Below are 57,671 nucleotides of genomic sequence, written 5' to 3'. Positions count from 1 at the left end.
CCTTGCGGGTGAGCACCTCGAGCACCGCCGCGACGTGGTCGCCGGACTCGGAGTGCAGCGTCGCGGTGAGCGAGCCCGGCACGGCCTCGAGCGCGGCGTGCAGCTCCTCGTCCGAGGAGTAGCGCACCAGCAGCGTCACGGGGCCGAAGCACTCCTCGAGCAGCGTCTCGGGGCGCGCGGCGACGGCCACGGCATCCGTCGAGAGCACGACCGGCTGCGCCGACCCCGGCTCGGCCGGAAGGCCCTGGGCGACCACCGACACCGACGGGTCGGCCTCGAGGTGGTCGATGCCCGACGGAAACGCCGCGGTGATGCGGTCGGTGAGCAGGGGGCCGCCCGCGGCACCGGTCGCGAAGCCGCCGACGAGGGCTTCGAACCCGGCGCCCTCAGGCACGAACACGACGCCGGGCTTCGTGCAGAACTGGCCGACGCCGAGCGTGAACGAGCCGACGAGGCCCTGCGCGAGCGCCTCGCCGCGCGCCGCGACGGCGGCCCGCGTGATGACGACGGGGTTCACCGAGCCGAGCTCGCCGTAGAACGGGATCGGATCGGGACGCCCCGATGCCAGGTCGAACAGGGCGCGGCCGCCGCCGAGCGAGCCGGTGAAGCCCGCGGCCTGGATGGACGGATGCTGCACCAGCGCGTTGCCCGCCTCGCGGCCTTCGACGAGCGCGAGGGAGCCCTCCGGCGCGCCGGCCTCGACGAGAGCGGTGGCGACGATGGCCGCCGTCCGCTCCGACAGGCGGGGGTGGCCCGAGTGCGCCTTGACGATGACCGGGTTGCCGGCAGCGAGGGCCGACGCGGTGTCGCCGCCGGCGACCGAGAACGCGAACGGGAAGTTCGACGCCGAGAAGACTGCGACGGGGCCGACGCCGGTCAGCATGCGGCGCAGCTCGGGGCGGGGCGGGGTCGCCGACGGGTCGGCGTCATCGACCGTGAGCTCCAGGTACGAGCCCTCCTCGACGACGGTCGCGAACAGGCGCAGCTGCCCGGTGGTGCGTCCGACCTCGCCGCGCAGGCGGGTCTCGCCCAGGCGGGTCTCCCCGTCGGCGATCTCGACGAGCTCGTCGATGTTCGCGTCGAGCGCGTCGGCGGCGGCGCGCAGCCACGACGCCCGGGTCGCAGCATCCGTCGCCCGCCAGATCGGTGCCGCCGCGGCGGCGGCCTGCGCGAGGGCGTCGAGTTCGGTCGTGCTCGTCGTGGTGGTGGTGGTCATGAGGGTGAACCTTCCCGATGAGGATTCGATGTCAACAGAAGCGGAGGCCGAGGCCCGCGTGCGGGACCTCGGTGAGGGTGCCGTCGTCGATGCGCACGGGCGACGGGTCGCGAAGGGCGCCGAGGGCGCCGAAGCCGGCGTCCTCCACATCCTCCGCCATGGGCTCGGGCACTCCCGGCACAGCGCGCAGACCGAGGGCGAGCTGGCCAGAGAGTTCGGGCAGCAGGTGCGGGTGCACGGCGGCGCCGTAGACGCCCGCGATGGCCGCGATCCCGAGGAACGGGGTGATGCCGCCGACGCGGACGATGTTCGGCTGCACGATCTGCGCGGCGCCGGTGCGGAGGAAGTCGTCGAACCGGTACACATTGTGCAGGTTCTCTCCGACCGCGATCGGGATGCCGCTCGACGCGCTCAGGCGCTTGGACAGCTCGTAATGGCCGTACAGGTCGTCTGCGCGCAGCGGCTCCTCGATCCAGGCCGGCGAGACCTCCGCGAGCACCTCGAGCGAACGCGTCGCGCGATCGAGGTCCCACCGCTGGTTCGCATCGATCATGAGCTGCCGGTCGGGCCCGAGAACCTCGCGCACGGCCTTCATGCGGTCGAGGTCTTCCGCGACGTCGGGCTTTCCGACCTTCACCTTCACGGCGTCGAAGCCCGCGTCGACCCAGCGGCGCACCTGCGCCACCAGCTCCGCGGTCGAGTAGTGCAGGTTCACGCCCGACCCGTACGCGCGCACGCTCTCGCGCTGCGGACCGAGCCACTGCGCCACCGACCTCTCGTCGGCGCGGGCCGCGGCATCCCACAGTGCCAGGTCGAGCCCGGCCATCGCGATGGTCGTGATCCCGCCGCCACCCGCCTCATGGAGGTGCTCCCAGAGCGGCAGCCACCCTTCGCCCGGCTCGGCCGAGCGCCCGATAGCCCACGCCGTGATGTCGTGTGCGAGCAGGGCGTGCACCGCTTCGGCGCCGATCTGCGGCGTCCACGAGAAGCCCCAGCCCTCGGCGCCGTCCGAGCGCACGACATGGGTGGCCACGACGCCCACCGACGTCACATCGGCCGCCCACGGCCGCGTCAGCGGCACGCGCACGAGGCGCGCGTCGAACGAGGCGATCGTGGTGCGGGGCGAGGCCGCCGTCGAGGGCGAGGCGGAGGTCACAGGAGTGCTCGCCCCGCCTCGAGGATCTCGGCCAGGCGGGCCTCCTGCGCCGGGGTCGGGTCGACGAGGGGTGCGCGCACCGATCCGACGGGCAGGCCGCCCAGGCGAAGGCCGGTCTTGATGAGCGAGACGCCGAAGCCGGGGGTCTCGTCGCGCAGCGCGACCAGCGGCGAGTAGAAGCCGTCGAGCAGTTCGGCGCGGCGCACCTCGTCGCCGTCGACGTACGCGCGGTAGTACGCGTTCGCGACCTCCGGGATCATGGCGAACGCCGCCGACGAGTACAGCGGGATGCCGATGCCGCGGTACGCCCCCTGGGTGAGCTCCGCCGTGAGCAGGCCGTTGAAGAACGCGAAGTCCTCGCGTCCCTCGGCCGCGACCGCGCGCACGATCTGCTGCGCGAGGCCGACGTCGCCGACGCCGTCCTTGAAGCCCACGACCTTGGGGTTCTGCGCCAGGCGGCGCACCGAGTCGACGGAGTACTGCGCGGTGCCGCGGTGGTAGATGACGACGGGAAGATCGGATGCTGCCGCCACCGCCTCGACGTAGGCCACGAGCCCTGACTGCGGACCGCCGACGAGGTACGGCGGCAGCACGAGCAGCGCGTCGGCTCCGGCGTCGGCGGCAGCACGCGCAAGGGTCGTCGCGTGGCCGAGCGGACCGCCGGTGCCGGCGACGACCGGCACGCGGCCGGCCACGGTCTCGGTCGCGATCTGCACGACGCGCGTCGCCTCGTCGGTCGACAGGGCGTGGAACTCGCCCGTGCCGCACGCGGGGAAGACGCCGCCGGGGGAGTGCGCGAGGGTCGTGTCGAGGTGCTGCCGCAGCAGGCCTTCGTCGACGCGGCCGTCGGCGTCGAACGGGGTGACGGGGAAGAAGAGGATGCCGTCGAAGTTCACGCCAGCACGTCCTTTCGGGCGGAGTCGGTGGTGGGGGCGGAGTCGAAGCCGATCGTGCTCGCGGGGCCGGCGGCGGGCTCACCGAGCTCGCCGCGCCAGGTGTGGGCCGGGCGCCAGCCCAGCACGCGCCGGGCCTTCGCGTTCGAGAACGCGGGCGTCGTGCCGGTGAGCTCCGCCGCGAGCTCGTCCGAGCCGGGCACGAACTGCGGCAGCAGCTCGGCGAGCGGACGGCGGGCGAGCGCGTCGTCGGCGCCGACGAAGAACACCTCGGCGTTCGGGATCTCGGGGAGTGCGACCAGCAGGGTGTCGACGAAGGTGGCGACGTCGCGCGCGTCGACGTAGTTGAAGAGCGCGGGCGCCGACAGCGCGGGGTCGGCGAGACGCTCGCGCACCGTGTGGCCCTGCTGCGTGAGTGCGCCCTGCCACTCCTCGGGGGCGATGACGTAGCACGGCCGGAACGCCGCGAACCGGGTGGCATCGCCGGTCTGGCGCGCCAGCATCGCGATCGTCTGCTCGGCGAGGTGCTTCGACAGCGCGTACGCGTTCCACGGCTTCGGTGTCGTCTCCTCGTCGAGGGGGAACCGATCGGGGAGCCAGCCCGTGGGGGAGTTGTACCCGAGAACGGTCGGGCTCGACGCCGTCACGATCTTCGGGATGCCCGCGGCCACACCGGCCGACATCACGTTGAGCGCCATCGTCGCGTTCGTGCGGAGGATGACGTCCTCGGGCGCGCTGAACGGCACGGCGATCGCGGCGAGATGGATGAGCGCGTCGGCCCGGGTGCCGTCGATCGCGCGGGTGGCGGCATCCGTGTCCGTCAGATCCACGGCGATCTGCTCGAGGCCCTGAAGCTCACTCGCTTCGGACACCTCGCGGTCGAGCGAGACCAGTTCGTGCCCGGCCGCGGCGAGTCCCGCGACGAGGCTGCGGCCGAGGCGCCCCGCGCCGCCGGTGACGGCGATGCGCGTCATGACCGGACGGCCTCGGCGCGCGCCGCGTCGCTCGCGAGGAAGCGGACGCCGAGGTCGGCGACCTGCACCGGGAGGCCGGTCTCGAGGGAGCGGTTGCCGGCGATGCCGACCGCGATGGAGCGGACGCCGTCGCGCCAGTCGGCGGGGCGGGCGAGCGGGTCGTCGCCGGGGCCTTCGAACACGTCGGCGAGCAGGAGGGCGTCGCCGCCGCCGTGGCCGTCGCTGTTGCCCGCGAGCGGCACCTCGTAGGCGGCCTCCCAGTGGCGCTGCACGATGAGGCGTTCGCCCTCGGGGCGGAGCGACCCGGTCGTGCCCGCGCTGCTGGCGGACGGGTCGAGCACCGGGTGCAGGCCCTCGTCGGCCAGGACGGCGCCGCGTTCGACGACCTCGAGCTCGGCCCGGCCGAGCGTGCCGTTGACCGCGACCCGGTAGCCCTCCCAGGGCGAGTGGGCGTTCAGCGAATAGGAGAGCGTCGCGCCGGAGGCGTAGTCGACCACGAGGGCGAGGTTGTCCTCGATGGTGATGCCCTCGCCGAACACGTCGCGGTCGCGCAGGTATCCGTCGTGCTGCTCGGCGTCGAGGTACAGAGCCTTGAGGCGCTCGTCGTCGCGGAGGTCGAGCTCGAAGGCATCGCCGCCGTCGTGCGTGCCGCGGGCAGGACGGTCGCCGAGGCCGCGGGCGGCGGCGTTGTCGGCGCCGTAGAACCGCAGCGCACCCGACGCGTAGACGCGGCGCGGTGCGGAGCGGATCCACCAGTTCACGAGGTCGAAGTGGTGGCTGGCCTTGTGCACCAGCAGTCCGCCCGAGTGCTCCTTCTCGCGGTGCCAGCGGCGGAAGTAGTCCGCGCCGTGCTTGGTGTCGAGCACCCACGAGAAGTCGACCGAGGTGACCTCGCCGATGGTGCCGTCCTGGATGACCTGACGCAGCGCCGAGTTGCGGGGCGAGTAGCGGTAGTTGAACGTGATGACGACCTGCCGGCCGGTGCGGTCGATAGCGTCCTCGATCGCCGCGGCACTCGGCCCGTCGATGGTCAGCGGCTTCTCGACGACGACGTCGGCGCCCGCATCGAGCGCCCGCACGATGAGCGGGGCGTGCAGGTCGTCGCGGGCGCAGATGACCACGCGGTCCACCTGCTGCTCGCGGACCATCGTCTCGAGGTCGTCGGGCGCGTAGACCGCGGGAGCGGCGAAGCCGGCGTCGACGACCCGATCGACGTAGTACTGCGCGCGCACCGGGTTCGGCTCGCAGATCGCGACCAGGGCGGCGTCGTCTGCGTACCGTCCGATGATCGCGTCGACGTACATCTGGGCGCGGTGTCCCGCACCGACGAGGGCGTACCGGCGGTGGCTCATCTCACTCCTTCAGGAAACGTTTTCTCAGACTATCACGCGGCAGGTGGGAAAGCGCTCGCCGCAGTTGATCAGGCCGCAGGGCCCGTCGTGCCGCGGACGGTCAGCTCGGGGAGGACGGTCAGCGGATGCCCCGGCTCCGCGCCCTCGAGCAGCTCGCGCATGCGCGCCCAGGCCTGCACGCCGAGCTCCGTCGCGGGCACCGCCGCCGTCGTCAGCGGGGGAGTCGTGTACCGGGCGAAGGGGATGTCGTCGAACCCCACGATGGAGAGGTCCTCGGGTACGCGGCATCCGCTCGCCTGCACGGCGCTCAAGAGGCCCATCGCGACGAGGTCGTTGAAGGCGAGCGCGGCCGTGGCCCCCGACTTCAGCACGGCGGCACCTGCGGCGGCACCCGCCTCGAAGTCGACGCCGCACGGGATCTCGGTGACGTGCGTCTCGGGATGCTCGGCGGCGAACGACGCGATCGCCTCGAGGCGCGCGGTGTTGGCCACGCTGCCCGGTGCGCCGGCGAGGAAGACGATGCGCCGGTGCCCGAGCCCGTGGAGGTGGGCGAGCTCGGCGGCCAGCGCCGTGCGGTAGTCGGCGCGCACGTGCGGCACGTCGCCCGCGGCGCGATTGATGAGCACGACCGGCCGCAGCCCGCCGACGAGCCGGTCGAGCTCGTCCTGCGGCAGGCGCGGCGCGCAGAGGATCACGCCGTCGGTGCGCCGCCGTGTCGTACCTGCGAGCACGCGCTCCTCTTCGACGGACTCCGCCGAGTCGGCGACGAGGACGTGGTAGTCGTCGGCCGCGGCGGCGTGGCTGAGTCCCCGCAGGATCGCCTGGAACGTCGGGTTGCCGAGATCGGGGACGACCACCGCGACGGTCTGCGTGCGACCCAGCACGAGGCTGCGCGCGACCGGGCTCGCGGTGTAGTCGAGCTCCGCGGCGGCGGCCTTCACGCGTTCGGCGAGCGCCGGGTCGACGGTGGGGTTGCCGTTGAGCGCGCGCGACACCGTCGACAGCGACACCCCCGCTCTGGCGGCGACGTCGGCGATGGTCGCGCGCGTCGAGCGATCGGCGCGGGGTGGTCGAGGCATCCGTGTCTCCCTGGGTCTCGGCGCGCTCAGCCTACCCGGAAGCGTTTCCTCACCCGGCCATATCGCCGCCGGTGACGGCCTTCGTGCCTGTCAGCCGCGGGGCGGCGTGCTGCCCCGCACGATCACCTCGAGCGGCAGCTGCGGCTCGGCCGCCTCCCACTCCGGGTCGGTGGCGGCCTGCAGGGCGCGGTAGCCGAGATCCTCGAGGGGCACGCGCACGGTCGTGAGACCGGGACGGATGTCGCGGCCCGTGGCGATGTCGTCGAAACCCGCGACTGCGATGTCGGCGCCGACCTGGCGCCCGGCGTCGCGCACGGCCGACATGATGCCGATCGCGACGACGTCGCTGATGCCGAAGATCAGGGTGCCCGCGGGCACGTCGCCTTCGAGCAGCTCCGACGCGGCCGTATAGCCGGCGTCGCGCGTGAACCCGGTGCGCCGTACCTCGCGGACGCTTCCGCCCGCGGCCGTGAAGCCCTCGGTGAAGCCTTCGAGGCGGTCATCGGACGTGCGGATGCCCTCGGATGCCGCGACCACGATCGCGTCGCGATAGCCCAGCCGCGCGAGCTCGGCGCCCAATGCCGCCGAGCCCCCGCGGTTGTCGACCGCGACCGAACGGGCGGTGCCGCCGCCAGGGCCGACGACGACCACGCGGCCGCCCATGTTCGAGAACGCCTCGAGCTCGCCCTGCAGCCCGACGGCGTCGGGGCCCTCGACGCGGGAGGCCGCGAGGATCAGGCCGCGCGGTCGTTGGCCGCGCAGGGCCCGCACCAGCTTGACCTCGCGCTGCGGATCGCGCTCGGTGATCGCGATCGTGACGACGAGGCCGGCCTCGTCGGCGCCGCGCGCGACGCCGGAGGCGAGTTGACCGAAATAGGGGTCGGCGATGTCGGCGACCAGGAGCGCGACGATGGCGGCGGTGCCTCGCGCGGTGGCCTGGGCGGAGAGATTGGCCGTGTAGCCGAGCTTCTCGGCGGCGGTCTCGACGCGCTCGCGGTAGCTCTCGGCCACCTTTCGCGTCGAGCCGTTGAGCACCCGTGACGCGGTCGCGAGCGAGACCCCGGCCTCGCGCGCGACATCGTGAAGGGTGGCGGCGCCTCGGGTAGGCGCGATGATGTCGCTCACAGGCCAGAGTCTAGAGCCTGTGTCCGGTTCCGGCGATAGATTGGGAAGCGATTTCCCCCCTCCTTTTCCCCAGTTGAGGACCGACATGCCCCGCACTGCAATGCCGCAGTTCGCCTCCGCCTCCGAGGTGCGCCTCGCCGGCGCCGATCTCGACGCGCAGCGCACCGTCGCCGCGACGCTCCAGCGGCTCGACCCCGAGCGGCTTCTCGCGCCCTTCCGTCGCGAGGCCGGGCTCCCCGCGCGGGCCGAGAACTACGGCGGGTGGGAGTCCGACGGCCTCGACGGCCACACGGCCGGGCACGTGCTGTCGGCGGCGAGCACGCTGGCCGCTGCGGGGGACGCGGGTGCGGCGGCTCTCGCGCAGACGCTGGTGCGCGGCATCCGGGAATGCCAGCTCGCGAAGGGATCGGGCTATGTGGGTGGCGTGCCCGACGGTGAGGCCCTGTGGGACGAACTGCGCGCGGGGCGCGTCGAGGTGGGGGCGTTCCACCTCAACGGCCGGTGGGTGCCGCTGTACAACCTGCACAAGATCCTCGCGGGGCTCGTCGACGCCGTCGAGCTGACCGGCGACCCGACCGCGCGCGAGACGCTCGAGCACCTGGGCGCCTGGTGGCTGCGCACTGCGGGCGACCTCGACGACGAGGCGTTCGCGCGCATCCTCGAGTGCGAGTTCGGCGGCATGACCGAGGCGTTCGCGCGACTGGCGCTGGTGCTGCAGGATGCTGCGTACCTGCGGCTCGCGCGCCGGTTCGCGCGGCGCGGGCTCGTGGAGCCGCTCGCGGCCGGCCGCGACGAGCTCGACGGACTGCACGCCAACACCCAGATCCCGGTGGTCGTGGGCTTCGCGACCATCGAGCGTGCGGCGCGCACGCTTGCGCCCGAGCTGCTGCCCGACATCGAGGCCCGCGAGGGCGCCGCCGCGCGCGTGTTCTTCGACCGGGTCGCGCGCCACCGCAGCGCTGCGATCGGCGGCGACAGCGTGCGCGAGCACTTCCCGCAGGGCTTCGCGAGCATGTTCATCGCCCGTGAGGGCCCCGAGACCTGCAACACGCACAACATGGTCAAGCTCGCGGCCGAGCTGCACCACCTCACCGGCGACGACGCCTACCTGCTGTGGGCCGAGCGGGCCCGGGCCAACCACCTGCGTTCCGCGCAGCATCCCGGCCACGGCGGACTCGTGTACTTCACGCCGCAGCGGCCCGCGCACTACCGCGTCTACTCGCCAGAGGCCGAGGGCTTCTGGTGCTGCATGGGATCGGGCTTCGAGGCACAGGCGCGCCACGGCGCGCTCGTGTTCTCCGTCGCCGGCTCCGAGGTGAACGTGAACGCCCTCGTGCCGTCACGGCTCGAGACCGACGGCCTCGAGGTCGCGATCGAGGTCGACGACAGTTCCGATCCCGCCGTCGTGCACGCCGCCCTCGAGGTCCGCACCGAGCGGCCGACGCACCTCGCCGTGCTCGTTCCCGACTGGGCCGGCGACGTCGGGGTCCGCACCGACGGCGCCGCGACGACGGATGCTGCGACCGCCGCGTCGGGGACGCGCCTGCGCGTCGACCTCGGCGCCGGTGCGTCGGTCGTGCGCCTCGCGCTGCCCCGCAGGCTCCGGTTCGAGCGCCCGGCCGACGGCTCGCCCTGGGCGTGGATCGTAGACGGACCCGACGTGCTGGCGCAGCGCGTGCCCGATGACACGGTCGCGTACCGCGGCTCGGGCGCCCGCATGGGGCACATCGCCGTCGGCGCGCTGCGCCCGCTCGCCGAGACGCCGGTGCTCGCGGCCGACTCCTTGGAGCACAGCGTCCGACTCGGGGGCGGCCGGCTGCGGGTGCCCACCGCCGACGGCGGCAGTGTCGACCTCGAGCCGTTCGCCGGGATCCACGACGCGCGCTACACGCTGTCGTGGCCACTCGCCGAGGGGACCGATGCGGGATCCGTCGCCGCCCGCCGCGCGGCGCTCGAGCGGATCGACGCCGCGTCGCTCGGCCTCGAGGCCCGCACGCGCGACCTCGTGACGTTCGGCGAACAGCAGCCCGAGTCCGATCACGCACTGACCGCATCAGACGAGGAGATCGGCGTCGACGGCGACGCCCGCTGGCGCCGCACACGGGGCGTGATCACGCTGACGCTCCGCGACTGGAGCGGCACCGCCGAGACGTTGCGTGTCTCGTGGCTGGGCGGCGACGACGACGCGCACCTGCGGATCACCGTCGGCGCAGCCGTGGTCCTCGACGAGCCGGTGCCCGCAGGGTCCGGTGAGGGGACCCGCGAGGTGCCGCTCGGCGCTGCGACCGGCACGGTGGAGCTTCCCGTGCGCCTCGAGGCCGCGGGCTCGGTGACGCCCCGCCTGCGCGAGCTCCGGCTGCTGTCGGCGGCATCCGACCGCTGATCCCGACACACCCTGTTCCGCAGTCTCGTTCGGTGACTTCGCTCGTCGCGGATTCGCCGAACGAGACTGCGGAACAGGGGTGGGCGGTGATGACGAAGCGCCCGCGGGGACGCCGGTGGGTCGGCGTGCCCGCGGGCGCTTGTGAGCTCGCGGAAGCGCCGTCAGCCCGCTACGCGGGCGCGGAGGGAGGGCGAGACGGATGCTGCGAACCCGGCGGCCGTGCGCTGCACGGCGATGAGCGGGTCGGTGGCCCAGATCTCCGCGTTGAAGATCTCGACCTCGATGTCGCGGTCGTAGCCGGTCGCCTCGACGGCGGCGGTCAGCGAGCCGAGGTCGATGACGCCGTCGCCCGGGTAGTGGCGGCCGAGTAGCACGTCCGCGGGGAGGGGCGTCTTCCAGTCGCACACCTGGTACGTCGCGATGCGGCCCTCGCGGCCCGCACGCTCGATCGAGGCCAGCACGTCGGGATCCCACCAGATGTGGAACGTGTCGACGGTGGCGCCCACGACGGCCGGATCGAAGTCCGCGGCGATGTCGAGCGCCTGCCCGAGCGTCGAGATGACGCAGCGGTCGGAGGCGTACATCGGATGCAGCGGCTCGATGGCGAGCGTGACGCCCGCGGCCGCAGCATCCGGTGCCAGCTCGCCGATGGCGTCGCGCACCCGCTCGCGCGCGCCCACGAGGTCACGGGACCCCTCGGGCAGGCCGCCGGCGACGAGCACGAGGATCGCGGTGGACCCCTCGGCGCCCGCCGCAGCGAGCGTCGCGGCCTCTTCGATCGCGACGCGGTTGTCGTCGATCGACGCGCGGCGCGCGGGGCCTTCCGGCATCGTGAAGAAGCCCGAGCGGCAGTGCGTCGTGAAGCGCAGGCCCGAGTCGGTCAGCATCGAGGCCGCGGTCCTGAGGCCGACCTCCTGCACCGGCTCGCGCCACAGGCCGATTGCCTGCACACCCGCCTCAGCGGTCACGCGCAGGGCGGTCGCGAGGTCGGCGTGCTTGATGGTGGCCTGGTTGATCGACAGGCGGGGGTCGGGGGCGTTCATGCGCGGCCCTCCTTCAGGCGTGCTCCGAGTGTGGCCGCCGACGCGCCAGCAGGCGACCACACTCGGAAGGCGATGGCGGTGGCCGCGCTCACGCGATCACCCCGGGAACATCGATGCCGTTGTGGCGCAGCATCCCGTGCCAGCGGATCGCCGCGAGCTCGGGACGCTCGAGGGCGAGCGACGAGTTCGCGAGTTCGACGATGCGCGACAGGTGCGGAAGGCTCCGCGCCGAGTGCAGCCCGCCGACCATCTGGAACGCCGGCTGGTGGCCGTTCAGCCACGACAGGAAGGCGACGCCGGTCTTGTAGTAGAAGGTCGGCGCGGCGAACACCTGCCGGCTGAGCTCCTCGGTCGGGCCGAGGATCTCGAGGTACCGGGCGGGATCGCCGGCGTCGAGCGCCTGGATCGCGGCCGATGCGACCGGCGTGATCGCCGCGAACGCGCCGAGGAGGGCATCGGAGTGCTGACGCGGGCTCTCGGGGTTGCGCTCCGGCTGCGTCGCGTCGGGCACGTCCTGGCCGCCGATGAGGCCGACGTAGTTGAAGTCGTCGCCGGTGAACATGCGCACGCCCTCGGGCAGGCGCTCGCGCACCGACACCTCGGAGGCCGCGTCGAGCAGGCTCATCTTGACGCCCGCGACCTTGTCGACGTTCTCCTCGATGATCTCGAGGAGGACCGCGGACGCCTCGCGCCAGTCGGCCGAGCCGAAATAGCCCTCGAGCGCCGGGTCGAACGCGGTGCCCAGCCAGTGGAGCACGACCGGCACGGTCGCCGACTGCAGCACCTCGCGGTAGACGTGGCGGTAGTCGTCGGCCGACTGTGCGACGCGCGCCAGGTGGCGCGACGCCATGAGAACGGGGCCCGCGCCCTGCTCCTCGGTGAAGTGGAGCTGCTCCTTGTAGGCGTCTGAGACCAGCTGCAGCGAGATGCGCTCGGCCTCGACGTGATCGGTGTTGACCCCGACCACGACCGACCCGCCCTCTTCGCGGGCGACCTCGGCCGATCGCGCGATGAGGTCGCGCGTCGCGGCGGCGTCGAGGCCCATGTTGCGCTGCGCCGTGTCCATGGCGTCGGCGACGCCCAGACCCCACGAGTACACCGCGCGGCGGAAGTCCAGCGTCGCGTCCCAGTCGACCTCGGCCGGCTGACCGGGGGTGTTGTCAGCCCAGGTCTTCGGCACGACGTGCGCGGCGGCATACGCCACGCGGCTCTGCAGCGGACCCTCGGGCTTGGTGTAGCCCGGCGACTCGTTCAGCTCGACGGGGGTCAGGGCTCCGGCCTCGGAGAGAAGTGTGAGCTTCGGCATCCGTCGTCCGATCAGTCCAGCGACAGCGTGGGCAGCTCGACCTTGCGGCCCTCGCGGCTCGACCGCAGGCCGGCTTCGGCGAGCAGCACACCGCGCGCGCCCGACAGCAGGTCGAACTCGTACTCGGTGCCCTCGACATACGAGACGAGGAACTCCTCCCACTGCTGGCGGAAGCCGTTCTGGAACACGTCGTTCACGGGGACCTCGGCCCAGTCGGCGTCGTAGTCGTGGTCGTCGGCGAGGTCGGGGTTCCAGACCGGCTTCGGGGTGGCGTTGCGGTGCTGGATCTTCGCGCCGAACAGGCCCACGACGGCCGAGCCGTGCGTGCCGTCGACATGGAACTCGACGAGCTCGTCGCGGTTCACGCGCACGGTCCACGACGAGTTGATCTGCGCGACGATGTCGCCCTCGAGCTCGAAGATGCCGTAGGCGGCGTCCTCGGCGGTGGCGGTGTAGTGCTCGCCCTTCTCGTCCCAGCGGTCAGCGATGTGCACGGCGGCCTGCGCGTAGACCGTCTTGACCTCGCCGAACAGGTTCTCGAGCACGTAGTTCCAGTGCGGGAACATGTCGACGATGATGCCGCCGCCGTCCTCGGCGCGGTAGTTCCACGAGGGGCGCTGCGCGGGCTGCCAGTCGCCCTCGAAGACCCAGTAGCCGAACTCGCCGCGCACCGAGAGGATGCGGCCGAAGAAGCCCGAGTCGATGAGGCGCTTGAGCTTCTGCAGGCCCGGGAGGTACAGCTTGTCGTGCACGACGCCCGTCTTGACGCCCGCCTCCTGCGCGAGCTTCGCGAGCTCGAGGGCCTCGTCGACCGTCTCAGCGGTGGGCTTCTCGGTGTAGATCGTCTTGCCGGCGGCGATCGCCTTGCGCAGAGCCGAGGCGCGGGCCTTCGTCACGAGGAAGTCGGCGTAGATCTCCCACCGCGGGTCGGCGAGGGCGGCGTCGAGGTCGGTCGTGTAGTCCTCGATGCCGTGCTTGGCGGCGAGCTCGGCGAGCTTGGCCTCGCTGCGGCCGACGAGGAGCGGCTTCACGGTGACCTTGGTGCCGTCGGGCAGCTCGATGCCGCCCTGCTCGCGGATCGCGAGGATCGAGCGCACCAGGTGCTGGCGGTAGCCCATGCGGCCCGAGACGCCGTTCATGATGATGCCGATCTCACGCACGGCGGGACGGACGGATGCCTCGGCCGAGGCCGGGGCGAGAGTCGTGTCAGTCATGGGGTCCTGCTTTCTGCTCTGAAGGCTGTGGGTACCCGGCTTCACGGTCGGGACCGGAAGGGAGCGGGTAAACGCTTTCCAATAGTGTGACACGGGATCGGACGCGGCGCAAGCGCTTTCCCAGCAGCATCCGATCACCGTCTGTTCAGGCGCGCAAGAGCACACATCCGTGGGGCTCGAGCGAGACCCGCAGGACCGAGCTGCCGGGTGCGACGCTGCGCGCGGCATCGGACTGCTCGTGCACGGCTTGGACGGGCCGGGATGCTGAGCTCCAGACGTCGACGACCGCCCTCGGCGCGGGACCCAGCCCGAGGGAGCGGGTGTCGAAAGGCACCTCGCGCGCCTCGTCGGCGGTGTTGAAGACGGCGACCCAGCGCGTGTCGCCGCGCTCGGCTGTCCAGATCACGAGGTCCCGCTCGCGCAGCAGCTCGCGGTTGCCCGTGGAGTCCCGCAGGATCTCGAGCACGTCGTCGTTCTGGAACAGTGCGATCGTCTCGGGCGTGCTCGTCGGCAGATCGCCGCCGATCATGAGCGGGGATCGCGCCATAACCCACAGCGTGACGAGGGTCCGGCGTTCGGCGAGCGTGAGCGCGCCCTCGCGCGGCTCGCCGCGCTCGGCGCGGACGCCGATGCGGCCGAGCGGCAGCATGTCGGCGTCGGGCCAGCCCTCGGGGCCGGCGAACGGCGCCCAGCGGGCCAGTCGTGCGAAGTTCGCTTCGACGTCCTCCCACCGGTCCCACAGGTCGTCGCAGATGCGCCACATCGTGGCGTTCTCGCGAAGGTGCTCGAGATGGGCGGCCGACAGGTCACGGCCCGGCGACAGCGACAACGCGATCTCGCGCGGCGCGGTCTCGATCGCGGTCGAGAGGGCCTCGATCTCGGCGGACTGGTACGGCCACAGCATGTCGTCGGCCTTGATGAAGTCGACGCCCCACAGCGCGTACTGGTCGGCGATCGAGTGGTAGTAGGCCGCCGCGCCGAGCATGCCGTGGTCGAGACCGACGTAGTGCGGGTTCCACTCGCAGGCGTTCGCCGGGTCGGCGATCCCGGCCGCGGTGGCCTCGACGCCCAGTACCGGCAGGTCGCGATCGACCGCGATCCGCGGGATGCCGCGCATGATGTGGATGCCGAACTTCAGTCCCAGCTCGTGGATGCGCTCGGCGAGCGGCCCGAAGCCCGCACCGCCCGCTGCCGAAGGGAAGCGCACCGGGTCCGGCTGGACGCGCCCGAACTCGTCGATCACCAGCGGTGCGGACTCGTTGTAGCCGTGCGACCGGGCAGTGGGGTCCGCCCAGTCGATGTCGACGACGATCGTGTCCCAGCCGTGGGGGAGCAGGTGCTCGGCCATGAACTCGGCATTGGCCAGCACCTCGGCCTCGGTCACGGTCGTGCCGTAGCAGTCCCAGCTGTTCCAGCCCATCGGCGGGGTGGCGGTCTTGCGCAGCGTCATCGCTGTCTCGTCTTCCTTGTCGTGGCGCTCAGCGGCTCTCGCACCAGAGAGCGCGCTGGTCGATGCGGGCATCGGCGAGCTCGCACAGCCCGTCGGTCGACGCCGCGAGGCGGGCGGCGGCGTCCGCCGGCAGATGCACGCCGGTGTCGCGGCGCAGGGGGAGGATGTGCAGCTCGACGTGGCTGTCGGGGCCGGCGCCGATGTCGCGGAGGTTCGCGACGAGCTCGGAGCCGTCCCAGAACCGGTCGGTCGCGGTCGCGCCGTCGACGCGCAGCTGCGCGATGTCGCCCGCCCAGCGCACGCGGAGCACGGCGTCGGCATCGAGGCCCTCGGGAATCTCGAGCCGGTACACCGCCGCGTGGGCGTCGAGCACCGTGTCGTCGGGCGCGGCCTGCCGGCCGTCGCGCGCGCCGTACTCCCCGGACGGAGAGGTCGCCTCGCGGAGGAGACGGAACGGGACGGAGGCTGTGACCGGGGTTCCGTCCAGATGCTCCCTGTCCGGCGCGCGCCAGGATCCGCCCACGTACTCCCGTACGTCGGGGGCGTCACCGCTCGTGCGCACCCGCACGCGGCCTGCGGCGTCCCACGTGAGCTCGTCCGATGAGACCAAGAGGCGTCGCCCGCCCGCCGCCGCGTCGACGACCCATACCCGCGAGGCCTCCGCGGCGGGAAGCACGAGCACGTCGAGCGCAGCGCCGTCGGCCCCTTCGACCCGCACCGGCGCGGCACCCGGCGTGGCGGCGTGGGCGGAGCCGTTGTGAGCGACCTCCACGGGGATGCCGGCGTCCTCGATGAGGACGAGCGTCGGCGGGGTGCCCGCCGACTCCGCCAGCACGGTGACGGCGGACGCCGTGGCCCAGTCGATCGTGACGCCGCCGACCTCGAGACCGAGCGGCCAGCGTGCGAGGGTGCCGGGCGGGATGTCGACCGGCGCACTCGGCAGCTCGATCGCGCCGCGGCTCGTGTCGACGCTGAGGCGTGCGCCGCGATACGCCGGCAGCGGCACATGCGGCTGGTGCCGGCCGATGAAGACGAACCCCGAGCCGTCGTCGGCGCGCACGGCCCAGCGAAGGGTCTCGGCGTCGTCGACGCCCGACGGTCGCACCTCGGGCAGATACGACGCCATCGGTGCGAGCCGCTCGCCGAACGCCTCGACGAACGCGTGCTGCAGGCGCAGGGCCGCATGGCTCGGCGCCGTGCGGCCGGACTCGCCGATCGGCGCGTGGAAGTCGTAGCTCAGCCGCGTCATGTCGTTGGGGTAGCCCGTGGCCTGCGTCTCCTCGAGACCCGGCCCGGGGTTCGTGCCCCCGGCGTACATGTAATAGCCCTGCCACGCCGAGCCGCTGCCGAGCTTGGCGTGCGCGACGGCGGCGATGTCGAGCGCGTCCAGGCGCGGTCGGCGGTGGTAGGCCGTGGCCATGCCCCCGCCGAGTTCGCACGTGGCGGCGGGGAACCACGGCGACAGCTCGGCGCGGTGGCCGGCCTCCTCGCCGCGCACGTCGGCGCCGATGCCGGGATCGTCCCAGGTGTCGGAGAAGAAGTAGTGCGCGCGGAACGTCGGGTCCCACGGCTCGCCGGGGTCGACCCAGAAGCCGTCGCCGTACCCGCCCCACAGTGGAAGGACCTCGGGGTCGGGCAGATCCGCGCCGCCCCACGCCGTCGCGGTCCACAGCGGCGCCGACAAACCGGCCTCGCGGGCCAGCCGCTTGAGGGTGACGAGGTGGCCGGGCTGGTCGTACAGCTCGTTGTCGAGCTGGATCCCGAGCACGGTGTCGGGCGTGCAGCGGCCGTCGAGCGCGGCCGCGAGCCGGCCGAACCACTGCGCAACCAGCTCGAGGTACGCAGCGTCGTCGGTGCGATGCTTCACGGGCAGCTGCTGCACCCAGTCGGGGAAGCCGCCGTTGCGCATCTCGCCGTGCGCCCACGGCCCGATCCGCAGGATGATCTCGAGGCCCTCGGCGCGCACGGCGTCGACGAAGGCCGCGACGTCGTAGCGCCCGTCGAAGCGGGTCTGACCGCGCTCCGGCTCGTGGTGCAGCCAGAACACGTAGGTCGACACGACCGAGATGCCGCCGGCGCGCATCAGCCGCAGCCGCTCGGTCCATCGCTCGCGCGGCACGCGCGTGTAGTGCAGCTCGCCCGACACCGGCAGCCACGGCCGGCCGTCACGCAGCAGCGCGCGGCTGGTGAGGGAGAGTCCCGGGCGCACGTCCTCCGTGTTGGCCATGGCAGGGAGCAGCGTTTCGCGGGGCTGTCCGGTCAGGTCGGCACGAAGCATCCGTGTCTCCGTGGAGAAGGTCGACGCGGCGCTCACGCGAGCCGGATCGCCGTCCACGACACGGCCGGCAGTGCCAGCGACAGCAGTTCGCCGTCGACGGATGCCTCGGCCTCGCGCACACCGACGCGCTCAGGGTCTTCGAGCGTGTTCGCCGCGTACAGGTCGTCCTCGTGCAGCAGGTGCGACTCGACGATCGCGACCTCGCGGCCGAGAGAGCGCACCAGCGGAGCGAGGTCGACGCGGAGGTCCGCGGCATCCGTCGTCGAACGGTTCACGACGAACAGCGACACGCCCTCGTCGTCGATCGTGGCGACGGCGTTCACCGACTCGACCTCGCCGAGCTTCTCGCTCGTGAACGAACCGGCCGACACCGGCACGCGCACAGCGCGGCCGTGGGCGAGGCGCGACGTGATCGAGAAGGGGAAGAACGTGGTCTGCCGCCACGCGGGGCCGCCCGGCTCGGTCATAATCGGGGCGATCACGTTGACGAGCTGCGCGAGCGATGCCGAGCGCACGCGGTCCGCGTGCTGCAGCAGCGTGATCATGAGGTCGCCGAACACCACGGCGTCGAGGGCGTGGTACTTGTCCTCGAGTAGCCGCGGCGCGACCGGCCAGGCGCCGCCCTTGAACTCGTGGCCCGACTCGCTGCCGTCGGCGTTGTGGAGGTACCAGACGTTCCACTCGTCGAACGAGATCATGATGCGCTTGTCGCTCTTCTTGGTCGCCGCGACCGTGTCGGCGATCGCTGCGACCGACTCGATGAAGCGCGCCATGTCGACGCCCGACGCGAGGAACTCCTGCGCGTTCCCGTCGTGCTCCTGGTAGTACGAGTGGCACGAGATGAACTCGACGTCGTCGAACGTGTGCTCGAGCACGGTGCGCTCCCACGACCCGAACGTCGGCATGCCGCGACCCGACGACCCGCAGGCCACGAGCTCGACACCCGGGTCGATCATGCGCATGGCCTTCGCGGTGCGCGACGCGAGCTTGCCGTAGTCCTCCGCATTGAGGTGCCCGACCTGCCACGGGCCGTCCATCTCGTTGCCGAGGCACCACATCTTCACGCCGAACGGCGTCTCGCGGCCGTTCTCGGCCCGCCGGTCGGTCCAGGCGGTCTGCGTGTCGGCGTTGGCGTACTCGAGCAGGTCGAGCGCCTCCTGCGTCCCGCGGGTGCCGAGGTTGACGGCGAGCATGAGCTCGCTCCCGACGCGGTCGAGCCACGTCTGGAACTCGTGCAGCCCGACCTCGTTGGTCTCGGTCGAGTGCCACGCGAGGTCGAGGCGGCGCGGGCGCTCGGCGACCGGGCCGACGCCGTCCTCCCAGCGGTAGCCCGACACGAAGTTGCCGCCGGGGTAGCGGATGGTCGAGACGCCCAGCTCCTTCACGAGCTCGATCACATCGGTGCGGAAGCCGTCGGCGTCGGCGGACGGGTGCCCCGGCTCGAAGATGCCGTCGTAGATGTGGCGGCCGAGGTGCTCGACGAACCCGCCGAACAGGCGGCGGTCGATGTCGGCGATCTCGTAGTGCGGGTCGAGCCGCGCGGTCGCGTCGGTCGAAGAGGTCATGGGTGCTCCTTCATCGGATCGGTCGGGACCCGGCGTGCGACAGCGCCGCCGGTGGCGCGGGTCAGCCGAGCGTGGGCTCGTGCCGCAGGATCAGTGAGATGGCCGCCGGCTGCGCGCGCAGTCGGTGCCGCGGCAGCACGCCCGGCCCGCACGTCGCGGTGCCGACGCCCGACTGGGCGAGATCGATCGACACGAACGTGCGTCCTTCGGGGGTCAGCTCCCAGTTGTGCGCGGCGGCGGCGAGGGACTGCCGGCTGTGCTGCGAAACCGTGAGCGCGAACGGGTGGTCGAGGGTCGACACGTGCAGCGTGCCGCCTTCCGTGACGATTCTGGCATCTCGGACCCCGGTTCGGGAACCGCTTTCCTGAGGTTTCACATTGTCGACCGTGAGGTCGTCGGGGCTGAGGTGCCACCAGCCGAACCGGGCGCCCGAGCGAAGGTCGGGGTAGCTGTGCATCGGCCCGTAGCCGGCGACGTCCGCGCCGAGGGGCTCGCCCTCGAGCACCAGGTCCAGACCGAGCCGTGCCCACTCGGTCGTCCAGGTCGTGTTGGGCTCGAGCTCGACGTCGAGGCGCACGGCCCCGTCACCGACCGCGCTCCATCGCAGAGTGGCGTCGATCGCGCTGTCGAGGATGGGCGTGCCGGTCCGGGTGCGCACGACGATCCCGTCCGGGCCGGGGCGCAGGTCGACCAGGCGCGTCACCATGCGGTCGATGCCCGCGGCGCGCCAGCGCTCGGCATAAGGGGGCAGGTCGAGCTCGTCGTTGCCGAGATCGCGGTCGTTGTCCGTCGGTGCTCGCCACACTCCTACCGTCGGGCCGGTGATCTCGAGGTCGCCCAGGCGCACGAGGCCGCCGGTCGCCCTGTCGAAGTGCGCCGCGCCGACGCGGTCCTCGGTCACCTCGGCGACGATGCCGGGCGGCACGACAGCACGGCCGTCGCGCACCTGCTGGCCGCTCGCGAGCACGTGACCCGTGTCGGCCCACGGCGTGGCCACCGTCGTGAGCGCTTCGACGGTGAGCGCGTCGGCGACTTCGGCCGAGGCCGGCGTCCGCGCCTCGGCGGGCAGCTCGAGGGTGGCGACTTCGCGGGGGCCGCACGGCGGGGCGATGAGCGTGCCGGACGCGGTCTCCTGACCATCGACGACGCGCGACCACCGCAGCTCGACGTGCCCGAGGTCGAGGAAGTCGTACCGGTTGGCGATGCGGACCGTCGCGCGCTCGCCATCGACGTCGACGACGACCGGCGCGATCACGGCCGCGTAGTGCAGCAGGCCCGGGCGCGGGTTGCGGTCGGCGTCCACGAGGCCGTCGATCACGAAGTTGCCGTCGTGCACGGCCTCGCCGAAGTCGCCGCCATAGAGGATGCGACTGCTGCCGTCCGGGCCGTCGACCGCGATGCCGTGCTCGATCCACTCCCACACGAACCCGCCGGCGTGCCGCGGGTAGGCCTCGAACAGATCCCAGTACTCCTGCAGGCCGCCCGGCCCGGTACCCATCGCGTGCGCGAACTCGCACTGCAGGAACGGCAGGGTCAGGCGGTGGGCCTGCGCCGGGGTGGCGTCGAAGCGAGCGGGCCGGAGCGTCTCCTCGCCGATCTCGCGGACCTCGTCGTGTGGCGCGTACATGCGCGAGTACACGTCGACGTAGCGGCTCTCCCCGTCGCCCTCGTAGTGGATGAGGCGGCTCGGATCGGCGGACCTGGCCCACCGGGCCATCGCCTCGAGGTTCGCGCCCACGTGCGACTCGTTGCCGAGCGACCACATGATGACGCTCGCGTGGTTCTTGTCGCGGTGCACCGTGCGGCGCATGCGGTCGAGGAACGCATCCCGCCAGGCCGGGTCAGCGCTGGGGTTGCCCCGCCAGCCGACGTGCTCGAAGCCGTGGGTCTCGAGGTCGCACTCGTCGATGACCCAGAAGCCCAGCTCATCGAAGAGGTCGAGCACATCCGGGTGCGGGGGATAGTGCGACGTCCGGACCGCGTTGATGTGGTGGCGCTTCATCAAGAGCAGCTCGTCGCGCGTGACCGTGGCGTCGAAGACGCGGCCATGCCGGGGGCGGTGCTCGTGACGGTTGACGCCGCGGAGCATGATGGGCTCGCCGTTCACGAGCAGGCGCGCATCGCGCACCTCGACCCGGCGGAAGCCGACCTTCAGTGAGACGGTCTCGGTCTCGGTGCGGACCTCGACGTCGTACAGGCGTGGTCGCTCCGCGTTCCAGGGCTCGACTCCGCCGAGCCGGATGGAGCCGTCGAGGGGGACGTCCACACCGAGCTCCTCGATCACGAGGCGGGCGCCGCCGCCTCCGTCGACCTCCGCCGCGACGTCGAGGATCCCTTCCGCTGCCTGATCGTCCCAGTCGGCGCGCACGAACAGGTCGTGGACGCCGCCGTCGGGCCGCGCGAGGAGGGTGACGCTGCGGAAGATCCCCGGGAGCCACCACATGTCCTGGTTCTCGAGGTATGTCGCGTCACTGAACTGCGCCACCCGCACGGCCAGGCGGTTGACGCCCGCCACGAGGATGTCCGACACATCGAACTCGTGGGTGAGGCGGCTCCCGCGGGTCGTCCCGACGAGGGTGTCGTTCAGCCATATCTCCGCCGCCGACTCGATGCCGTCGAAACGCAGCAGGCGCCGGCCGTGAGTGAGCACACCCGCGTCCACGGTGAAGTCGAGGCGGTAGTCGCCGATCGGGTTCGCATCCGGCGGGAACGGCGGATCGACCGGGAACGGCATCTGCACGTTGGAGTAGGCGGGAGAACCGTGCCCCTGGAGATTCCAGTGCCCCGGTACGTCGATGGTGCTCCATGAGGCCGTATCGGCGTCGCGCCAGTCCGCGGGCGCGCTGCGCAGCGAGGGGGAGACCCGGAATCGCCAGCGCCCGTCGAGCGACTGCTGCGGAGCATCCGAACGCAGACGCGCGCGCGGAGAGATGGTGCCGGAACCGGGGCGGGTGGTGGCGATCTTCATGGATTCCTCGTCGATGAGTGGTGAAGACAGGCGACGGGCGCCCGCGCGGAAGACGCTTTCCAACTCGCCGAGGCGAACCTGGAAGACGCTTGCCCGATGGCGCACTTTGCATTAATGTCCTAACATCGTATCAGCGATCGACTCCGCCCCACCGTTTCGGAGCCGCACACAGGACGCGAAATCCCGCGCCCGATCGACAACGATGTTGGCCCCTGGTTCCCCGGGGCGAAAGGGAAATCCAATGAAGCATTCAATCCCAGCCCGCATGCGGGTGACTCTCGCCTTCGCCGCCGCGGCCGTCACCGCCGTCGCCCTCACCGGGTGCAGCGGTTCCGGCGACGCCGGCCAGTCCGACGAGCCCATCCAGTTCTTCCTCTCGGGCGACGCCAACCAGGGCGGTGGCTACGCGCACATGGCCGAGAAGTACGAGGAGGAGACGGGCGTCAAGGTCGAGATCGTCGACATCGCGAACGACGACCTCGCCACGAAGCTCCGCAACGCGGCTCAGGCGAACGACCTCCCCGCGATCGCCCGCGTCGGCGCGGTCGACCCGGTGTGGCGCAGCGAGGCCACCGACCTCTCCGACATCACCGACGGCAGCGAGATCCGCACCGAGCTGTCCGACAAGGACGACGACGGCAACGTCATCTCCCTCCCGTCCGACATCACCGCGGTCGGCATGTTCATCAACAAGACGCTGTTCGACGAGGCGGGAGTCGCGTACCCCACCAGCGAGGACGACATCTGGACGTGGGACGAGTACGTCGCCGCCGTCAAGCAGGTCCAGACCGCGACAGGCACCAGCTACGGCATGGTGATGGACAAGTCCTCGCACCGACTGAAGGCGTTCCTCTACGAGTTCGGCTCGGACTACTTCCAGCCGGACGACTCGGGCGAGTTCAGCACCAACGACCAGACCAAGGTCGCGCTCGAGTACTTCAACTCCCTGAACGACGACTCGTTCATGCCCCGCTCGGTGTGGCTGTCGGACGCCGACGGCAACGCCCTCTTCAAGAGCGGCGACGTCGTCTCGTACCTCTCGGGGTCGTGGCAGATCGCCGACTTCGCCGTGAACATCGCCGACTTCGAGTGGGCCTCGGTGTACATGCCGCAGGACGAGGAGCGCGCGACGAACTACGGCAACGCCGCATCCGTCGTCGTCTTCGACGGTCCGCAGCAGAAGGCCGCGCACGACTTCATCAAGTGGCTGTACGAGCCCGAGAACTACACCGAGCTCTCGGAGACCTCGTCGTTCATCCCCGCGATCGACGGGCTCGACATCACCTACGCGTCGCACGCCGAGGCGTTCGACATCTACAACCAGGACATCGCGGCGTCGCCGGCGATCGTGGGCGACATCAAGGCGATGGAGCTGCAGTACGGTGCGCAGAACGTGACGACCGACGGCGACCCGGTACGCGACGAGACGGTCAAGTACCTGAACGGCGAACAGGACGTCGACACCACGATCGAGAACATCAACGCCCTGTTCACCGACCAGCTGGGCGCGCTGGAGTGACCATGTCCACCACCAAGTCCGTCGATGGTCGCAGCGCGGAGACGTCTGCGGTCATCACCCTGGAGCGGCGCGCGAAGGGCGCGCGCCGCTCCCGGCGGAGCTCGACGAGGTTCGTCCTGGCGCCGCTGTCGTTCATCGCGGTCGCGGTGGTGCTCTTCGGGCTCTTCTTCCTCTGGCCCGGCGCGCTCGGCCTCTGGTACTCGTTCACCGACTACAGCGGTGTCGGCACCCCCGACTTCATCGGGGCCGAGAACTACATCGAGCTCGCCCAGGACCCGGTGTTCTACTCGGTGCTCGGCCGCACCTTCCTCTATACGATCCTGTCGGTGCCGCTGCACTTCGCCGCGGCGCTCGGCATCGCGATGCTGCTGACGAGCTCGCTCGCCAAGGGCAAGTCGGCGGCCCGGATCATCTTCTTCCTGCCGTGGCTCATCTCGCCGATCGTCGCCGGTGTCATCTGGAAGTGGCTGTTCGGCGAGAACTTCGGCCTCGTGAACTACCTCATCGAGCTGATGGGCGGCAACGCTCTGCAGTGGGAGACCGACCCCACCCTCGCGCTGGTGCTCATCCTGATCGTGAGCACGTGGGGCGGAACGGCGTTCAACATGCTGCTGTTCATCGCCGCGATCCGCAACATCCCGCAGTCCTATCTCGAAGCCGCTCAGCTGGACGGCGCGAACGGATGGCAGCGCTTCCGCCGCATCATCCTGCCGCTGCTGCGTCCGACCTCGTTCATGGTGATCCTCCTCACCACGATCGGGTCGATGAAGGAGTTCGCGATGGTGCAGGCGCTCAACGGCGGTGGGCCCGGCACGTCGAACATGTTCATCGTGCAGTACATCTACCGCACCGGCTTCGAGCGTGCCGACGTCGGCTACGCCAGCGCCGCGTCCATGGTCCTCATGGTGATCCTCATCATCATCGCGCTGATCCAGATGCGCTTCGACAAGAGGAACGATCTCGCATGACAACTCTTCGATCCGCGAAGCGCTCGCGCTCTCGTTCGCCCCGGCCGCTGCGCTCCCTCCCGAGCACGCTGCTGCTGTGGATCCTCGCCCTCGGCTTCCTGATCCCGGTCGCGTGGTTCATCCTCAGCTCGTTCAAGCCCGGCTCGGAGCTCTTCAGCCTCCCGCTGACGCTCTTCCCGGAGGACTGGACGGTCAGCGGCTACTCCACCGCCTGGAACCGCTTCAACTTCGCGCAGTACTTCCTGAACACCTCGATCGTGGCGATCGTCACGACCGCACTGACGGTCTTCGTCAGCGCGCTGACCGGCTACGCGTTCGCCAAGTACAAGGCGTGGTGGCTGAAGGCCTTCTTCATCTGCATCCTCGCCACGACGATGCTGCCGACCGAGGTCATCATGCCGAGCTCGTTCGCGGTGGTCCGCGACCTCGGCATGTACAACACCCTCGTGGGCATCATCGTGCCGTCGATCGTCACCGCGACCGGCATCTTCATGTTCCGCCAGTACTTCAAGACGGTCCCGGACGAGCTGCTTGAGGCCGCGCGCATCGACGGTGTCTCGGAGTTCGGCGCGTTCTGGCGCATCATGCTGCCGCTCGCGAAGCCCATCGCTGTCGTGCTGGCCATCTTCTCCTTCCAGTGGCGCTGGAACGACTACATCTGGCCGCTCATCGTGCTGCGCGACCCCGACCGCTACACGCTGCAGGTGGCGCTGCGGTCGATCGTCGGCGCCGACAACGTGGATTGGTCGGTGCTGCTCGCGGCCTCCGTGATCTCGCTCGTCCCGATGGTGATCCTGTTCGCCGTCTTCCAGCGCCAGATCATGAACGCCGACATCAACTCGGGGTTGAAGGACTGATCCGTGCCGGACTCCGAATTCGAGACGGCGCTCCAGGCGGCCGTCGCCGACGAGGTGCGCCGCGCGCTGGAGGAGACCCTCGGGCCTCACGAGCGGCACCGGCGTCTCATGGATCGCGCGCGGCTTTTCGTCGCCGCATACGTGTGGCGCAGGTCCGCGCACGCCGGCGACCCGGAGCTGATCGCCGCCGCGCGTGAGAGCGTCGAGGCGCTCCGCGCACTGCAGGGGCCGAGCGGGCTGTTCATCGGCGGCGACAACGTCGACTCGCCGCCGGACTCCTCCTTCACGGTCAACGATCTGTGCGACGCCCTCGAGCTCATCGTGCGGGCGCCGGCCGATGAGCGGGCGGCGCTGGCCGACCTCGAGGCCGAGCTGTCGGCGATCGCCGACGCGATCGAGCCCGCGCTCCTCGTGGGAGGAGTCCACACGCCCAACCACCGCTGGGAGATCTCGGCGGCCCTCGCCCGTCTGCACCGGCGGCGCCCGTCGCGGGCGCTGCGCGATCGCGCGGAGCAGTGGCTCGCAGAGGGGATCGACATCACGCCCGACGGTGTCTACTCGGAGCGCAGCGCCAACTACGCGGCCTACGTGTCGAACCCGTCGCTGACGGTGATCGCCGACGTGTTCGATCGCGCGGACGCGCGGGAGGCCGTCATCCGCAATCTCGAGAGCACGCTGGGGCTCATCCACCCCGACGATTCGGTCGAGACCGTGCACTCGCGACGCCAGGACCAGCTGAACCGGTTCCCCCTCGCGCCGTACCTCGTGGCCTACCGCCGCGCCGCGATCGCGCTCGACCGTGGCGATTTCGCCTGGGCGGCCGGGCGCGCGCTGGAGGGCGGCATCCCTCATCCGTCCGCGGTGCTGACCGAGCTGCTGCTCGCGCCCCGCATCGGGGAGGAGCTTCCGGATGCTGCGCCCCCGGCGCCGCAGCGCGCATGGGAGCAGTCCGGGCTCGTGGTCGACGCCACGGCCCGCAGACGACTCGTGGTCTTCGGCGGCAGCGACTACGCGCGGTTCCGCCGCGTGCGCTCGGGGCTGTCGGCGAACCCGACCTTCCTCCGGATGTTCGCGGGCGACGTCGTGCTCGACTCCGTGCGGCTGTCGCGCGACTTCTTCGGTCTCGGTCCATTCCGCGCGGACCGGTTCGCGGCGCGCTCCGCCGGCGGCGCCCACGGCTACGAGCTCGCAGAGACGGTCTCGGCCCACTACTACCAGCCGCTCGATGCCGACCGTCGCTCGGCGTCGGGGGAGTACGCGCTCACGGACGACGGCCGGTTCTACGGCTCGATGTCATTCGGAGACCGTGCCACCGATGACGTGAGCCTGCACACCGTCATCGACGTCGAGCCCACGGTCGATGGCGCCCTCGTGTCGATCGCGATCGACGGTCCTGACAGCCCGTGGGCGCTCGAGCTCGCGTTCCGCGACGGGGGAGTGTTCGAGGGTGTGACCGAGCGTGAGGACGGCACCGCCATGCTGGATTCCGGCGCCGGCCGCTATCGTGTGGGCTCCACCGCGATCGCATTCGACGCCGGCGACCGCTACCGCGCCGACGGCGCCGGTCGGTACCACCCTGGCGAGGACTACGCGTTCCTCGGGGCCAGCGACGCCGCAGCGGGACGCCGCGTCTACCTGACCGGACGCGCCCCGAGCCGGCTCGTCCTCGCGCTGCACGCGGAAGGGACCGGCGAATGAGCACCGTCATCGACGCCATCGGCTTCGACACGCTGCGGGCGCTGCGCGCCGAGCGCCCCGACGCCGTGCAGGAGGCGCTGTCGAAGCGTGTCCGGCGCGATGTCGTCCGCGGAGATGGCCGCCTGTTCATCGTCGCGGCCGACCACCCCGCGCGGGGTGCGCTGGGGGTGGGTGACCGCGGCGACGCCATGGCGAGCAGGTATCTGCTGCTGGAGCGGCTGGCTGTGGCGCTCAGCCACCCGGGCGTCGACGGCGTCCTGGGGACGCCCGACATCATCGACGACCTCGCGATGCTCGGCCTCCTCGACGACAAGGTCGTCGTGGGTTCGATGAACCGCGGCGGGCTGCGCGGCTCGGCGTTCGAGATGGACGACCGCTTCACCGGCTACGACGTGCCGTCGATGGTGCGCTCGGGGATCGACTTCGCGAAGGTGCTGCTGCGGGTGAATCTCGCCGACACCGGCACGGCGTCCACGCTCGAGGCGACCGCGCACGCGGTGACCGCCGCGGCCGAGGCACGGATGCCGATCATGGTCGAGCCGTTCATCAGCCGCTGGGTCGACGGCCGCATCGTCAACGACCTCACCCCCGACGCCGTGGTGCTGTCGCTCGCGATCGCCGCGGGCCTCGGCGTCAGCAGCGCCTACACGTGGATGAAGCTGCCCGTCGTGCCCGACATGGCGCGGGTCATGGAGGCGACGACCCTCCCCACGCTCCTGCTCGGCGGCGACTCGGGCGCCGGCCCCGACGAGACCTTCTCCTCGTGGGAGGATGCTCTCGCCCTTCCGGGCGTGCGGGGCCTGACCGCCGGACGAGCGCTGCTGTACCCGCCGGACGGCGATGTCGCCGGCGCCGTCGACGCGGCGGCCCGCCTCGTCCACACCGATCTGTGACCCGAAGGGGGACTGCGTGAGCATTGCCGGAGCGAGCCGATGAAGGCCACCGTCGCGGGGGCGCCCGTGAGCTTCGGGGTGTTCGAGATGACCCCCGAGGGCGCGGCCACTGTCGCGGCCGACGACATGCTCGAGGTGCTGGCCGACGCAGGGTACGGCGGGGTCGACCTCGGCCCCGTCGGCTTCCTCGGCCGTGATGCCGACCTCCGCGCTCGGCTGGCGCGCTTCGGGCTCGAGCTCGCCGGAGGGTGGGTGCAGCTGCCGTTCTCGGACGACGAGGCGTTCGAGGCCTCCCTCCCGTCGCTGCGCGACGCGCTGCGCGTCTTCTCCGACGCAGCACAGGCAGGGCCCGACCGGCTGCCGCTGCCGACGCTGGCTGACGACGGCTCGTTGGCGCGTCGCGCCCGTCCGGGCCGCGGCCAGGACGTCGACCCGCTCACCGCCCCGGCCTGGGAGCGGCTCTTCGGGAACACCCAGCGCGCGGCCGACCTCGTGCGCGCCGCGGGCTTCGAGCCGACCTTCCACCATCACGCCGGCACGTTCGTCGAGTCGCCCGACGAGATCGACCGGTTCCTCGCGCACGTCGACGTAGATCTCACACTCGACACCGGGCATCTGCTCATCGCCGACGGCGACCCGCTCGACGCGGTGACCCGCTGGGGCGACCGCATCAACCATCTGCACCTGAAGGACGTCGATCTCGCCGAGCTGCGGCGGGTGCTGGCGTCGGGCGGCGGGATGACCGAGGTGTGGTCGTCGGGCTCGTTCGTGGCCTTCGGGCGCGGCGACCTCGACCTGGTCGGGGTGATGGATGCCGTCGACGCACGCGGCTTCGACGGGTGGGTGGTCGTCGAGCAGGACGTCCTGAACGCCCCCGACGTGGCGATCGACGCCTTCCGCGCCGCGCGCGGCGCGGACCAGCGCGTCAACCGAGCCGCCCTGCGCCGCTGGGCCTGACCCGCTCCGTACCGAACCCCTGACGAGAAGGACACCCGCAGTGACACATGCCCCGCTCCGCTTCGGACTGATCGGCACCGGCCGGATCGGCCAGGTGCACGCCGCCAACATCGCCGCGAACCGCGACACGACGCTGTCGTGGGTCGCGGATCCGTTCGTCGACGGTGCGCGTTCTGTGGCCGAGAGCTTCGGCGGCCGGGTCACGGCAGACGCCGGCGAGCTGTTCGCCGCCGACGACGTGGACGCCGTGCTCATCGCCTCGCCGACGCCGACGCACGTCGACCTCATCGAGCAGGCCGTGGACCGCGGCATCCCGGTGCTCTGCGAGAAGCCGATCGACCTCGACATCGCCCGGGTCGAGGCGCTGCGCCCGAAGGTCGCCGCAGCCGGCGTTCCCGTGGCGCTCGGCTTCAACCGCCGCTTCGACCCCGCCTTCGTCGAGGTCCGCGCGCGGGTTGCCGCAGGCGAGATCGGCGACCTGGAGCAGCTGACCATCATCAGCCGCGATCCCGCCGCTCCGCCGGCCGCCTATGTCGCGGTCTCGGGCGGGATCTTCCGCGACATGACGATCCACGACTTCGACATGGCGCGCTTCTTCCTGCCTGACATCGTCGAGGTCAGCGCGGTCGGGTCGACCACGTTCGACCCGGGCGCGCGCGAGCACGGCGACTTCGACACCGCCGTCGTGACCCTCCGCGCGGCATCGGGCGCGGTCGTCACGATCATCAACTCGCGCCACAGCGCGGTCGGCTACGACCAGCGCCTCGAGGCCTTCGGGGCTCAGGGCACGCTCCAGGTCGCCAACCGTTCGACGAGCCTGGTCAGCCTCTCCACCGCTGAGCGGGTCGAGGCCACCGCGCCCTACGAGGACTTCTTCCTCCAGCGCTACGCCGAGGCCTACGCGGCTGAGCTCCGCGCCTTCGTCGAGCTCGTGCGCGACGGTGCGTCGGCGAGTCCCACGTTCGACGACGGCCGGGCGGCTCTGCTCCTCGCTGACGCCGCCCAGCGCTCCGCCACCGAGAAGGTCGCCGTCGCAGTCAGCCTCGACTGACCGTCACACGCGCGGGATCAATCGACGGATGCCGCGACCGTCGTGTGCACGACCGCGACGCCGGCGGGCTCCAGCGAGAGCGTGTCGCCGACGTCGAGAGTGCGGTCCGTCAGCAGATCCGTCCCCGCTCGGTCGAGCGTCACGGTGCGGACGTCATCGGAGTGGTTCAGCAGGAAGAGGAAATCGCCGCCTTCGTTGCGTCGCTCGGCGATCTCGACGCCGGGCGCGAACGTACGCGGCGCGATCCCGGCGCGACGCAGCGCAGCATCCGTCACCGCCTGCTGTGCGTCCGGGGCGAGCCGGGTGCCGACATAGAGGACGGCACCCGCGCCGTTCTCGTGCAGGGTGATCGCCGGCTCGCCGGCGAGATACCCGTCGCGGTAGACGGCCAGTGCCCGCGCCCCCTCGAGCACGATGTCGTCCTGCCAGAAATCGGCGCCCGCCGTGAATTCGACGTCGAGCTCGCTGCCGGCGACGCCGTCGACGTGCACGGTCGCGCCATCGGCGAGAGGCGAGAACTCGCGGACGTGCGCGCCGATGAGCGCGCGCAGGCCGCCCGGGTAGCCGTTCTCGATGACCCGGTCGCACTCGTCGACGATGCCGGAGAAGAACGACACCAGGGCGACGCCGCCGGCCTCGACGAACCGGGTGAGCGACGCGCGCTGGGCCTCGGTGATGAGGTACTGATTGGGCACCACCACCATGGCGTACGCCGAGAGGTCGTCCGCCAGATCCACGACGTCGACGGCGACGTTCGCGTGCCACAGAGGGCGGTAGTGGTCGACCGCGGCCCTGGCGTAGGAGAAGGCGTTCGAGGGATGCGCGGCCCCCTCGACGGCCCACCAGTTGGGCCAATCGAACGCGACCGCGACCCGCGCGTCGGTACGCGCACCGGTGACCGCCGCCACGCGCGGCAGTTCGGAGCCGAGATCGCGGACCGCCTGCCACGATCGCGTGGCGGTCCCGCCGTGCGGCAGCATCGCCGAGTGGAACTTCTCGTTGCCCTGCCGTGACGCCCGCCACTGGAAGAACATCACCGCGTCCGCGCCCCGAGCCACCGCCTGATAGGAGCCCAGCCGCATCCGGCCGGGTTGCTTCACGAGGTTCGTGCGCCACTGGCTGACCGCGTTCGCGGACTGCTCCAGGAGGAACCAGGGGCGGCCTCCGCGCAGCGACCGCATCAGATCGTACTGGAGGGCGGCCTTCATCAGGCTCTCGGGATCGGCCGGGTCGGGGTAGGCGTCCAGCGACACGACGTCCTCTTCGGCCGCCCACGCTCGGTAGTCGTTCGGATCGACGTACTGCATGAAGTTCGTCGTCACCGGAATGTCCGGCGTGAGCTCGCGCATCACGCCGCGCTCCGCCGTCATGAGCTCCAGCTGCCGATCCGACGAGAAGCGTGCGAAGTCGAGCTCCCGGCTTGTCGTGACCTTCCCTTCGACAGGGCCGGGAACGTGCACCTGTTCCCACGCGCTGTAGCGCTGGCTCCAGAACATCGTGCCCCACGCGTCGTTGAGCGCGTCGAGCGCTCCGTATCGAGCATGCAGCCAGCCGCGGAACCGCTCGCCGCAGAGCTCGCAGTAGCACTTTGCGTAGTACTCGTTGCCGAGGTGCCACATCGCGAGCGCCGGGTGCGTGCCGTAGCGCTCGGCGAGCAGTCGCGCGATGCGCAGACTGCGGTCCCGGTAGACCGGCGACGACGAGCAGTAGTGGGCGCGGCTGCCGACGCCGACGCGCGTGCCGTCGAATCGGCGGAGTCGCACTTCGGGGTGATCCTCGACGAGCCACGGGGGCGGTGACGCGTTGGGGGTGGCGAGGTTGACGGCGATGCCGTGCGCCCACAGCACGTCGATCACCTCATCGAGCCATTCGAAGACGAAGACGCCGTCGGCCGGTTCCAGCGCCGACCATGAGAACACGCCGACGCTCACGAGATTCACCCCGGCTTCCTGCATGAGACGAGCGTCATCGTGCCAGATCTCGCGCGGCCACTGCTCGGGGTTGTAGTCCCCGCCGTACGCGATGCCGCCGAGGCGGGCGCGCAGCTGCGACAGGCGTTCGTCGGATGCATCGGACACGGGGGCTCCTCCGGGGTGAGTACACGGATGCCGCGGCACGAGGATCGTGCCGCGGCATCCGTTTCCTTCATTCGGTCCGGCGTCAGCCGAGGATGGCGTCCGCCTCGGCGAAGAACTGGGTCACGGCGTCATCGACCGAGAGCACGCCCAGGCCGATCGACTTGCCGGCGTCCCAGAAGGCCTGCTCGAGCGAGCCGTAGCCGACGACAGGGACCGGCGGGGCTTCTCCGATGCGGTCGGAGGCCGACTCGATGTAGTCGGCGACCTGCTTGTCGGCGCCCTCGAGCGTCGTGCCCTCGAGCTTCGACGACGATGCCGGGAAGCCCAGTGTGGTGCCGAAGATCTCGCCGGCTTCGGGGCTGTTCACCACGAAGTCGAGGAAGAGGGCCGCGGCCTCGGGGTGCTCCGTGTTCGCGGCGATCGCGACCTGCAGACCGGCCTGACGGTACAGGTCCTTCGAACCCTCCTTGGCGGTGGGCGGTGCGACGAGCGAGATCGAGGACGCGCCCGAGTCGGCGAGGTAGCCGCCGAGGAAGTTGCTCCAGCTCATCTCGCTCGCCGTGATGGCGGCGCCGAAGCCGGACTTGGGCGAGAGCTCCTCGAGCTTCTGCTGCGGCACGGTGACGCCGTCGCGGATCTCGGCGCCGGACTCCCAGAACTCGCGCAGGTCGTCCTCGGTGAAGCCGAGCTCGCCGTCGTCGGTGTAGAGGTTGCCGCCGTTCGCGCGCAGCTGCAGCTCGAAGACCTGGATGCGCTGCGTGTAGTCGGTGCCGCCGTACACGGCGCCGCCGGTGGCGTCGGTGACGGAGGCCATCCACTCGTCGAAGTCGGCGAAGCTCGTGCCGCCCTCGGGCGTTTCGACTCCGGCCTGGGCGACGAGGTCGTCGTTGACGAAGTTCGCCCACAGGCTGTAGCCGGTCGGGAGCGAGTACTGCACGCCGTCCAGGGCGCCCGTGCCGAGCAGCGACTCCTCGAACGTGGTGGTGTCGATCTGGTCCGACACATCGGCGAGGTCGAGCAGGTTGCCGGACTCCGCGTACTGGCGCAGGTAGCTGTCGGAGAACTGGAAGACGTCAGGAAGGCCACCGCCCGCAGCCTCCGTCTGGCGCTTCTCCCAGTAGCTCGGGAAGTCGGTGAACGACGTGTTGATCGTGATGTTCGGGTACTCCTCGTTGAACGCCGCGATCAGGTCGTTGTAGCGGGTCGCACGGTCGTCGTTGCCCCAGAACGCGAAGTCGAGGGTGACCTTCTCGTCGGGGTCGAACGCGGCGGCGTCGTCCGCGGCGCCGCCGGAGCAGCCCGAGAGGACGAGTGCGGCGCCCGCGGTCAGGGCGGCGGCCGCGAGCAGGGTGCGAGGTGCAGGCATGGAGGGTGCTCCAGTCTTTCGTTCTGTTGGTGGTCAGGAATCGGCGACGGCGGCTCGATGGAAGTCCGCGGCGGTGCCCGCGGTGCGGACGGGAGCCGACACGAACGCGACCCCCTGGCCGTCGAGCACGACGCGCTCTACGGCGACGCCGGTCTCGGCATCCATCCCGTCGATCGCGATCTCGACGCGCGCGTCGCCGTGGTTGATGAGGGTGACCAGGTCGCCCCGGCGCGCGGCCTCGACGCCTGCGGGCAGATCCGCCACGACGGGACGGACACCGGATGCCTCGACCACGGCACCGACGATCGCGTCGATCGCGTCGGCACTGGGTTGGGTCGCGGTGTACCAGGCCTCGCCCGAGCCGAAGCGGTGGCGCGTGAGCGCAGGCGAGCCGGACTGCAGGCCCGAGGAGAACGTGGCGACCGCCGTTGCGCCGGTCGCGTGCACCGCTTCGGCGACCAGGCGACCGGAGCGCTGCACCCCGCCGAAGTCGAACGTGACCGCGCCGCGGCCGGCGGCGTCGCGCGCTGCCTGGACGGCGTCGGCGCTGAGGGCTCCGACGCCGGAGCCGCCGGAGGACTGGCCCGCGAGGGCGCCGAAGTCCTCGAAGCGCAGGCCCAGCACCGGGCCGAGCTGCGTCAGGAAGCCGCCGTCGCGGAAGTGGTCGTGCGCGTCGACGATGTCGGTGAACGGACCGGTGAGGAGCGTTCCGCCGTCGTCGACGAAGCGGGCGAGCGCCGAGGCGCCCTCGTCCCGGAGGAGATACAGTGCCGGCGCGACCACGAGGGCGTAGCCGTGGTCCACCTCCTCGGGACCGACGATGTCGACCTGGATGTTGCGCGCGTGGAAGGCGCCGTACCACTCGAGCACGAGCGCGAGGTAGTCGATCTCGGTGGGGTGGTCGCGCTCTTCGACGGCCCACCAGTTCTCCCAGTCGAACACCAGGGCGACCTGCGCGTCGCGGCCCGGTGCCGGGAGCTTCGGGAGCGCGGCGAGGCGCGCGCCGAGCTCGGTCACGGCGTCCCACGTGCGGGTCTCGGTGCCGGCGTGCGGGAGCATCGCCGAGTGGAACTTCTCGCTGCCGGCGCGCGACTGCCGCCACTGGAAGAACATGATGCCGTCGGCGCCGCGCGCGATCGACTGCGCGGACTCGGCGGCGAGGGCACCGGGCCGCTTGCCGGGGTTCGCGGGCCGCCAGTTGACCGCATCCGTCGCCTGCTCCCACAGCAGCCAGGGCACGCCGGGCTTGAGCGAGCGGACGAGGTCGCGCTGGAACGCGGCGTCGCGCACGCGGTTCGGGTTCGCGGGGTCGGGGTAGCAGTCGTCGGCGATGACGTCCATGTGCGGCGCCCACTTGCGGTAGTCCGCAGGCTTGAAGGGGCCCATGAAGTTCGTCGTGATCGGCTGCGTCGCGCCGGCTGCGAGCAGGATCTCGCGCTCCATGAGGTAGCACTCGAGCAGCATGTCGCTCGTGAACCTTCGCCAGTCGAGCATCGACGACGGGTTGTGGCTGTAGGGGGCGAGGCGCGGCGGGAAGATCTCGTCGAACGACCCGTAGCGCTGCGACCAGAAGCTCGTGCCCCACGCGTCGTTGAGCGCGTCGACAGTGGCGTAGCGCGTGTGAAGCCAGTCGCGGTACGCGTCGCGCGCGGCGTCCGAGAAGTCCATCCAGAGGTGGCAGCCGAACTCGTTGCCGACGTGCCACATCACCACGGCGGGGTGGTGCACATAGCGCTCGGCCAGCCGGCGCACGAGCTCGCCGGCCAGTCGCCGGTACGTCGGCGACGACGGGGCGAAGTGCTGGCGGCTGCCCGGCCAGTACGACGCACCCGACTCGTTCGCCGGGAGCGTCTCGGGGTAGTTCCTGCTCACCCACGGCGGGGGAGAGGCGGTCGCGGTCGCGAGGTTCACCGCGATGCCGCCGGCGTGGAGCTTCTCGATCACCGTGTCGAGCCACGCGAAATCCCACACACCTTCGGCGGGCTGGATCCGCGACCACGCGAAGATGCCGAGGCTCACGATGTTGACGCCGGCCTCGCGCATGAGGCGGACGTCCTCGTCCCAGACCTCCTCGGGCCACTGGTCGGGGTTGTAATCGGCGCCGTACAGCACGTCGAGCAGCTCCTTCTGGCTGGTCTTGCGTTCGAGAGAGGTGTGGGTTCAGCGGCGGCCGCGGCGCGCCGGGAGGGAGACGACCGCGAAGACGGCACAACCGAGTCCGGCGATGATGAGCGGTGCGAGCATCCAGGTCATGACGCCGACCAACACCGCCGCGGCCGCGAGATAGAGTGCGGCGATCGGGTCGCCGACGAGGGACGACGGGATGCTGCGCACCGCCGCCCGCCAGCCGCGCTCGGGCGTCCACGCGCCCGCGGCGACGAGCAGCGCCACAGCGCCGACGACGAGGCCGGCCCAGCCGACGATCGAGATGAGGCCGCCGCCGGGGAGGGCGCCGGAGTTCGCGAGGTAGATGTCGAGCGTCAGCACGAACGTGACGACCACCACGGCGGCGCCGACGACCAGGCCGCCGGGCAGCGCCCGCTTCCAGTCCTGCCAGAACGTCTTCACGTGCGACTGCTCCGCGTTCACGTAGCGACGCAGATGACGGATGCCGGCGGCCAGCGCCGCGGGCAGGGTGACCACGAGCAGGCCTGCCGCGGTGACCAGCAGTCCGGTCAGCAGCACCTCGCCGAACAGGGCGAAGGCTCCCTTGGCGCCGGGGTATCGGGCCGGAGCCCGCTCCTCGAGCGTCGGTCCGGCTCCGGACGCGTCGGCGCGACGCGCGGCGCGGAGTTCTCGGCGGTCCATGGGATGTCCTTCTCGTTGCGGTCCGGTGAGCCTCGGCGGGCCGTCAGCCCTTGAGTCCCTGTGTCGCCACGCCGTCGACGAGGAAGCGCTGGAACACGAGGAAGAACAGCAGGACGGGGATCAGCGCGATGAACGACGCGGTGACGGTGGCGCCGTAGTCGCTCACCGAGGTCTGGTCGTTGTAGAGGCGCAGCGCGATGGGCAGCGGGTAGTTCTCGGGGCTCGTCAGGTAGAGCAGGGGTCCGAGGAAGTCGTTCCAGGCCCAGATGAACGCGAAGATCGAGCAGGTGATCAGGGCGGGCTTGATCAGCGGCAGGATGATCGACCAGAAGATCCGCATGTGTCCGGCGCCGTCGATGCGGGCCGCCTCGTCCATGTCGCGCGGCATCTGTCGGATGAACTGCACCAGCAGGAACACGAAGAACGCTTCGGTGGCGAGGAACTTCGGCAGCAGCAGCGGCCAGAACGTGTCGATCATGTCGAGGCGCTGGAAGATGATGTACTGCGGGATGATCACGACGTGGAACGGCAGCAGCAGCGTGCCGATCATCGCGGCGAACAGGATGCCGAGGCCCTTGAACTGGATGCGGGCGAACGCGTAGGCGGCCAGCGACGACGACAGCAGCACGCCGATCACGGAGCCCACGGCGATGATGAAGCTGTTCAGGAAGAACCGCCACATCGGCACGCCCGCGATGCCCTCCATCACCTTCGCGTAGTTGGCGATGGTGGGGTTGTTCGGCAGCAGGCCCATGTTCGAGCCGAACTCGCTGTTGGGCTTGAACGTGGAGAACAGCAGCCACACGAGCGGGTAGAGCACGACCGCGGTGACCGCGATGAGCGCGACGAACCAGATCACGGTCTGCCACGTGCCGCGCTTGACCTTGCGGCGGGGCTGCGGCGGGGTGGCGTCGAGCTGGTTCTCGAGGGTGGCGATGGCGGGTTCGCCGAAGCTTGTGGTGCTCATCGGTTGTCTCCGGCGTAGTGGACCCAGCTGCGCTGGGTGCGGAAAAGGATGAAGGCGATGATGGCGACGACGATCAGCAGCACCCAGGCGATGGCGGCGGCGTAGCCCATCTGGCCGTCCGAGAAGCCTCGCTTGTAGAGGTAGAGGGTGATGAAGTTCGTCATGCCGGCGGGGCCGCCGGTGCCGTTCGAGATGATGTAGGCCGAGGCGAAGACCTGGAACGCGCCGATCAGGCCGAGCAGCAGGTTGAAGAAGATGACCGGCGAGAGCATGGGCAGGGTGACCGCGCGGAAGCGGTGCCAGGGTCCGGCGCCGTCCATCTCGGCCGCCTCGTACAGTTCCTTGGGAATCTGCTTGAGGCCGGCGAGGAAGATCACCATGGTGGCGCCGAACATCCAGATCGCGAGGAGGATCATCGCGGGCAGCACCAGCGCGGGGTTGCCGATCCAGCCACCCAGGTCGATGCCGATGGCGGAGAGGGCGTTGTCGACAGGGCCGTCGGAGGCGAACATGGCGCGCCACACGATCGCGACCGACACGGAGCCGCCGATGAGGGAGGGGGCGTAGAACGCGGAGCGGAAGAAGCCGGCGCCCTTGTCGCGGTAATTCAGCAGCATCGCCACGCCGAGCGCGGCGGCCAGGGTGATGGGGGTGCCGACCAGAACGTAGATCATCGTGATCTGCGCGGACTGCAGGAACGCCGGGTCGTTCGTGAACATCCGGACGTAGTTGTCGAAGCCGATCCACTTCGGCGGCGCGAAGATGTTGTACTTCGTGAACGACAGGTACAGCGAGTACGCCATCGGGATCAGCGTGAGGCCGAAGAAGCCCACCAGCCACGGGATCAGGAACCCGTACCCGGCCAGCGTCTCCTTCACAACACGCTGGCGCTGACCCGGCCGATTCACATGCTCAGGGCTGCTCCGGCGGAACAGGGACCGGCGTGAGGACTTCTCACCGGTCACGATGACTCTGGTCGCTGTGGTGCTCACGAGACTCTCCGATACGGGTTGTGGAGTAGTGGTATTCCGGGTCCGGGCGCATCGTACGCCCGGACCCGGAAGCTGTCACTGGTTGAGGACGACGTCCATCTCGGCGAAGAACTGCGAGACCGCGTCCTCGACCGTGACGGTGCCGAAGCTGAGCTCGGTACCCAGCTGGCGGAACTTCTCCTCGAGCGTGCCGTAGCCCACGATCGGAACCGGCGGGGCGTCGCCGAGACGGTCGGCGATCGACGCCTCGTAATCCTTGACCTGCTGGCTCAGCGGGTCGAGCTCGGCCGCCTCGAGGGCGGTCTCCGAGGCGGGGAGGCCACGGTTGGTGCCGAAGATCTCACCGGACTGCGGCGAGTTCACGAGGAAGTTGACGAGCGTCGCCGCTGCCTCGGGGTGCTCGGTGTTGGCCGAGATCGTGTGGAGCATGGACGGCTTCAGGTACAGGTCCTTCGCGCCCGCCTCGGTCACCGGGGGAGCGATGAGGCCGAGCTCGGTGTAGCCCTCGCCGAGACCGGCGAGGTAGCCCGCGCCGAAGTTGTCCCAGGTCAGCTCGCTCGCCGTCAGCGCGCTGTCGAAGGCGCCCTTCGGAGCGACCTCTTCCACGCGCTGCTGCGGGATGCCGATGCCGTCCTCGCGGATCGGTGCGCCGGACTCCCAGAACTCGGTGAGGCGCTCCTCGTCGAAGCCGGCGGTGCCGTCCTCGTTGAAGAGGTTCTCGCCCTCCGAGCGCAGCTGCAGCTCGAAGTTCTGGATGCGGCCGGTGTAGTCGCCGCCGCCCCAGAACTCGCCGCCGGCGGCGTCGGTGACCTCGCCCATCCAGTCGGCGTAGTCGTCCCAGCTGCCGCCTTCGAACTCTTCGACGCCGGCCTTCTCGAGGAGGACCGGGTTGGTGAACAGGCCCCACGCGTTGGTGGAGGTCGTGATGCCGTAGGTGGTGTCGTCGACGACGCCGATGTTGAGGATGTTCTCGGGCAGCGGGTCGGTCTCGATGATGTTGCCCAGGTACGGGCCGAGGTCGAGCAGCAGGCCGTTCTCGGAGTACTGGCGCAGGTACGAGTAGTCGAACTGCATGACATCGGGGAGGTTCTTGCCGGCGGCCTCGGTCTGACGCTTCTCCCAGAACTCGGGGAAGGTGAGGAACGTGGCGTTCACCGTGATGTTCGGGTACTCCTCGTTGAACGCTGCGATGGCCTCGTTGTAGAGCCCGGCGCGGACGTCGTTGCCCCAGAACGCGAGATCGAGGGTGACCTCCTCGTTCGGGTCGAATGTGGGTGCGGCGTCGGGGGTCTCGTCGCTGCCGCCGGCGCAGCCGGCCAGCACGAGGGCGGCGCCGGCCGCGATGGCGGCGACGGCGAGTGCCCGCTTCTTGCTGAACATCCTTGTCCTCCTTGTGAACGTCTGTGTTCGCTCTTCCGCGTGAGACGTTCTTCGTCTGTGTGTGCGGTGTGGGGCGCTCTGTGGTGCAGATCCTGCGATGCTGGAAAGCGCTTGCCCGCTACGGTACCCCGGCAAAAAACGTTTCGCAAGATGCGGGTCCGAAAAATTTGAACGATTCAGTAACGACGCGCCGGCGGGTTGACTCGCCCCGGGGAGCGGGTTACCGTACTCGGAGCCGGAAGCGGAAAACGTATTCCCGTGAGTTTGCCGCGCTAATACAACGATGGAGAGCTCGATGACGAACTCTGGGACGCCTACGTGGGCGCTGCGAGCCCACGCGGCGTTCGACTGGATCTGGTGGATCGTCGTGATCAACGCCCTGTGGTGGTTCTTCACGCTCGTGGGTGTCGTCGTGCTGGGGGCGCTCCCGGCGTCGGCGGCCGCGACCGAGCTCACCCGCCGGCGTCTGCGGGGCGAGGCGTTTCCGGTCGCGCGCTCCTTCGCGAGCGCATGGCGCCGCGAGTTCTGGCGGGCCAACGCTGCGCTCGGCGCGGGTGCGGTGGTCACCTCCGCTCTCGCCGTCAGCGTCGTCGGGCAGCTGGGAGCGGGCTCCCTCGCGTCGCCTCTCGGTGTCGCCAGCGTCATCGCGCTCGCCGCCGCGTTCGGCATCAGCACGATCGCCGGCGTGATGTACGTGCACTACGACCTGCGGCTCCGCGCCTATCTCGCGACCGCAAGCCGCTGGGCGCTGCGCAACACGCCCCACGTGGTGCTGCTCCTGCTCGGAGCTGTCGTCGTCGCTGCGGCGGGCAGCATCCTCCCGGGCATCATCCCGTTCCTCTTGATCGGGGCCTGGCTCACGCTCAGCACCACGCTCTGCTTCTCATTCTTCACCGCCAACGACCGCGCCGTCGAAGCCGCCCTCTCCATTGCCCCGTAGCCGGCGCATGACCGCCGACACGCCCCTGCCCCACCCCCCTCTCCAACGAAGGAGTCAGCAATGAAACACCCCAAGTCCCTCTCCGGCATCGGCATCGCCGCCGTCGCGGCCCTCGCCCTGACCGGTTGCTCGGCATCCGGTGGTGACGCGAGCAACGATGCCCCCGCCGCCGAGCTCGAGAGCCTGTCGATCATGGCTCCGTACCTCGTCACCAATGCCCCGGAGGACGGCAACGAGGTCCAGCAGGCGCTCGAGGAGGTCATCGGCGTCGAGCTCGACGTCACGTGGGTGCCCAACTCGTCGTACGGCGACAAGGTCAACATCACGCTGGCCGGTGACGACCTTCCCCAGGTGATGGTGATCCAGGGCAAGGACCCCGGATTCGTGCGCAATGCCGAGGCCGGCGCGTTCTGGGATCTCACCGAGTACCTCGACGACTACCCGAACCTCAAGACCACCTTCCCTGAGACGCAGAAGGCGTCGAGTATCAACGGAAAGGTGTACGGGGTCTTCCGTGCGCGTGACGTGATCCGCGAGGCCGTGATCATCCGCAAGGACTGGCTGGAGAACCTCGGGCTGGAGATGCCCCAGACGACCGAAGACCTGTACGAGGTCGCCAAGGCGTTCACCGAGGACGACCCGGACGGCAACGGCGTCGACGACACCTACGGCCTGATCATCCCCAAGTGGCCCGGCACCATCGGCACGAACAGCCCATGGGACGCGATCGAGACCTGGTACGGCGCGGGCAATCGCTGGACCGAGCGCGACGGCGAGCTCGTGCCGAACTTCACCACCGACGAGTGGCTGGAAGCGGTGCAGTTCGAGCGCCAGCTGGTCGAAGAGGGAGTCGTGAACCCCGACTACGCGACCTTCGACTCCGCGAAGTGGAACGAGCCCTTCCTCACGGGCAAGGGCGGCATCATCCTCGACGTGCACTCGCGCGCCGGCGTGCTGATCAACCTCTTCAAAGAGGCCGACCCGGAGAACTTCGAGAACTACGTCGACATCACGGGAAACCTCGAAGGCCCTGACGGAGAGGTCCACGCACTGCCCACCACCGGCTACAGCGGTTTCCTCGCGGTGCCCAAGGCCCAGGTGCGCACCGAGGATCAGCTCCGGGGCGTACTCACGGTGCTCGACAAGCTCAACTCCGCCGAGGCCGGCCCGATCCTCAACAACGGCATCGAAGGGGTGACGTACGAGCTCGACGGCGACCTGGCCGTGGCGATCGACGACGCACCGCAGGCGCTGAAGGACACGGTCATGAGCTACGCGCAGCTGGGGACCAACGTCAACGGCTTCCAGGGCTACCTCCCCAAGCAGGCGTCGGAGTACGAGCAGCAGATGTACGACAAGCGCAAGGAGATCGAGGCAGCCGATCTGGAGCTCGCCGAGTTCGATCCTTCCGCTCCGTATGTGTCCGACACCTACGTCTCCAAGGGTGCACAGCTCGACACGATCGTGGCCGATGCGCGCATCCAGTACATCGCCGGTCAGATCGACCTGGACGGACTCAAGGACGCCGTGGAGCTGTGGCGCTCCAGCGGCGGCGACGACGTCATCGCCGAGATCAACGAGCTGGCGGACGCCGACTCCTGATCGGACTCGGATGCCGGGGGTCGAGGCCATCGCCCGCCCCCGGCATCCACTCCGAGAGGTTTCCCCATGACAATGCTCGACAACGCCGTCACGGCGACCGAGACGCTCACCGTCGAGAAGCAGGGCCGGCGCCGTCGCGGCGTCCGCGTGCACTTCACGCAGTTCAAGTGGCTGTACCTGCTGCTGGTTCCGGGCGTCATCTACTTCCTGCTGTTCCGTTACTGGCCGATGTACGGCGCCGTCATCGCCTTCAAGGACTACGTTCCGTTCCTCGGCATCGCCGACAGTCCGTGGGTCGGATTCCAGCACTTCGAGGACTTCTTCTCGAGTCCGGACTTCCCCCGCCTGCTCGGCAACACGCTGATCCTGGCATTCCTGAGTCTGCTGATCGCCTTCCCGCTCACCATCGTCGTCGCGCTCCTGCTCAACGAGATGCGGCTGATGATCCTCAAGCGCACCGTGCAGACGCTCATCTACATCCCGCACTTCCTGTCGTGGACGGTCGTCGCGTCGCTGACGTATCTCCTGTTCGCGCTCGACATCGGGCCGCTCTACCAGTTGATCAACGGCATGCTCGGCACCGAGGTGAACTTCCTTGCAGACCCGGCCTGGTTCCGGCCCATCATCGTCCTGCAGGACATCTGGAAGAACACCGGCTGGGGGACGATCATCTTCCTGGCCGCGCTCGCGACGGTGGATCAGGAGCAGTACGAGGCCGCCATCATCGACGGTGCGGGACGGTTTCAACGGGTCTGGCACATCACCCTGCCGTCGATCATGCCGACCATCATCGTCATGCTCGTGCTGCAGATGGGTCAGATCCTCAACACCGGATTCGAGCAGATCTACCTCATGACCAACTCGCTCAACCGTTCGGTGGCCGATGTCTTCGACACCTACGTCTACTTCATGGGCATCACGCAGGGCTCGTACAGCTACAGCACGGCTGTGGGACTGTTCAAGGCGGTCGTCGGCGTCGTGCTGATCTTCGGGGCGAACTGGCTCGCCAAGCGCTTCAACCAGGCAGGGATCTTCTGATGGCTCGCGAGAGATACCGCTTCAACACCCGTGCCGGGCGCGCCTTCGACGTCTTCAACGTCGTCCTCCTGGTGGCGATCGGCGTGGTCGCGCTGGTGCCGTTCATCTACGTGCTCGCCGGGTCGTTCGCGACCGAGTCCGAGCTCGCCACGCGGTCGTTCTTCCTCTGGCCCGAGACGTTCTCACTCGACGCCTATGAGGCGATCCTTACGAGTCCCGCGTTCGTGCGCGCCCTCGTGACGACGGTCGCGGTGACCGCCGTCGGCACCCTGGTCCAGCTCATGCTGACGGCGACGATGGCATATCCGCTGAGCAAGGCGAACCTGCCCGGCGGTCGCGTCATCCTCGCGCTCGTGGTCTTCACGATGGTGTTCGGCGGCGGCATGATCCCGACCTTCCTCGTGGTGAAGGACCTGGGCCTGCTCAACAACTATTGGGCGTTGATCCTCCCGATGGCGATCAACCCGTTCAGCCTCATCATCATCAAGAACTTCTTCCAGCAGCTGCCCGCCGAGCTGGAGGAGTCCGCGAAGATCGACGGCGCCAACGAGATGCAGACGCTGTGGCGCATCATCCTTCCGCTGTCCAAGCCGGTTCTGGCGACCTTCGCGCTGTTCTACGCCGTCGGCATCTGGAACGACTTCATGTCGCCGCTGCTGTACCTCAACGACAGCTCGATGTGGACGCTGCAGATGTTCCTGCGCCAGGTCACCGTGGCTACAGACCTCTCGGTCGTCGAAGCGGACCCGTCTCAGCTCCCGCCGGCGCAGGGCATCAAGTTCGCGGTCATCATCGTCGCGACGTTGCCGATCATCCTCTTCTATCCGTTCCTTCAGAAGCACTTCGCGAAGGGCATGCTGATCGGGTCGGTGAAGGGATGACGCTGCTGTACCGCAATGCGCTGGGCACGACGTCCGACCTCGACGGGTGGATCGCGGAGGGCCCCGTCGCCGCCGAGGAGTCCGCGGACGGGCTGATGCTGTCGAGCTCGGGCGGGTTCGACGACCACTGGACGCTGTGGTGTCCCGAGGAGTTCCCCGACCGGGTGCGCATCGCCTGGGAGTTCTCGCCTCGTGAGGAGCCGGGGCTCGCGATGCTCTTCTTCGGCGCCACCGCGGTCGGCGGGGGCGGGATCTTCGACGACGTTCTCGCGCCCCGTACCGGGGACTACCCGCAGTACCACTCCGGCGACATCCGCACGCTGCATGTGTCGTACTTCCGCCGCCGGTGGGAGGACGAGCGGGCATTCCACACGTGCAACCTGCGCAAGTCGCCCGGATTCCACCTCGTGAGCCAGGGTGCTGACCCGCTCCCGCCGGTCGTCGACGCCCGCACCGCGTTCTACCGGATCGAGGTGGTGAAGGACGCCGAGCGTGTGACGTTCGCCATCGACGGCCTGCCGTTGTTCTCGTGGGAGGACGACGAATCCACCGGGCGGCGGATCGGCGCCGGCCGCCTCGGCTTCCGGCAGATGTCACCGCTCATCGCCTGCTATCGCAACCTGGAGGTTCACGCGCTGTGACCGCGCCCGCTCTCGTCGTCCCCCTTCGCTGGCTCGACGACGCCCCACCGGCCCGCCTCACCTCGGGGATCACCTGGGGCGTGCCGCTGCCCCGCGGCGCGGCAGCCTCTGCCGCGCAGCTGAGCCTGCGCGCGGTCGGCGGCGAGGTTGCCGCGGGACAGTTCTGGCCGCTGGCGACGTGGCCCGACGGCTCGCTCAAGTGGGCCGGCTGCGCCGTGGGCGCGATCGACCGGCCCGGCGAGTACGAGGTCGTGGTGACGAGCGCGGAGAAGACGAACGACGCGGCCTCCGGTCTCGGTGCCGCTGCACACGTCGCCGGGGGGAGCCGTGTTCCCGCCGCGGAGGTGGCGGTGCGCGAGGACCCCGACCAGATCCTTGTCTCGAATGGGATCGTCGAGATCGCTTTCCCCCTGCCCGGGGAGCGCGCCGACACCGTCTGCCGGCGCATCGTGCGAGACGGTCGCACGGTGGCTGAGGATCTCCGGCTGGTCAGCCTGTGGCAGCACGAGCTGCCGGAGGACGGAGGCGCCGGAGCCCGCAGCAGCTTCCGATCGCGGCTGTCGTCGGTCGTCGTGGAGCAGGAGGGCCCGATCCGCGCTGTCGTGCGGGTGGAGGGCGTGCACCAGGACCAGGCGAGCGGTGAGGAGGATGCCCCGCGCGAAGTCCTGCCCTTCACTCTCCGGTTCGTCGTCACGGCCGGCTCGGCCGAGATCCGCGTCGTTCACACGGTCGTCTGGGACGCCGACGCGGCGACGGACTTCCTGGCAGGACTCGGTCTGCGCGCGGAGGTTCCGCTGCGGGCCGCGCTCCACGACCGGCACGTCCGGCTCGCGGGAGCAGAGGGCGGGTTCTTCGCGGAGGCAGTCCGTGGACTCACCGGCCTGCGGCGCGATCCGGGCGAGGACGTGCGGCGGGCGCAAGTCCGCGGCAAGGCTACTCCGCCGATTGACGGGTGGAACCCCGAAGTGTCGGGGCGGCTCGACCTCATCCCGGCCTGGAACGACGTCACGCTCACCCAGCTGAGCGCCGACGGCTTCGGGATCCGCAAGCGCACGGCGCCGGGACACGCGTGGATCGATGCGGGCGCGGGCACGCGCGCCGAAGGCTACATCTCCATCAGCGATCCGACAGGTGGTCTGGGAATCGGCATCCGCTCGTTCTGGCAGTCGTTTCCCGGCCAGCTCGACGTGCGCGGCGCCGCGACGGATCGGGCGGAGCTCACTGTGTGGCTTCACGCGCCGGAAGCACGCCCCATGGACCTGCGGTTCTACCACGACGGCCTGGGTCAGGACGACTTCGCCACCCAGCTCGAGGGCCTGGAGATCACGTACGAGGACTATGAGCCCGGGTTCGGCGACGCGCACGGCATCGCGCGCACTCACGAGCTGACACTCTTCGCCTACGCGGCCACCCCCGCGATCGACGACCTCGAGGCCGCGGTCGCCGACGTACAGCGCCCGCCGCTGCTGCAGCCGACCCCCCAGCATCTTCACGATGTCGGGGTCTTCGGCGACTGGGCGCCGGTCGACAGGTCCACCCCCGCGCGGGCCGAGATCGAGGACAGCCTCGATTTCCTGCTCGACTTCTACCTCGGCCAGGTCGACCAGCGGCGCTGGTACGGCTTCTGGAACTACGGCGACGTCATGCACGCGTACGACGCGGACCGCCACGTGTGGCGGTACGACGTCGGGGGGTACGCGTGGGACAACAGCGAGCTGTCGCCGGACCTGTGGCTCTGGTACTCGTATCTCCGCAGCGGGCGCGCGGACGTGTTCCGTCTCGCGGAGGCGATGACACGGCACACCGGTGAGGTCGACGTGTACCACCTCGGTCGTTGGCAAGGCCTCGGTTCGCGCCACAACGTCCAGCACTGGGGATGCAGCGCCAAGCAGCTGCGGATCTCGAGCCCGGTGTATCGCCGCATCTTCCATTACCTCACCGCGGACGAGCGCGTCGGCGACCTCCTCACCGAGCTCCGCGACAGCGATGCGCGGTTCCTCGACACAGACCCGACGCGGAAGGTTCGCACGGACGCCGCGACATACCGCCCCGATCGCAGTGCGCTCGCCGTGGGGCTCGGAACCGACTGGGGTGCGCTGGCGGCGACGTGGCTGGCGGACTGGGAGCGCACCGGCAACGAGCGCTCGCGCGACCGGCTGCTGGGGACCATGGCCGACATCGGCGCCCTCCCGCACGGCTTTCTGACCGGGGAGGCGCTGTACGACATCGATGCGGGCCGGTTCGACACCACTCGCGACCGCATCGCGGTGTCGCACCTCAGCGCCGTCTTCGGCCTCGTCGAGGTGTGCAGTGAGCTGATCTCGTTGGTCGACGTCCCTGGCTTCCGGGAAGCGTGGCTCGAGTACTGCCGCCTGTATCTCGCGTCTCCGGCGGAACAGGAAGCCGCCGTGGGGGAGCGCCTGACGGGGATCCACCTCGAGCAGGCGCACAGCCGGCTCACCGCGTTCGCCGCGGCCGCGACGGACGACGCCGAGCTCGCCGACCGTGCGTGGGAGGCGTTCGAGGGCATCGGCGAATGGCTCGTGCACCGGCGCGACTTCGTGCTGCGCCGGATCGACGGTCCGGCGGTGCTCAACCCGGTCGACGAGGCTCCGAGCGTGGGTACCAACGACGTCGCGCAGTACGGCCTCGCGGCGATCCAGAACCTGGCGCTCATCGGAGACCGGCTGCCCGGCTGACCGCTTGCCGGTCCCCGCCGACGTGATCGGGGCGGGGTGGGTACCGTTTCGCTGGCACCGTGCGGCATGCGGCCGCGCCCCCGCCTCCGCCTCAGCGCTCGGCGATGAGCTCGCCGTCGACCACGCGCAGGCGCGCGACGTGGATGGCGCTGCGGCGATGGCTGCGCTCGTCGGTGTCGGCGAGCTCGCTGCCGTCCCACCAGGGATGCGTGAAGAAGTACAGGCGCGCCTCGTCGCCGACGACGACCACCGAACCGTGGCGCCCGATCTGGACCCCGTCGCGCGGAGGGCCGCTCTCCCCGAGGATGACGGCATCCGCCCCGTCCTGGCGCTCCCACGCGATCGCGTCGTCACTCCGGTAGACGGCCATGCCGCGCCATTCGTCCGTGAGGAGGAACCACGTGCCCTCGAGCGCGAAGACGAACGGGCCCTCGTGCGGGCGCCCGCCGACAGCGGTGCCGTCGAGCCGCCACGAGTCGAGGTCGTCCGACACCGCGACCGCGGTCGTCGAATCGGCCGCCTCGTCCTTGTACCAGAGGCGCCACAGGCCGTCGGGGCACCGGGTGACGGCGGCGTCGATCACGCGGTCGCTCGCGAGCGCGATGACGCCACGGCGGCTCCAGGTGCGCAGGTCGTCCGAGACGTACTCGACGATCCGGCGGGCGTGCCCCTCCCACCGGATCGGCACGCCGTCGATCTCCGTGAGGTACATCCGCCAGCGCGTGCCGTCGTGGATGATCTCGGGCGCCCAATGCGTCTCGCCGACCGCCGCGGGCGGCGGTCCGTCCGCCAGGCGCAGGCCGGCGGCATCCGGTTCCAGCGTCCCGGCGTAGCTCCAGCGCAGGCCGTCCTCGCTGAGGGCGACCCCGATGCGCGAACCGTGCACCCAGGCGACCCCGTCACCGGGGTGCGGATGCGTGGCGCGGCGCTGCGTGTAGAACATCCACCAGCCGTCGGCGTCCCGCACCACGGTGGGATCGGTCGCGCCGTCGTAGACGGGATCGCGGTAGATCTCGCGGGGCGCTGCGGCGTCGGGGTCGAGTGACGCGTCGACCGTCATCGGGCCGGACGCAGATCGATGACGCCGCTCGCGAAGCTCCTGCGGTGCGTCGGGTGCCCAGCGAGGTCTGCGGGGGTCACCACGGCGCCGTCGGCGTCGGCCGACGCGTAGATCGCGGCGACCAGCTCGATGGAGCGCGCCGGCGCCTCGGCCGTGGGCGGCAGCGGCGCGCCCGAGCGGAGGGCGTCGAACACATCGCGCAGCAGGTACACGTGGTCGCTGCGCTCTTCGGGCCCGCTGATCTCCCAGGTCGCGGCCTCGGCGGCGTCGACCTGGGGAGCCGGCGTGATGCGCCAGTTCTCGTGGCCGTGGCCGTACAGGTGGTCGACGGTGATCGTCGCCTTCTCGGTGTCGATGCGGATCGAGCTCGTCTCGCGCGGCGACAGCGTGCTCGACACGACCTGCGCGACCACGCCGCCCTCGAACACCACGGTCGCCGTCGACACATCCTCGGTCTGCGTCTCGCGATCGAGGCGCCAGAGCCGTCCCTCCACGCGCGTCCAGTCGCCGAGCAGGAACGCCAGGAGGTCGAGCTGGTGGATGGCGTGCCCGAGCGTGGTGCCGCCGCCCTCGGTCTCCCACTTCCCGCGCCACGGCACGGCGAAGTACGCGGCGTCGCGGTACCAGAGTGTCTGGCACTGGGCCACGAGGGGTCGCCCGAGCGCGCCGGAGTCGAGAAGTCGCTTGACGTGGGCCGGCGCGGTTCCCGTGCGCTGCTGGAACACCACCGCGAGCTGCCGGCCGGCGGCGGCCGCAGCATCCGTCATCTGCTCGAGCTCGTCGAGGGACGGTGCCGGGGGCTTCTCGACCACCACGTGCGCGCCGGCCGCGAACGCCGCGAGGGTCTGCGCGGTGTGGGCGCCCGGGGGAGTGCAGATGTGGACGACGTCGGGAAGCTCGGCGGCGAGCAGGGCATCGAGGTCGTCGTAGACGGCGGGCGCGCCGTACGTCGCCGCGAACGCGTCGGCCGAGGCGCGGCTGAGGTCGGTGACCGCGACCAGCTCGGCGTGCGGGTAGGCGGCGATGGCTCGGATGTGCGAGTGGGCGATCGCTCCCGTGCCCACGATGGCGCAGCGGAGGGTCTCGGTCACGGTGGCTCCTTCGGGTGGATCGCGAGCGGATGCTGCAGCCCCGCGGCATCCGCTCCTCCAGGGTAGGGGGTTGGGACGGAAAGCGCTATCCCATTGCGTTCCGCGTCGGTCGCGGATCCGGAATTCGGACTCTCGCGCCCTTTCCGGGCCCGAGCAGACGTGTGGGTCCGGAAAACCTCGGGATGTCCGAATTCCGGACCGGCGAGGACCGGCGAGAGGGGTGACTGCGGGCGTGTGACGTCAGCGGGGCAGGCCCGCCTGTGTCGCGTGCAGGCGGGCGTAGCGGCCCCCGGCGGCGACGAGCGCGTCGTGGCCGCCGACCTCGATCACTTCGCCGTGCTCGAGCACGACGATGCGGTCGGCCTGGCGGATCGTCGACAGGCGGTGGGCGACGACGAGCGTGGTCCGGCCCTTCATGAGGCGGTTGAGCGCCTCCTTCACGAGCTCTTCCGACTCGGGGTCCAGCGCCGAGGTCGCCTCGTCGAGCAGCAGGATGCGCGGGTCGCGCACCAGCGCACGCGCGATCGCGAGCCGCTGGCGCTGCCCGCCTGAGAGACGCGCGCCGCGTTCGCCGACGACCGTGTCCCACCCGTCGGGCAGTCGGTCGACGAACTCGGCGGCGTTCGCGTCGTGCAGAGCAGCACGCAGGCGGTCGTCCGAGACGTCGTCGAGGCCGTACGCGATGTTCTCGCGGATCGTGCCCTCGAAGAGCACCGACTCCTGCGGCACGACCGAGACCGATTGCCGCACGGTGCGCAGGTCGAGGTCCTGCATGTCGACGCCGTCGAGCAGGATCCGCCCCGCCGTCGGGCGCACGAAGCCCAGCACGAGGTTAAGCATCGTGGACTTACCTGAGCCGGACGAGCCCACGAAGGCCACGGTCTCGCCGGGCGAGACGTCGAGCGAGATGTCGTGCACGGCATCCCGCTCCGCCCCGTCGTAGCGGTGCGACACGCGCTGCAGCTCCAGGTGGCCGCCCACGTGCGCGACGGCGCGCTTGCCCTCGTTCTGCTCGAGGTCGGGCTCCTGCAGTACCTCCGAGATCGACCGCATCGACTCCATGCCGCGCGCCCCGACCGGGATCAGCATGAGCAGCTGCGTCAGGCCGCCGGTCAGCAGCGTGAAGTACGTCGACAGCAGCACGACCTCTCCGGGGGTGATGGGGAGCAAGCCCGTCAGCGAGAAGATCGCCGCGAGCACGAGGCATCCCACGCCCAGCAGCTGCATCGCGACCCACGAGATCGACGCGACGTGGCCGTTCAGCATGTCGAGGTGCAGGCCGGCACGGCGCACGCCGTCCGCGCCCGACGCGACGCGGGTGACGGCGGTCCGCTCGAGGCCGTGTGCGCGGGTGACGGGGATGAGGGAGGCCATCTCGCCCACCCGTGCGGAGAGGGTCTCGACTTCGCGGCGGAACACCTCGTTGCGCTCACGCGAGCGGTTGCGCAGGCCGTAGCGGATGCCGATGGCGATCGGGATGGCGAGCGCGTAGACGGGAAGGAACTGCGGCACCGCGATCGCGGTCATGGAGATGGCGCCGATCATGACCATGGTCGCCGACAGCAGTGGGTGGGTGACCTGCTGGAGCATGAGCTCGATGTTCTCGACGTCGCGCACGACCTTCGTCTGCACGATCGACGAGCTCACTCGCGTGTGGTAGCCGATCGAGAGGCTCTGCAGCCGCGCCGCGAGCGCGTTGCGGAGGTCTGCGCCGGTGTCGCGCACGACGGTCATGAAGTTGCGCGTGTAGACGATGTGCATCGGGTAGTTCTGGATGAGCAGCACCGCCGCGACGGAGAACCAGATCAGCACCGTCGAGACCTCGCCGCCGGTCGCGACGATGTCGATGATCTTCGCCGTCACCACCGGCAGGAACCACAGCGGCACCTCTTTGCAGGCGAACGCGAGGATCGCGACCGCCATGCGCCCGGGCCGGCGCGCCAGCAGCTTCAGCACGGAGCGGCCGGGGCGCGGACTCTGGGCGATCGAGATGATGCGGATGGCTCCGGTAAACGCTTTCTGCGTCATGATGACATGGTACTGACGGATGCCGCACCCCGGCGCGACGGAAGGCGAACATGACGTACCACCTGGCCGGCGACTCGACCGTCGCCCCTCCCAAGCCCGACGAGCTGCCGATGGCGGGCTGGGGCTCCTTCCTGGAGCCGACCGTCGAGGCGCCCGTGCGCAACCTCGCCTACGGCGGCGCGACGACCGAGTCCTTCCTCTCCGACGGCTCGTGGCAGGGGCTCCTCGACGGCGTTCGGCCCGGAGACACGGTGGTCATCCAGTTCGGGCACAACGACCAGAAGCTCCCCGCGCTCGACGCGCGCGGCGGCTACGCCGAACGGCTGCGGAGCATGGTCGTCGACGCCCGTGCGCGCGGCGCCGTCGCGGTGCTGTGCACCTCCGCCGAGCGCCGCTGGTTCGACGGTGACCGGGTGACGCCCACCCACGGCGACTACCCCAACGCGGTCCGCGACCTCGCGCACGACCTCGATGCCCCGCTCGTCGACCTCACGGCGTTCACCACCTGGCTCTACGAAGACATGGGCCCCGAGGCATCCCGGTCGCTCCTCAGCCATTTCGCACCCGGTGAGCACCCGGTGTGGCCCGATGGCCTGGCCGACGACACCCACTTCCACGAGCGCGGCGCCCGTCGTATCGCCGCGTTCGTCGGGCGCTCGCTGCGGGCGATCGAACGGCGCGACGGCGGCGCCCCCGCGAGGGGATCGTCGCTGGTCAGCTGACCGGTGGATCAGCCCACCGTGGAGGCGCGGACGATCAGCTCCGGCCGGTACACGACGTTTCCGAGGTCGGCGCCCGCGGTGCCGCCGATGCGCGCGAGCAGCAGCTCGGCTGCAGTGCGTCCCATCTCGCGCGCGGGCTGGCGCACGGAGGTGAGGGGGACGCCGGCGATCGCCGCGAACTCGATGTCGTCGTAGCCGACGACAGCAACGTCGTCCGGCACCCGCACGCCGCGCGAGATCAGTCCGTGCACCAGGCCGATCGCCAGGTGGTCGTTCGACGTCACGATCCCGTCCGGGCGGTCGGCGGGGGAGCGCGCGGCGAGCTGCTCGCCGAATGCCACGCCGAGCTCGGACGTGGTGCGTTCGGTCCAGATCGGCTCCAGGGTCGCGCCCGGGTGGGCGGCGACGGCGAGCCGCGCGCCCTGCAGGCGTTCGCGCACCTGTCGCACCGCTTCGCGCGCGCCCACGAACGCGAGCCGCCGGCGCCCGGTCGAGAGCAGGTGCTCAGCGGCGAGCCTCCCGCCGGCGACGTCGTCGAACGACACCGAGGGCAGTTCGCCGGTGTCGTCGATCGCATCGACGAGGACGACCGGGATGCCGCGGCCGCGCAAACGCTGCAGCCAGGGTTCGAGAGGGCCGAACGGGCTCACCAGCGCACCCTCGACCTGCACCCGCTCGAACAGCTCGAGGTGGTCGCGCTCCTTGCCGACGTCGTCGCTGGAGTTGCCGACGAGCACGCGCATCCCGGCCGCCGAGGCGGCGTCCTCGGCGCCGGCGACCATGTCACCGAAGAAGGGGTTCGCGATGTTGATGACCGTCATCCCCAGCAGGCCGGAGCGCCCGGCGCGCAGCTGCTGGGCGGCCTGCAGCGGCACGTAGCCGAGCTGGTCGGCGGCCGAGCGCACTCGGTCGACGAGGCGCTCGCTCACCATGTGAGGGCGGTTCAGTGCGTTCGATACGGTGCTGATCGAGACGCCCGCGCGCTCGGCGACGTCGCGGATGCCGACTCGCTTCATGTCGTTCGTCCCGTCATGCTCACCCGGCACGGGTCCGGGCCGGACGCCCCCGCGCGTCCGATCCGACCATGGTAGGCGCTTTCCTGAGCGCGGGAGAGCCCTCGCCACACGGTCGATCGTTACCCCCGCGTTACGAGGAGACATTTGACGAATCGAGCAGTGCCGCCTACTCTTCAATCGAAGCGGTTCGAAATCGAAGCGGTTCGACGAACGAACCTCGGATCCCGCCCCTCGACAGAGCGGCAGCCACGTACACGAAGGAGTGACATGGAACGGCATGCTCAGCCGGCGGCACCCTCGGCGGATGCCGCGCACCAGGGCGCGCTCCGATGACCACTCAGGCGCAGTCCCAGGTCGTCTTCCAGGAAGCGGCGATTCACAACCTGGACCACAACGCCAAGAAGGGGCGCGGCCGGCGGCTGCGTCCGGCCGGGAGCCGGACGTCGTTCAGGCTGTTCCTGTGCATCGTGCCGTTCCTGGTGCTGGCGTTCCTGTTCTCGTACCTTCCGCTGTACGGCTGGATCTACTCGCTGTACGACTACAAGCCGGCGCTCGGCCTCGAAGGCAGTGAGTTCGTCGGCCTGCAGTGGTTCCAGATGCTGGTGAGCTCGCCCACTCAGATGGCGCAGATCGGCCAGGTCCTCCTCAACACGCTGGCGATCAGCTTCCTGGGGATCGCGACATCCGTCCTGCCGCTCTTCTTCGCGATCCTGCTCAACGAGATCAAGGCGCCCTGGTTCCGCAACTCCGTGCAGACGCTCACGGCCCTCCCGAACTTCATCTCGTGGGTCCTCGTCTACATGATCGCGTTCTCGCTCTTCTCGAGCTCGGGCCTCGTCAACGACGTGCTCAACGACGCCGGACTCATCACGACGCCCATCAAGTTCCTCGACACCGACCAGAACGTGTGGATCACCATGACGCTCTGGAGCATCTGGAAGGGGCTCGGCTGGGGCGCGATCATCTACCTCGCCGCGATCGCCGGCATCGACCAGTCGCTGTACGAGTCGGCCCGCATCGACGGCGCCGGCCGCTTCCAGCTGATGCGGTACATCACGGTGCCGCAGCTGATGCCGACCTATCTCGTGCTCCTGCTGCTGTCGATCGCCAACATCCTCAACAACGGCATGGAGCAGTACTACGTGTTCCAGAACGCCTTCAACAAACAGTGGATCCAGGTGCTCGACCTGTACGTCTACAACATCGGCATGACGGGCAACAGCCTGTCGATGGCCACCGCGATCGGCATGCTCAAGAGCCTCATCTCGGTCGCCCTGCTGCTCACCGTCAACGCGGTCTCCAAGCGCGTCCGCGGCGAATCGATCGTCTGAGAGGCCAGGACATGACCACGACGATGACGAAGACGCTCACCACGACGAAGAAGGGCGACACCTCGGCCCGCTATCGCGGGACCGTCGGCGATGTGGTGTTCCGCCTCGCGAACTACGCGCTGTTCGTCCTCTTCGCGCTGATCTGCGCGTACCCCTTCTACTACCTGATCATCAACTCCGTCAGCGCCAACGACATCTCGGCGCTCGGCGACGTGCGCCTGTGGCCGGTCGGGTTCCACCTGTCGAACTACACCCAGGTCTTCCAGCTGCCCGGTCTGCCGATGGCGACGGTGGTCAGCATCGGCCGCACGGTGATCGGAACGGCCCTCACGGTCCTCGCCTCCGCCTTCCTCGGGTTCATGTTCACGCAGACCCGCATGTGGGGCCGCAAGTTCTGGTACCGCTTCCTCATCATCACGATGTACTTCAGTGCGGGCCTGATCCCGGTGTTCATCATCATGAAGACGCTGGGCCTCACCAACAACTTCTGGGTCTACGTGCTCCCGTTCGTGGTGCAGCCGTTCAACGTCATCCTCGCGAAGACCTACGTCGAGTCGATGCCGAAGGAGCTGCAGGAAGCGGCGGAGGTCGACGGCGCCAACATCCTGCAGGTCTTCTTCAAGGTGTACCTGCCCAACATGACGCCGATCCTCGCGACGATCGCGATCTTCAGCGCGGTCACGCAGTGGAACAGCTTCCAGGACACCCTGATCTACATCACCGACCAGAGCCTGTACACGCTGCAGTACCTGCTCTACATGTTCATCAACCAGGCATCGAGTCTCGCCCAGGCGGCGCAGAACGCCGGCGGCAACATCGGTCAGATCGCCGGGCTCGCCACCGAGCAGACGCCGACCTCGATACGCATGACCGTCTCGGTGCTCGTCGTGCTGCCCATCATCTTCATCTATCCCCTGTTCCAGCGCTTCTTCGTGAAGGGCATCATGCTGGGCGCCGTCAAGGGTTGACGGCGGCCACGAACCACCACAGAACCACCAAGAAAGGAAAGCAATGACGCTTCGAAAGAAGGTGTCCCTGGCTCTCGTGGCGCTGCTCGCCGCGGGCTCACTCGCCTCGTGCAGCGCCGGCGGCGACGACCAGGGCGCGATCGACCAGTTCCCCGAGAAGTGGGACCAGGAGATCACGATCGACGTGTTCGACGGTCTCGCCAACTACATGGGTGTCCAGCAGGGCTGGTTCGCCAAGATCGTCAAAGACAAGTTCAACATGAAGCTGAACATCATCGCCCCGAACGTCGCGGGCGGCGGTGACACCCTCTACAACACGCGCGTCGCGGCCGGTGACCTCGGCGACCTGATCATCACCGACAAGGGCGAGAAGCTCGACGAGCTCATCGAGGGCGGTCTGGTCAAGGACTCGGCGAACTACTACGGCGCGATGGACAACCTCGCGAAGTTCGACGCCGCGGTCGAGCACCTCAACGACGGCAAGGACGGCGTCTACGGCTTCCCGTCGGCCGTCTCGTCGCTCAAGCCGACCGAGCCCTCCGAGGGTCTCAACCCCACCTTCGGCCCGTACCTCCGCTGGGACTACTACAAGGAGGCCGGCTACCCCGAGATCGGCACCCTCGAAGACCTCCTTCCGGTGCTCGCCGACATGCAGGCCGCGCACCCCACCGCCGACAACGGCCAGCCCACCTACGCCTTCTCGCTGTTCAAGGACTGGGACGGCAACATGATGGTCACCGCGAAGCAGCCCGCCTGCTTCTACGGCTACGACGAGCTCGGCTTCGTGCTGGCCAAGGCCGACGGCTCGGACTACCAGAGCATCCTCGACCCGGACGGGGAGTACATCCGCAACCTGAAGCTCTATTTCGACGCCAACCAGCTCGGCCTCGTCGACCCGGAGTCGACGACGCAGAACTACGACACCCTCTTCTCGAAGTTCCAGAACGGCCAGGTGCTCTTCTCGTGGTGGCCGTGGCTGGGCCAGTCGGCCTTCAACACGGAGGAGAACATGGCCGCGGGCAAGGGCTTCGAGATGGTGCCCCTGGCCGACCAGAACATCTTCTCGTACGGCGCCGAGGCGTACGGCGGCAAGCAGGTGTTCGCGATCGGCTCGAAGGCCGAGGACCCGGAGCGCATCGCCGCGTTCATCGACTGGCTCTACTCACCCGAGGGTGCGTACGCCAACAGCAGCCAGACCGGTGCGTCGGCGGGCCCCAAGGGCCTCACGTGGGACGTGAACGACGCGGGCGAGCCCGAGCTCACCGACTTCGGCAACCAGGTCTTCCTGCAGGGTGGCGGGACCGTTCCTGAGGAGTGGGGCGGCGGCGAGTACGCCGACGGCGTCTCGGCGCTCAACCTCAGCGCGGTGCTTCCGATCGACACCGACCCCGAGACGAGTCTGCCGTACAGCTACACGTTCTGGCCCACGTACCAGGCGTCCATCGCCAACCCGCTGACCGTCGACTGGTCGGCGAACATGGGCGGCGCGACGTCGACCATGGAGTACCTGCAGACCAACGACCAGGTGCTCGTCGCCCCGGGCGCGAGCTACGCGGCCCCGGCGGACGACTCCGAGATCGAGACCCTGCGCAACCAGGTCAAGGAGATCATCAAGCAGTACTCGTGGCAGATGGTGTTCGCCTCGAACGAGGCGCAGTTCGACTCGCTCCGCGACGAGCTGATCACCACCGCTGAGGGCCTCGGCTACGACAAGGTGCTCGAGTTCGACATGACCAACGCGAAGTCGCAGAACGAGGCGCGCGTGGCCGTGGCGAAGGAGTTCGCAGGCTGATACGCCGGTAAGCAGCGAAGGGCTCGGGATGCAGCATCCCGAGCCCTTCGTCGTGCCACTCGCGCGGGCGTCCTCAATTGAGGGGATGCGCCGAGGTGAGGACCTCGGCGTCGGGATCGGTCCGCGGCCGGGCTCTCGTCCTCAGTTGAGGATCACGGATGCTGCGGGCCGCGGCATCCGTCCCCGCGTCGCGTCCTCAACTGAGGGGATGCGCCGAGGTGAGGGCCTCGGCGTCGGGGGCGGTCCGCAGCCGGGCTCTCGTCCTCAGTTGAGGATCACGGATGCTGCGGGCCGCGGCATCCGTCCCCGCGTCGCGTCCTCAATCG

43 protein-coding genes (1 of these 43 cut by a window edge) are annotated in these 57,671 nt (G+C 70.1%); 18 read left to right on the top strand and 25 right to left on the bottom strand.

All coding sequences use genetic code 11. The features are described from left to right. The 7 genes from AC3A46_RS08895 to AC3A46_RS08865 form a co-directional block, all read right to left on the bottom strand. Positions 1–1,216 carry the 5' portion of an aldehyde dehydrogenase (NADP(+)) gene (locus AC3A46_RS08895; RefSeq protein WP_487664840.1) on the bottom strand. The gene continues 245 nt to the left of window position 1, outside the view, so only the first 1,216 of its 1,461 coding nucleotides appear in the window; the start codon lies at positions 1,214–1,216; its stop codon lies beyond the left edge, outside the window. Positions 1,217–1,247: 31 nt separating this feature from the next. Continuing rightward, entirely contained in the window at positions 1,248–2,372 is a 1,125-nt protein-coding gene (locus tag AC3A46_RS08890) for a mandelate racemase/muconate lactonizing enzyme family protein (protein WP_487664839.1), read from the bottom strand. Next, entirely contained in the window at positions 2,369–3,268 is a 900-nt protein-coding gene (locus AC3A46_RS08885; RefSeq protein ID WP_487664838.1) for a 5-dehydro-4-deoxyglucarate dehydratase, read from the bottom strand. Before AC3A46_RS08885 ends, AC3A46_RS08890 begins: the two co-directional genes overlap by 4 nt. Beyond that, on the bottom strand, positions 3,265–4,239 hold the full coding sequence (locus AC3A46_RS08880; protein ID WP_487664837.1) for an NAD-dependent epimerase/dehydratase family protein: 975 nt from the start codon (positions 4,237–4,239) through the stop codon (positions 3,265–3,267). The genes AC3A46_RS08885 and AC3A46_RS08880 overlap by 4 nt, the downstream gene beginning before the upstream one ends. Continuing rightward, positions 4,236–5,591: a Gfo/Idh/MocA family protein gene (locus AC3A46_RS08875; RefSeq protein ID WP_487664836.1), complete on the bottom strand. Its 1,356-nt coding sequence runs from the start codon at positions 5,589–5,591 to the stop codon at positions 4,236–4,238. The genes AC3A46_RS08880 and AC3A46_RS08875 overlap by 4 nt, the downstream gene beginning before the upstream one ends. A 68-nt stretch (positions 5,592–5,659) precedes the next feature. Continuing rightward, a complete protein-coding gene (locus AC3A46_RS08870; RefSeq protein WP_487664835.1) occupies positions 5,660–6,670 on the bottom strand; it encodes a LacI family DNA-binding transcriptional regulator in 1,011 nt (336 codons plus the stop codon). 90 nt (positions 6,671–6,760) lie between these two features. Continuing rightward, positions 6,761–7,795 carry a LacI family DNA-binding transcriptional regulator gene (locus AC3A46_RS08865; protein ID WP_487664834.1) on the bottom strand — a complete coding sequence of 345 codons (1,035 nt, stop codon included), beginning with the start codon at positions 7,793–7,795 and terminating at the stop codon, positions 6,761–6,763. Between the two features lie 85 nt (positions 7,796–7,880). Between AC3A46_RS08865 and AC3A46_RS08860 the strand changes: the two genes are divergently transcribed. Beyond that, a complete protein-coding gene (locus AC3A46_RS08860; RefSeq protein ID WP_487664833.1) occupies positions 7,881–10,178 on the top strand; it encodes a beta-L-arabinofuranosidase domain-containing protein in 2,298 nt (765 codons plus the stop codon). 161 nt (positions 10,179–10,339) lie between these two features. Here AC3A46_RS08860 and AC3A46_RS08855 read toward each other — a convergent pair whose 3' ends face one another. The 7 genes from AC3A46_RS08855 to AC3A46_RS08825 form a co-directional block, all read right to left on the bottom strand. Continuing rightward, entirely contained in the window at positions 10,340–11,221 is an 882-nt protein-coding gene (locus AC3A46_RS08855) for a sugar phosphate isomerase/epimerase family protein (protein ID WP_487664832.1), read from the bottom strand. Between the two features lie 88 nt (positions 11,222–11,309). Further along, the gene (locus AC3A46_RS08850; protein WP_487664831.1) at positions 11,310–12,527 is read right to left on the bottom strand and encodes a dihydrodipicolinate synthase family protein; all 1,218 of its coding nucleotides are present in this window, start codon (positions 12,525–12,527) and stop codon (positions 11,310–11,312) included. Positions 12,528–12,538: 11 nt separating this feature from the next. Beyond that, positions 12,539–13,741, bottom strand: coding sequence for a Gfo/Idh/MocA family protein (locus AC3A46_RS08845; RefSeq protein ID WP_487664830.1), 1,203 nt, complete (start codon positions 13,739–13,741; stop codon positions 12,539–12,541). Positions 13,742–13,886: 145 nt separating this feature from the next. Beyond that, positions 13,887–15,191, bottom strand: coding sequence for an alpha-galactosidase (locus AC3A46_RS08840; RefSeq protein WP_487664829.1), 1,305 nt, complete (start codon positions 15,189–15,191; stop codon positions 13,887–13,889). 28 nt (positions 15,192–15,219) lie between these two features. Beyond that, positions 15,220–17,418: a beta-galactosidase gene (locus AC3A46_RS08835; RefSeq protein WP_487664828.1), complete on the bottom strand. Its 2,199-nt coding sequence runs from the start codon at positions 17,416–17,418 to the stop codon at positions 15,220–15,222. Between the two features lie 83 nt (positions 17,419–17,501). Further along, a complete protein-coding gene (arfA, locus tag AC3A46_RS08830) occupies positions 17,502–19,034 on the bottom strand; it encodes an arabinosylfuranosidase ArfA (RefSeq protein WP_487664827.1) in 1,533 nt (510 codons plus the stop codon). A gap of 61 nt (positions 19,035–19,095) precedes the next feature. Next, positions 19,096–22,002: a glycoside hydrolase family 2 TIM barrel-domain containing protein gene (locus tag AC3A46_RS08825; protein WP_487664826.1), complete on the bottom strand. Its 2,907-nt coding sequence runs from the start codon at positions 22,000–22,002 to the stop codon at positions 19,096–19,098. A 241-nt stretch (positions 22,003–22,243) separates the two neighbouring features. On the opposite strand from AC3A46_RS08825, the gene AC3A46_RS08820 reads away from it, so the two are divergent. The 7 genes from AC3A46_RS08820 to iolG are packed head-to-tail and all read left to right on the top strand — an operon-like array spanning position 22,244 to position 29,945. Then, positions 22,244–23,521, top strand: a complete 1,278-nt coding sequence (locus AC3A46_RS08820) for an ABC transporter substrate-binding protein (RefSeq protein WP_487664825.1) — start codon at positions 22,244–22,246, stop codon at positions 23,519–23,521. A 2-nt stretch (positions 23,522–23,523) separates the two neighbouring features. Continuing rightward, the gene (locus AC3A46_RS08815; protein WP_487664824.1) at positions 23,524–24,489 is read left to right on the top strand and encodes a carbohydrate ABC transporter permease; all 966 of its coding nucleotides are present in this window, start codon (positions 23,524–23,526) and stop codon (positions 24,487–24,489) included. Continuing rightward, positions 24,486–25,346 carry a carbohydrate ABC transporter permease gene (locus tag AC3A46_RS08810; RefSeq protein ID WP_487664823.1) on the top strand — a complete coding sequence of 287 codons (861 nt, stop codon included), beginning with the start codon at positions 24,486–24,488 and terminating at the stop codon, positions 25,344–25,346. Before AC3A46_RS08815 ends, AC3A46_RS08810 begins: the two co-directional genes overlap by 4 nt. A 3-nt stretch (positions 25,347–25,349) precedes the next feature. Beyond that, positions 25,350–27,044 (top strand): hypothetical protein, encoded by a 1,695-nt coding sequence (locus AC3A46_RS08805; RefSeq protein ID WP_487664822.1) that lies wholly within the window; start codon positions 25,350–25,352, stop codon positions 27,042–27,044. After that, positions 27,041–27,937 carry a Cgl0159 family (beta/alpha)8-fold protein gene (locus AC3A46_RS08800; protein WP_487664821.1) on the top strand — a complete coding sequence of 299 codons (897 nt, stop codon included), beginning with the start codon at positions 27,041–27,043 and terminating at the stop codon, positions 27,935–27,937. Before AC3A46_RS08805 ends, AC3A46_RS08800 begins: the two co-directional genes overlap by 4 nt. Positions 27,938–27,976: 39 nt before the next feature. After that, on the top strand, positions 27,977–28,894 hold the full coding sequence (locus AC3A46_RS08795; protein ID WP_487664820.1) for a sugar phosphate isomerase/epimerase family protein: 918 nt from the start codon (positions 27,977–27,979) through the stop codon (positions 28,892–28,894). Between the two features lie 40 nt (positions 28,895–28,934). Next, on the top strand, positions 28,935–29,945 hold the full coding sequence (gene iolG, locus AC3A46_RS08790; RefSeq protein WP_487664819.1) for an inositol 2-dehydrogenase: 1,011 nt from the start codon (positions 28,935–28,937) through the stop codon (positions 29,943–29,945). A gap of 17 nt (positions 29,946–29,962) precedes the next feature. On the opposite strand, the gene AC3A46_RS08785 is transcribed toward iolG, so the two are convergent. From AC3A46_RS08785 to AC3A46_RS08755, 7 genes are all read right to left on the bottom strand, one after another. Further along, positions 29,963–32,023, bottom strand: a complete 2,061-nt coding sequence (locus tag AC3A46_RS08785) for a beta-galactosidase (protein ID WP_487664818.1) — start codon at positions 32,021–32,023, stop codon at positions 29,963–29,965. A gap of 82 nt (positions 32,024–32,105) precedes the next feature. Next, the gene (locus AC3A46_RS08780) at positions 32,106–33,389 is read right to left on the bottom strand and encodes an ABC transporter substrate-binding protein (RefSeq protein WP_487664817.1); all 1,284 of its coding nucleotides are present in this window, start codon (positions 33,387–33,389) and stop codon (positions 32,106–32,108) included. A 33-nt stretch (positions 33,390–33,422) separates the two neighbouring features. Beyond that, positions 33,423–35,501, bottom strand: coding sequence for a beta-galactosidase (locus AC3A46_RS08775; protein WP_487664816.1), 2,079 nt, complete (start codon positions 35,499–35,501; stop codon positions 33,423–33,425). A 48-nt stretch (positions 35,502–35,549) separates the two neighbouring features. Next, positions 35,550–36,197, bottom strand: a complete 648-nt coding sequence (locus tag AC3A46_RS08770) for a DUF624 domain-containing protein (protein WP_487664815.1) — start codon at positions 36,195–36,197, stop codon at positions 35,550–35,552. Positions 36,198–36,240: 43 nt separating this feature from the next. Further along, positions 36,241–37,164: a carbohydrate ABC transporter permease gene (locus AC3A46_RS08765; RefSeq protein WP_487664814.1), complete on the bottom strand. Its 924-nt coding sequence runs from the start codon at positions 37,162–37,164 to the stop codon at positions 36,241–36,243. Next, complete coding sequence (locus AC3A46_RS08760) at positions 37,161–38,156, bottom strand: carbohydrate ABC transporter permease (RefSeq protein ID WP_487664813.1); 996 nt, start codon at positions 38,154–38,156, stop codon at positions 37,161–37,163. The genes AC3A46_RS08765 and AC3A46_RS08760 overlap by 4 nt, the downstream gene beginning before the upstream one ends. Before the next feature lie 75 nt (positions 38,157–38,231). After that, positions 38,232–39,536 (bottom strand): ABC transporter substrate-binding protein, encoded by a 1,305-nt coding sequence (locus tag AC3A46_RS08755; RefSeq protein WP_487664812.1) that lies wholly within the window; start codon positions 39,534–39,536, stop codon positions 38,232–38,234. Between the two features lie 295 nt (positions 39,537–39,831). Between AC3A46_RS08755 and AC3A46_RS08750 the strand changes: the two genes are divergently transcribed. From AC3A46_RS08750 to AC3A46_RS08725, 6 genes are all read left to right on the top strand, one after another. Next, positions 39,832–40,476: a YesL family protein gene (locus AC3A46_RS08750; protein ID WP_487664811.1), complete on the top strand. Its 645-nt coding sequence runs from the start codon at positions 39,832–39,834 to the stop codon at positions 40,474–40,476. A 60-nt stretch (positions 40,477–40,536) separates the two neighbouring features. Beyond that, positions 40,537–42,078 carry an extracellular solute-binding protein gene (locus AC3A46_RS08745; RefSeq protein WP_487664810.1) on the top strand — a complete coding sequence of 514 codons (1,542 nt, stop codon included), beginning with the start codon at positions 40,537–40,539 and terminating at the stop codon, positions 42,076–42,078. Positions 42,079–42,144: 66 nt separating this feature from the next. Further along, positions 42,145–43,116, top strand: a complete 972-nt coding sequence (locus AC3A46_RS08740; protein ID WP_487664809.1) for an ABC transporter permease — start codon at positions 42,145–42,147, stop codon at positions 43,114–43,116. Next, the gene (locus AC3A46_RS08735) at positions 43,116–43,997 is read left to right on the top strand and encodes a carbohydrate ABC transporter permease (RefSeq protein ID WP_487664808.1); all 882 of its coding nucleotides are present in this window, start codon (positions 43,116–43,118) and stop codon (positions 43,995–43,997) included. Before AC3A46_RS08740 ends, AC3A46_RS08735 begins: the two co-directional genes overlap by 1 nt. After that, positions 43,994–44,638 carry a DUF1961 family protein gene (locus AC3A46_RS08730; protein WP_487664807.1) on the top strand — a complete coding sequence of 215 codons (645 nt, stop codon included), beginning with the start codon at positions 43,994–43,996 and terminating at the stop codon, positions 44,636–44,638. The genes AC3A46_RS08735 and AC3A46_RS08730 overlap by 4 nt, the downstream gene beginning before the upstream one ends. After that, entirely contained in the window at positions 44,635–47,337 is a 2,703-nt protein-coding gene (locus tag AC3A46_RS08725; protein WP_487664806.1) for an exo-rhamnogalacturonan lyase family protein, read from the top strand. Before AC3A46_RS08730 ends, AC3A46_RS08725 begins: the two co-directional genes overlap by 4 nt. 91 nt (positions 47,338–47,428) lie before the next feature. Here AC3A46_RS08725 and AC3A46_RS08720 read toward each other — a convergent pair whose 3' ends face one another. From AC3A46_RS08720 to AC3A46_RS08710, 3 genes are all read right to left on the bottom strand, one after another. Continuing rightward, entirely contained in the window at positions 47,429–48,397 is a 969-nt protein-coding gene (locus tag AC3A46_RS08720) for a family 43 glycosylhydrolase (protein WP_487664805.1), read from the bottom strand. Beyond that, a complete protein-coding gene (locus tag AC3A46_RS08715) occupies positions 48,394–49,488 on the bottom strand; it encodes a Gfo/Idh/MocA family protein (RefSeq protein WP_487664804.1) in 1,095 nt (364 codons plus the stop codon). Before AC3A46_RS08715 ends, AC3A46_RS08720 begins: the two co-directional genes overlap by 4 nt. Positions 49,489–49,728: 240 nt before the next feature. Then, positions 49,729–51,516: an ABC transporter ATP-binding protein gene (locus AC3A46_RS08710; protein ID WP_487664803.1), complete on the bottom strand. Its 1,788-nt coding sequence runs from the start codon at positions 51,514–51,516 to the stop codon at positions 49,729–49,731. Between the two features lie 50 nt (positions 51,517–51,566). Here AC3A46_RS08710 and AC3A46_RS08705 point away from each other — a divergent pair, with 50 nt between their 5' ends. Next, positions 51,567–52,238 carry a rhamnogalacturonan acetylesterase gene (locus AC3A46_RS08705; RefSeq protein WP_487664802.1) on the top strand — a complete coding sequence of 224 codons (672 nt, stop codon included), beginning with the start codon at positions 51,567–51,569 and terminating at the stop codon, positions 52,236–52,238. Between the two features lie 8 nt (positions 52,239–52,246). Here AC3A46_RS08705 and AC3A46_RS08700 read toward each other — a convergent pair whose 3' ends face one another. After that, the gene (locus AC3A46_RS08700; protein ID WP_487664801.1) at positions 52,247–53,254 is read right to left on the bottom strand and encodes a LacI family DNA-binding transcriptional regulator; all 1,008 of its coding nucleotides are present in this window, start codon (positions 53,252–53,254) and stop codon (positions 52,247–52,249) included. Between the two features lie 329 nt (positions 53,255–53,583). Here AC3A46_RS08700 and AC3A46_RS08695 point away from each other — a divergent pair, with 329 nt between their 5' ends. Genes AC3A46_RS08695 through AC3A46_RS08685 form a run of 3 tightly spaced genes read left to right on the top strand, consistent with a single transcriptional unit; the run spans position 53,584 to position 57,345 of the window. Beyond that, positions 53,584–54,585 (top strand): ABC transporter permease, encoded by a 1,002-nt coding sequence (locus AC3A46_RS08695; RefSeq protein WP_487664800.1) that lies wholly within the window; start codon positions 53,584–53,586, stop codon positions 54,583–54,585. An 11-nt stretch (positions 54,586–54,596) separates the two neighbouring features. Further along, a complete protein-coding gene (locus AC3A46_RS08690; protein WP_487664799.1) occupies positions 54,597–55,553 on the top strand; it encodes a carbohydrate ABC transporter permease in 957 nt (318 codons plus the stop codon). A gap of 43 nt (positions 55,554–55,596) precedes the next feature. Continuing rightward, a complete protein-coding gene (locus AC3A46_RS08685; RefSeq protein WP_487664798.1) occupies positions 55,597–57,345 on the top strand; it encodes a type 2 periplasmic-binding domain-containing protein in 1,749 nt (582 codons plus the stop codon). Positions 57,346–57,671: the final 326 nt, after the last annotated feature.

Source organism: Microbacterium sp. Soil_C_42, from assembly GCF_057656735.1.
Note: the sequence above shows the minus strand (reverse complement) of the source record. Positions and strands in the feature narration are given on the sequence as shown.

Excerpts from the sequence above, each read along its gene's own strand:
- AC3A46_RS08880 (WP_487664837.1), bottom strand. The coding sequence starts at position 4,239 with ATGACGCGCATCGCCGTCACCGGCGGCGCGGGGCGCCTCGGCCGCAGC.
- AC3A46_RS08875 (WP_487664836.1), bottom strand. The coding sequence starts at position 5,591 with ATGAGCCACCGCCGGTACGCCCTCGTCGGTGCGGGACACCGCGCCCAG.
- AC3A46_RS08870 (WP_487664835.1), bottom strand. The coding sequence starts at position 6,670 with ATGCCTCGACCACCCCGCGCCGATCGCTCGACGCGCGCGACCATCGCC.
- AC3A46_RS08860 (WP_487664833.1), top strand. The coding sequence starts at position 7,881 with ATGCCCCGCACTGCAATGCCGCAGTTCGCCTCCGCCTCCGAGGTGCGC.
- AC3A46_RS08855 (WP_487664832.1), bottom strand. The coding sequence starts at position 11,221 with ATGAACGCCCCCGACCCCCGCCTGTCGATCAACCAGGCCACCATCAAG.
- AC3A46_RS08850 (WP_487664831.1), bottom strand. The coding sequence starts at position 12,527 with ATGCCGAAGCTCACACTTCTCTCCGAGGCCGGAGCCCTGACCCCCGTC.
- AC3A46_RS08845 (WP_487664830.1), bottom strand. The coding sequence starts at position 13,741 with ATGACTGACACGACTCTCGCCCCGGCCTCGGCCGAGGCATCCGTCCGT.
- AC3A46_RS08840 (WP_487664829.1), bottom strand. The coding sequence starts at position 15,191 with ATGACGCTGCGCAAGACCGCCACCCCGCCGATGGGCTGGAACAGCTGG.
- AC3A46_RS08835 (WP_487664828.1), bottom strand. The coding sequence starts at position 17,418 with ATGGCCAACACGGAGGACGTGCGCCCGGGACTCTCCCTCACCAGCCGC.
- arfA (WP_487664827.1), bottom strand. The coding sequence starts at position 19,034 with ATGACCTCTTCGACCGACGCGACCGCGCGGCTCGACCCGCACTACGAG.
- AC3A46_RS08825 (WP_487664826.1), bottom strand. The coding sequence starts at position 22,002 with ATGAAGATCGCCACCACCCGCCCCGGTTCCGGCACCATCTCTCCGCGC.
- AC3A46_RS08820 (WP_487664825.1), top strand. The coding sequence starts at position 22,244 with ATGAAGCATTCAATCCCAGCCCGCATGCGGGTGACTCTCGCCTTCGCC.
- AC3A46_RS08815 (WP_487664824.1), top strand. The coding sequence starts at position 23,524 with ATGTCCACCACCAAGTCCGTCGATGGTCGCAGCGCGGAGACGTCTGCG.
- AC3A46_RS08810 (WP_487664823.1), top strand. The coding sequence starts at position 24,486 with ATGACAACTCTTCGATCCGCGAAGCGCTCGCGCTCTCGTTCGCCCCGG.
- AC3A46_RS08800 (WP_487664821.1), top strand. The coding sequence starts at position 27,041 with ATGAGCACCGTCATCGACGCCATCGGCTTCGACACGCTGCGGGCGCTG.
- AC3A46_RS08795 (WP_487664820.1), top strand. The coding sequence starts at position 27,977 with ATGAAGGCCACCGTCGCGGGGGCGCCCGTGAGCTTCGGGGTGTTCGAG.
- AC3A46_RS08780 (WP_487664817.1), bottom strand. The coding sequence starts at position 33,389 with ATGCCTGCACCTCGCACCCTGCTCGCGGCCGCCGCCCTGACCGCGGGC.
- AC3A46_RS08770 (WP_487664815.1), bottom strand. The coding sequence starts at position 36,197 with ATGGACCGCCGAGAACTCCGCGCCGCGCGTCGCGCCGACGCGTCCGGA.
- AC3A46_RS08765 (WP_487664814.1), bottom strand. The coding sequence starts at position 37,164 with ATGAGCACCACAAGCTTCGGCGAACCCGCCATCGCCACCCTCGAGAAC.
- AC3A46_RS08755 (WP_487664812.1), bottom strand. The coding sequence starts at position 39,536 with ATGTTCAGCAAGAAGCGGGCACTCGCCGTCGCCGCCATCGCGGCCGGC.
- AC3A46_RS08750 (WP_487664811.1), top strand. The coding sequence starts at position 39,832 with ATGACGAACTCTGGGACGCCTACGTGGGCGCTGCGAGCCCACGCGGCG.
- AC3A46_RS08745 (WP_487664810.1), top strand. The coding sequence starts at position 40,537 with ATGAAACACCCCAAGTCCCTCTCCGGCATCGGCATCGCCGCCGTCGCG.
- AC3A46_RS08740 (WP_487664809.1), top strand. The coding sequence starts at position 42,145 with ATGACAATGCTCGACAACGCCGTCACGGCGACCGAGACGCTCACCGTC.
- AC3A46_RS08735 (WP_487664808.1), top strand. The coding sequence starts at position 43,116 with ATGGCTCGCGAGAGATACCGCTTCAACACCCGTGCCGGGCGCGCCTTC.
- AC3A46_RS08730 (WP_487664807.1), top strand. The coding sequence starts at position 43,994 with ATGACGCTGCTGTACCGCAATGCGCTGGGCACGACGTCCGACCTCGAC.
- AC3A46_RS08720 (WP_487664805.1), bottom strand. The coding sequence starts at position 48,397 with ATGACGGTCGACGCGTCACTCGACCCCGACGCCGCAGCGCCCCGCGAG.
- AC3A46_RS08710 (WP_487664803.1), bottom strand. The coding sequence starts at position 51,516 with ATGACGCAGAAAGCGTTTACCGGAGCCATCCGCATCATCTCGATCGCC.
- AC3A46_RS08705 (WP_487664802.1), top strand. The coding sequence starts at position 51,567 with ATGACGTACCACCTGGCCGGCGACTCGACCGTCGCCCCTCCCAAGCCC.
- AC3A46_RS08700 (WP_487664801.1), bottom strand. The coding sequence starts at position 53,254 with ATGAAGCGAGTCGGCATCCGCGACGTCGCCGAGCGCGCGGGCGTCTCG.
- AC3A46_RS08695 (WP_487664800.1), top strand. The coding sequence starts at position 53,584 with ATGACCACTCAGGCGCAGTCCCAGGTCGTCTTCCAGGAAGCGGCGATT.
- AC3A46_RS08690 (WP_487664799.1), top strand. The coding sequence starts at position 54,597 with ATGACCACGACGATGACGAAGACGCTCACCACGACGAAGAAGGGCGAC.
- AC3A46_RS08685 (WP_487664798.1), top strand. The coding sequence starts at position 55,597 with ATGACGCTTCGAAAGAAGGTGTCCCTGGCTCTCGTGGCGCTGCTCGCC.